Raw genomic sequence first — 41,799 nt, forward strand, 5'->3', positions numbered from 1 at the left:
TCACCGACTTCGGCGCCGTGTTTGCGCCCGGCGGCGTGCTGGTACTGCACCTGCTCGACCACGACCGCCTGCTCTCGCAGCGGCTGCGCACGCTGCCCCCGGTCTTCCGCGAGACGCCGGAGGGCGACAGGCTGTTCGTGAAGGTGCTCTCCTACCCCGAGGATGCCTCGTCGATCGTCTTCGACTTCCTCACCCTCACCCGCTCGCCCGAGGCCGCCGGGGAGGCCCCTCGTCCCGAGGACGTGCGCGACTTCGGCGAACCGGGTCGCGACGCCGGCGGCTGGGAGGTGGCCTCCCGGCGCTCGGTGCACACCGCGCTGCCGGTCTCGCTGCTCGCTCCCGAGCTCGCCTCCGCGCGCTTCATCGACGTGCGCGCCTACGGCGACCACTCCGGCAAGGCGTTCGACCCGGAGGAGGACGAGAGCGTTATCCTCACCGCGACGTTCCTGCAGGACGAGAGGCCGTAGTCAGCGCCTCTCCCAGCAGGCAGCGCACGCCCCGCTCGGTGTCGCAGCGCAGGTTCGGCGGGACGAGGCCCTCCGGCGCGCAGGGCGCCTCGCCGGAGGCGAGCACCGCGTAGAGGTGGCACAGCGGCAGGCCCGCGACGTTCTGGAAGCACTCGTCCGCCTCGACCGACGCCAGGTGGCTCTCGATGTTGTACGCGCCGGCGCAGCCGAGCAGCTCGCCCTTCGCCACCCACGCCTCGACATCGTCCTCGGCCAGCTCCCTCATCCGCACCGGCGTGGTGACGGCGAACGCGCGGGGAGCGGCGTCCTCGGGGCACAGGAAGGCCACGCCCGTGTGCACGAGGTGCTCTCGTCCGGACAGCTCGGCCAGCATGGCGCGCGCCTCGTCCAGGTCCTCCGGCTTGCCGAGCAGCCGCCCGTCGAGGTCGACGATCGTGTCGAACGCCGCGATCGGGCCCTCCACGCCCCCGTCGCGGGCGGCGCGCGCCTTGTCGGCGGCGAGGCGGGCGGCGAGGGCGGGCGGGTCGCCGGCCAGCTCTCCGGCGAGCTCCTCGGGGGTGTCGAACGCCACCGCCCGGAACGGGCTCCCGAGCCACGCCGCGAGCCGCCTGCGACGCGGCGAGGCGCTCGCGAGCGTGTAGGCCGGCCCCACACGGGAGCCCTTGTCCGGACGCGCGGTCATCGCGCGGATGATACACCGGCGGAGCCGCCCTGCTCACGTATAATCTGGAGGACCGGCTCAGGGGAGGTCAGCTTGGCTGAGCGTCGCAGACAGGCGCGCAAGGTCCCTTCGTCCGTCGAGCGCTTCCTCAAGCAGCTCGTGGTGACGTACAAGGCCGTCGCCCTCTACCCGCCGCAGAGCAGCATCCCGCGAGAGAGCGCGGCCCGGGCCGTGGCGTTGCTGCGCCACGTGCTGCAGAGCAGACCCGACGTGCGCTTCGAGGTCGGCAAGGAAGGGCTGCTCCATCAGGGCCGCGTCGTGTTCCCGGGCCAATCCGCCTACCAGGCGTTCGCGCGCGAGCTCTACCATCGCAATCTCGCCGAGATGCGCTTCCACGCCGGCGCCGACGTCTCCGACATCCTCGGCGCGCTGTCACTCGCGCAGGTGCCTCCCGACGAGATCGCCGAAGCGGGGGGTTTCGAGGCCGGCCTGTGGGAGCGCCAGGTCGACGCGGTGACCGTCACCGAGGTGTCGGCTCGGGTCTACGACGCGGGGGCCGGGCCGGCCGAGGGGGCGGTATCCGGCGAGGAGTGGCCTCCGGGTCCGGCCGAGATCGAGCAGCTGCTCCTCGGCGCGTGGGCGAGGAAGGGGCGTGACCACGTCCTGCTCGAGCGGGTGCTCTCCGACCCGCGGGCGATCGGCCTCTACCTCGCCGAGGCCGGAGGAGGAGGCATGCGCCCGTCGGCCGCCGTCGCGGGCCGCCTCGACAGCCTTGCCCACGCCGTGGAGGAATCGGCCCCTGAGAAGAGGGCCGCGATGTTCCGCGCTATCGCCGAAGCGGTCCTGGGGCTGGAGCCCGACCTGCGGCGCGAGGTGCTGCGCGGCAGGATGCTCCCCGAGGCCCGCAACGACGAGCCGGTGGCACAGGTGCTTCGCCAGATGAGCGTCGACCAGGTCGCGGCGATACTCGTGGAGGGCTTCGCGTCCCGGGAGGAGACCCGGGAGGGCCTCGCGCGTGCCATCCGGAACCTCGTGCGGATCGGCCCCGCCGGCCTGGACGAGGTCGTCAACGCCGTCGGCGCGGCCATGCGGGGGCAGGGCGTTCCCGAGGACCGCTTGTCCGGTGCCCTCGAAGCGATCACGCCGAGCAGGCTGGAGGTCAGGGAGCGCGCCTCACGTGGAGGAGAGCGGCCCATCGAGAGCATCGTGCGCCTCGTCGATCTCACTCCCGCGGGGCACCTGCTCGAGCACGAGGACGACCCCGGCCTGAAGGCGCTGCGCGCCGAGGTGGCGCGCGGCTTCACCGACGGGGACGTGCTCATGGCGCTCGTCGGGCTCGTAGCGCTCGACGCGCCGCTGGATGCGTTCGGGTCAGTGATGTCGATGGTGGAGGACGGCACGGCGACGCTGTTGGAGCGCGGCGAGTTCGAGGTCGCGGCGGACGTCGCCGAAGCGCTGACCCGCGTGCAGGCGCAGGGATCGCTGGACGACGCCCAGCACGGACGCGTCGCCCGCACCGTCGGGGCGATGGCCACGGTCGAGCAGATGGCGATGCTCAACCACGCGTTCCGGGTCTTCCCCGAGGGCTCTGTCGAGCACGACGCGTGCGAGCGGCTCCTGGCCGTGCTGGGGGGCCACGTCCTGGAGCCGATGCTGGAGGTGCTCGCCGGCGAGCAGGACATGGCCGCGCGCAAGTCCGCGGTCGACCTGATGTCCACCATCGCCGGCGGCTTCGTGGAGGAGCTCGGCGCGCACGTGGGCGACGAGCGCTGGTACTTCGTGCGCAACGTGGTGAGCATCCTGGGCAGGACGCGCCGTCCGGAGGTCGTCCCCTATCTCGAGCGCACGCTGCGCCATCGCGACGCCCGAGTCCGCCGCGAGACGATCCGCGCCGCCGCCGGAGTGAGGGACCGCATGGCGGACGAGATGCTGATCGCGGCGCTGGCCGACGAGGACGCACAGAACGTGAGCATCGCCGCGCGCTACCTCGGCCTGGGGATGGTGCGCGGTTCGGTCGGCGCGCTCCTGCAGGTCGCCAGGGGCGAGGGCTACGGCAACCGGGACCTCGGGGCGCGCGTCGAGGCGATCGAGGCGCTGGGACGCATCGCCGACCCCTCCGTCCTGCCGGCGCTCGAGGCGATGACCGGCAGGCGCGCGCTGCTGCGAGGCCGCGGGCGCGAACTGCGCACCGCGGCCCTGGCGGCGGTCACCGCGATCCGCGGTGAGAAGGCGGAGGGGGGCGCGTGATGGGCGGCCGCGACGAGCGCGAGCACCCTCTTGACGAGGGCGGAGCCGGTGCGGGACCGGGCGAGGCGTCCTCCTCCGTCTCGGACGGCGACCCCTCCGCGCCGCTGAACGTGCCGCCCCCTCCGACCTCCCGGGTGTTCTCGGCCCGCCAGGTCGGCAGGGTCCGGGAGCTGCTGACCCGCCTCTACGCGCTGCGCCGGGCGGCGCGCTTCTACCCGGTGGGGCATCCCGCCGTCGACGACGCGGTCTCGACGCTGCTCGACGCGATCTCGTCCTACCATGCCGAGGGCGTGGACGTGCCGCTCGTCTTCTACGAGGGCGAGGTGCTCCTCGGCGAGCAGTTCCTCCCGGAGGAGAGCCTGCTCTTCGACCAGCTCGTCCGCGATGTCGGCTCGATGGGGGCGGGGAGCATCACCTTCAAGCGAGGGCTGACCCGGGAGGAGCTCGAGCGCGCCGTGCCGGTGTTGGCTGCCGAGCCGGCGGCCGTCGAGGCGGCCGGGGGAGCGATCGCACTGGCGGAGGACGCCGGGCTGGACCGCATCGAGTTCGGGGCGGTACGCGTGACCAAGAGCCCGCCCCCTTCGGCAGGGGACGCCGAAGCGGCCCGTGCCGCCTACGCGGCGGCGATCGAGCTGATGCGGGAGCTCGAGCGCGTCATCAGGACGAACCAGGTGACCGGTGCCGGGCAGGTGAGGGGCGTCGTCCGCAGCCTCGTGGACAACGTGCTCGCCAACCGGCAAGCGATGCTCGAGCTGACGGGACTGAAGAGCTACGACGAGTACACGTTCTACCACTCCGTGAACGTGTCGATCCTCTCGCTCGCGCTGGGCTCCGTGGTGACCCGGGACCACCGGTTCCTGTCCTCCCTGGGCGTCGGCGCGCTCCTGCACGACATCGGGAAGATGACGATCGACCTGGACATCCTCAACAAGCCGGGATCCCTCACCCCCGAGGAGTGGGCGAGCGTGAGGATGCACCCGGTGTACGGCGCGGAGACCGCCGCGCGCATGCCGGGGCTGGACAAGGCCGCGGTCGTCACGATCCTCGAGCACCACATGCGGCACGACCTCACCGGCTACCCCCGTCCCGCCTCGGAGCGGCGGCAGCACGTCGCGAGCCGGATCGTGGCGGTGTGCGACGCCTATGACGCGATGACGTCGCGCCGCTCGTACAGCGCGGCGCGCCTCCAGGACGAGGCGATGTCGCTGCTGGCCAAGAACTCCGGAGCCGCCTTCGACCCCGCCCTGGTGAGGCTGTTCATCGGCGTCCTCGGGGTCTACCCGCCGCGCAGCGTCGTGCGATTCGAGAGCGGCGAGGTGGGCGTGGTGGTCGGCCCCAGCGTCTCCGACCCCTTGAGACCTCGGGTGAGGGTCATCGCGGGGATGGACGGCGGCATCGTGGAGCCGTTCGACGTGGACCTGTCGCGGGACGACTCGGGCCGCGCGATCCAGCGGTGCCTGGATCCCGAGGGGCTGAACGTGGACGTGGGCGAGTACCTCTAGTGGGGGCGCGACGCCGCCGACCGAAGGGATCACCGTGAGCCGTACGGCCAGGACCGCATGGATACTCGCCGGCGCCCTCGCGGCGCTGCTCGCCCTCGCCGCCTCGCTGGCGGGCTTCTACACCGATCTGCTGTGGTTCCGCGACGTGGGCCACGCGGGCGTCTTCCTCAGGACGCTGGCGTGGCGCTGGGGGACCGGCGCGGCGTTCACGGCGGTGGCGTTCGCCGTGCTGTACGTCAATGCGCGCGTCGCGCGGTCGATGACGCCCAGGGCGCGGATCAAGCTGGTCGGGGGCGTTCCTCCCCAGGTCGAAGAGGCTCTGCAGCGGCTGCGCGATGCGGTCGAGCCGAGGATCGGGTGGGTGCTGCTGGCCGTGACCGCGCTCGCCTCGGTGATGCTCGGCGCGGGTTTGAGCGGGTACTGGGAGCGCTTCGCGCTGGCGCTTCACGCCGTGCCGTTCGGGCGGATCGATCCGCAGTTCGGGCTCGACGCCGGGTTCTTCGTCTTCACGATGCCCGCGCTGCGCACCGCTCTCGACTGGCTGTTCGGTGCGCTCGCCGTCGCGCTGCTGCTCTCCGCCGCCGTGCACTTCGTCGGCGGCGCGATCCGTCCGTGGGAGCGCCTCGCCGGCTTCGCGCCGCACGTCAAGGGTCACCTCTCCGTCCTGCTGGGGCTCATGGCGCTCGTGAGAGCCTCCGACTACCTGCTGCGCATCTACGAGCTGGACCTCTCCCCCCGGGGGCAGGTGACCGGAGCCTCCTACACCGACGTCCACGCTCAGATCCCCGCGTACGGCATCCTCATCGGCATCGCGCTGGTGACCACCGCGCTGCTGATCGTGAACATCCGCTTCAAGGGCTGGCGGCTGCCCGTCGCGGCGCTGGGGCTGTGGGTGGGCGCTTCGATCCTCGCGGGGACGGTCTACCCGATGCTCGTGCAGCAGCTGCGCGTGGAGCCGAACGAGGTGGTCGTGGAGGCCCCCTACATCGAACGCAACCTCGAGGCTACGCGGCTGGCGTTCGGGTTGGACGGCATCGAGTCGCGCCAGTTCCCCGCCTCCGAGGACCTGACCGCCGCCGGCGTCCGCCGCAACCGCGACACGATAGAGGCGGTCCGCCTCTGGGACCCCGCGATCGTGGTTCGGTCCTACAGGCAGCTCCAGGCGCTCCGGCCCTACTACGAGTTCACCGACGTGGACGTCGACCGCTACGTCATCGACGGCGAGCGGCGCCAGGTCCTGGTCTCGGCCCGTGAGATGGACGTCGCCCAGCTGCCCGATCAGGCGAGGAACTGGGTGAACGAGCACGTGTTCTACACGCACGGGTTCGGGCTCGTGATGAGCCCGGTGAACGAGGCGACGACTCGCGGCCAGCCGCGCTTCGTCGTCGGCGACATCCCGCCCGAGGCCCCTCCGGAACTGACCGTGGCACGCAACGGCATCTACTTCGGCGAGCGGGACGCCTCCTACGCGATCGTGAACTCGGCCAAGCCGGAGTTCGACTACCCCGTCGGCGAGGAGAACGCGACCACCATCTACGAGGGCGAGACCGGCGTGCCCGTCGGCGGTCTGCTGCGCCGCGTGGCGTTCGCGCTGCGCTTCGGGTCCAAGGACCTGCTGTTCAGCCCGCTGATCACCCGGGAGAGCAAGGTGCTGTACGAGCGTTCGGTCGCCGGTCGCCTCGGCAAGCTCGCGCCCTGGCTGACGCTCGAGGACGACCCGTACCCCGTTCTGGCCGAGGACGGCATCAAGTGGGTGGTCGACGGCTACACGACCTCGGCTCACTACCCGTACTCCGAGCGCTTCGGCGGGCTCAACTACATCCGCAACTCGGTGAAGGCCGTCGTTGACGCATACGACGGCAGCGTCACGCTGTACGCCTTCGACCCCGAGGACCCGGTGCTCGCCGCCTGGGGCACGATCCTTCCGGGATTGCTCACCGTGCGCGAGGAGATGCCGGAGAGCATCGCCGGGCATCTGCGCTACCCGGAGGGGCTGTTCCGCCTGCAGGCGGAGGTCTACAAGACCTACCACATCCGAGACCCGCAGAGCTTCTACAACAAGGAGGACGCCTGGGGGATCCCGGGGGAGGGCGGCGCGGACGAGATGCGCCCCTTCTACGTGCTGATGCGCCTGCCTGGGGAGGAGCGCGAGGACTTCCTGATGATGCTGCCCTTCACCCCGCGCAACCGGACGAACATGATCGGATGGATGGCCGCCAAGTCCGACCCGGACACGTACGGAGAACGCGTCGTGTTCCGCTTCCCCAAACAGAGGGTCACCCTCGGGCCTCAGCAGGTGAGCGCGCGCGTGAATCAGGACGAGGTGATCTCACCGCAGCTCAGCCTGTGGAGCCAGCGCGGCAGTCAGGTGCTCTTCGGCAACATGCTGGTCATCCCCATCGAGGACTCGATCGTCTACATCCAGCCGCTCTACCTGCAGGCCGAGCAGACGGCGATCCCCGAGTTCACCAGGGTCATCGTGGTCTACGCGGACAAGATCGTGATGGAGTCGGACCTGGAGGCGGCGCTGTTGGCGGTCTTCGGCGAGGAGCCTCCCGAAGACGGGGCGCCCGGCCGGCCGGAGGGCCCGCCGGGCGAGGCGCCCGAGGCACCCCGCGTGTCGGAGGCGGTCGAGCTGTACCGGCGCGCGATCGAGGCGCAGCGGCGCGGGGACTGGGCCGAGTACGGGCGCCTCCTCGAGCGTCTCGGGGGCGTGCTGGAGGAGCTCGGGCAGGGCTCCGGCGAGTCCACGGCGGCACCGTAGGGGCTCCGTCCGCTCCGGCCGCCCGATGGTCCCGCCCGGTTGGCGGGACGGAGAAGGTGGTAAGAAGCGCCTGGTATGTGGTAACATACGACTTTGTGCATCACTGAGCGCCTCGTGTGCGTTCGGCCGCCAGGAGACCGGGGGCGGCCGAGGACCGGCGCAGCGGGGCGACGACTCCCGGTCAGGACGCAGCCGCCGACACACGCTCTCCGAGCCGCTTGCGGCAGGGGTGGGAAGCCGGTGACGCGGCCCCCCGAGATCACGGTCACGCCGAACCGCATACTCGCTCTTCGGCACGACGGCTCCCGCCGTCGCCGGTGATGCGAGGCAGCCACGGTTCCATCCGCACCCGTTCCATCTCCTGCTCTCCGCTGTCTTGTGCCGCGCGCGTCGGTCGCCGTCGGTCCTGTAACCGGACGTGGAGGTGTGCGTGCGCACCGTTTCGGACCTGTTCGACGTCGCGAGGCCCGGTCGCCTGCAACGGGCGTTCGCGGCCACCCCGGCCGTCCTCCTGGCCGCCGCTTTGGCGGTGGGCGTGCTGCCCGCTCAGGGGCGGGCGGCTCCGCCGGCGAGACGCACGTTCGCCTCGCTGGCCCTCTCGACGGCGTTCTCCGTACCCGACCTGGCACCGGGCACCTCGGCGGAGGCTCAGCCGCTCCCCAAGCGGCTCGTCGCCCCCAGGGCGCTCCCGCCCAGGGCCGCAGCGCCTGGTGTGGGCTCCCGTCTCGCTTCGCGCGGCCGCGCCGGCGGTTGGTCCACCGCGACGGTCTCCTGGTACGGCCCGGGCTTCTACGGGAAGACGATGGCCGGCGGCGGTACCCTGCGGCGGGACAGCATGGTGGTCGCGCACCGCTCGCTGCCGTTCGGTACCCGCGTCATGTTCGAGTACCGTGGCCGGACCGCCGTCGCGGTCGTCCGGGACCGCGGTCCCTACGCCGGGGGCAGGACGTTCGACCTGGGCCCGGGGACGGCCCGGGCGCTCGGATTCAGCGGCGTGGGGCGGGTCCGCTACCGCGTCCTGGGCCGCTGAGGGACACCCCGTTGCCGCTCCTGACCGGCCCGTTCCCGTTACCTGCGGGTTGGGGTAGGGTATGCGTGTAAGGGACCGGGCGCCGTGCCGGGCGCAGGTGCGATCCGCGGAGCCCGAGACGCGCGGCCGACGGGGAGAGGTGGCGATGGAGCGCGGGAACGACGTCGTCGAGCGGTGGAGCGAGCTCGTCGACTCCGTGGTCTCGCTCTTCGAGACGGCCGTCGCATGGTTCCAGCAGCAAGTCGAGGCGACCGTGCGCGACAAGGTGGCCAAGCCGCTCGTCGTCGCCGTGGTCGTCGCGCTCTCCGGCGGTGCCGCGCTCGCGTCCTTCACGTTCACATCGGTGGCACTCGTGCTCGTCGGCCTGTCGTGGGCGCTGGGCTACGTCGTGGGGCCGGCCTACGGCGCGCTCATCGTCGGCCTGGTCTTCGTGCTCGGGTCGGTCGGCGTGGTCTACGCCGTGGTGAGGACGGTGAGGTCGCGGTGAAGCCGGATCTCTCGGCGGTGACGCTCGACGACGTCCGCAGGCGCGGGCGGCTGGTGGGCGAGCGTGCGGGGGACCTCGCGAGAGCCGTCGCGGAGACCCCTGCCGCCAGGCGTGCCGGCGTTGCCGCCGGCGTGCTCGCCGCAGCGGTCAGTACCGGCTACCTGCTCGGTTCTCGCCGCCGAAGGTCGTGAGCGGGTGCCCGAGGACGTCCCCCGGCCGCTGACCGTCCTGGAAGTGACGGTGACCGGGCAGCGCGCCGAGGCGCTCGTCGAGGTCCGTCCCGACGCCGCGCGCACCGGCGCGTTCCCCTCCTTCACGGCCAACCTGCTGCTGGCGCTGCCGGGCCTGGCCTCGCACGAGTGTCACAACGGGAGGGGGCGGACCTTCATCGAGGAGCTGCGCGACACCGAGACCGCTCATGCGTTCGAGCACGTCGCGCTGCAACTGATGCGGCTCGCCGGCTCCCCGGCGACCGGCGAGACGACCTGGGACTTCCAGCGAGACGGGCGAGGCCGGTACCGCGTGGCGCTCCGATTCGAGGACGACCTGCTGTGCTTCGGCGCGTTGCGCCTTGCGGAGCAGGTGATCGCCGCGGCCGCCGGCGAGGGCGAGATGCACGTGCTCGTCGACGAGGTGGCACGGTTGCGCGGTCTCGCCGGCCAGGGGTAGGCCGCCCGTCCGGGGCCGACGGCGGAACGCTCCCCTGCCGCCGCTCTCCCATGTCCGTCGTCATTGACCCGCGCCGCCGCAGGGTGCTACCCTCGCGGGCAACCAGCCTCGAAGGCTGGGCATACAGCCAGCATGGACGTGAGGGAAGAGGGCGCCATCAGCCCGGCCACCCCTCCCAGGTCCCCCGCCAGGGTCGAGCCGGAGAGGCGCGGCCGGAAGCGGGACGGCGCCGGACCGTTACCGCACCGGCCATGAGGCTCCCCCGAGGGCCGGTTCCAGCGCTGGGCCGGTCTCGCCCGGGAGCGAAGATAGGTGGTACCGCGACGGCCCCTCGCCCTATCAGGCAGGGGTCGTTCTGTTTCTCGCGATTGCCGCCTGGCGCGGCGGCGGATGCGGAGGCCGAGATGGGCACCTCGAGGGTCGTCTTCGACCGATGGGAAGGGCGGTACGCGTCGCGCATGGGCGACATCCGCTCCTCGGCCGTGAGGGACCTCTTCGCCGCCGCCTCGCGCCCGGACGTCATCTCCTTCTCGGGTGGCATGCCCGAGGTCCGCAAGGTACCCGGCGACGCGGTCGCGGGTGCCGTGGCCGCCGCGATGCGCGAGGACGGGGCCCAGGCGCTGCAGTACGGCTCCTCGGAAGGGCGGCCGGCGCTCCGGCGGCTGATCTCGCAGCTGATGGGCGAGACCGGCGTGCGCGTCTCGCCCGAGGACGTCGTCGTGACCGCGGGCGCCCAGCAGGGCCTCGACCTGCTGGCCAAGACGTTCCTGGACCCCGGTGACGTCGTGCTGACCGAGGGGCCCACCTACGTCGGCGCGCTGCAGGCGTTCTCGGCGTGCCAGCCCGAGGTGCGGTGCGTGCCGATGGACGACGAGGGCATGCGGATGGACCTCCTCGCCGAGGAGCTCGATCGTCTCGGGCCGCGCGGCGCCAAGTTCGTCTACACCATCCCGAACTTCCAGAACCCGGCCGGCGTCACGATGTCGGCGCCGCGCCGCCGCCGGCTCCTGGAGCTCGCGCGCGAGTACGACGTCGTGGTCGTGGAGGACGACCCCTACGGGCGGTTGCGCTTCGAGGGCGGGCACCTGCTGCCGCTGCGCGCCCTGGACGAGGACGTGGTCTACCTCGGCACGTTCAGCAAGATCTTCGCGCCGGGGCTGCGGCTGGGCTGGATGGCGGCACCCCGTCCGATACTCGCCAAGGTGCTGCTCACCAAGCAGGCCGCCGACCTGTGCGGGTCGGCCTTCGCGCAGACCGCGGCGGAGCGCTACTTCCTCGGCTCGAGGTGGCGCAGGACGCTGCGCGACCTCACGGACACGTACCGCGCGCGGCGCGACGCGATGCTGGCGGCGCTGGCGGAGCACTTCCCTCCCGAGGCCCGATGGACCCACCCCGAAGGCGGCTTCTTCGTGTGGGCGACCCTGCCCGAGTTCCTGGACACCACGTCGCTTCTGGCCGAGGCGGTCGAGCACGGCGTGACCTTCGTCCCGGGAGACGGCTTCTTCCCGGACGGCCGAGGACGCAACAGCATGCGTCTGGCCTTCTGCTACGCTGAGCCGGACCGCATCGAGGAGGGCATCCGGCGCTTGGCCGAGGTGCTGGAGGACCGCTTGGAGCTGTACCGGGCGTTCATGTCGGCCGGGGCGCTGACCCCCGCGACGGGGTAGCGCGGCGGCCACCGGCGCGAGGCGAGGGGGCGGACGTGAAGGAGAAGATAGCGGTCCTCATGGGCGGGCGCTCGCTGGAGCGCGAGGTGTCGCTGGCCAGCGGCAGGCGCGTCGTGGCCGCGCTCACGGAGATGGGCCACAAGACGCTCGCGCTGGACGTGACGGCGGACCTGGTCGACACGCTGCGCTCGGAGCGCCCGGACGTCGTCTACATCGCCCTGCACGGCAAGTACGGCGAGGACGGGACGATCCAGGAGATCCTCGAGTTCCTCGACATCCCGTACACGGGGCCGGGCGTGACGGCCTCGGCGCTCGCCTGGGACAAGACGCTCTCCAAGCGCCTCTTCGCCCAGAACGGCATCCCGACGCCCCCCTGGGTGGCCTTCACGACCGCCGCGTTCAAGGAGATGGGAGCGGCCACGGCGCTGGATCTCGTGCCCGAGGCGGTCGGGGGTCTTCCGGTGGTGGTCAAGCCGGCGGAGCAGGGCTCGGCCCTCGGTCTGACCAGGGTCGCTGCGCCCGAGGACCTTCCCCAGGCGCTGCTGTCCGCGTTGTCCTACGGCGACAAGGCGCTGGTGGAGAAGTGGGTCGAAGGCGCGGAGCTCGCCGTGTCGGTCGTCGGCGGGACAGAGGATCGCCGCGTGCTGCCGCCGGTGGAGATAGAGGCGCACTCCGGCCTCTTCGACTTCACGGCGATGTACACGCCCGGCGAGACCGACTACTTCGTGCCGGCACGGCTGCCGGAGCCCGTGCTCGCCACCGTCGAGGAGCTGGCGCTGTCGGTGCAGCGCCTGCTCGGCTGCCGCGACGTGTGCCGCGTGGACATGGTGGTCGACCGCGAGGGGCGGCCCTGGGTGCTGGAGTGCAACACCTCTCCGGGCATGACGGAGACGTCGCTGCTCCCCATGGCCGCCGAGGCCGCCGGCATCGGTTTCGGGGAGCTCGTGGAGCTCATGGTCCGGGCCGCGGCCGATAGGATAAAGTAGGGTACAAACCGCTGTACCAGCCGGTACTGGATCAAGGATCGTCCGACCGCGATGCGGAGGTGTTCGCGTATGTACGACGACTACGGCAGGCGCGGAGGGAGCGTCTTCGGCGCCTTCCTCCTCGGCGGACTCGTCGGGGCCGTTCTCGGGCTGCTCTTCTCGCCGCGCTCCGGCAAGGAGAACCGGGAGCTCGTCGCGGCCAGGGCGCAGGAGTACTGGGACCAGGGCCGGGAGATGTACGACACCGGACGCGAGCGGGCCGGCGACATCTACGAGAGCGGGCGCGAGACCGCGGCGGTCAAGACCGAGGAGCTCAAGACCCGAATCGACGAGGCACGCGACCGCCTGAAGGAGCAGGTCGCCACGGCCAGCCGGTCGGCGAAGTCGGCGGTGTCGCGCGCCGGCTCCAAGACCGAGGAGGCCGTCGAGGCGGGCGCGGAGAGCGCGCAAGAGAAGCTGGACATCGTCCAGGAGAAGGCCGAGGAGGGCGGCAAGCCCTCGTAAGCGCGCCGAGGAGAAGGTAGCATCGGGGGGCCGGGCGCAGCCGCGCTCGGCCCCTTCGTGTGGAGGCGGCGGATGCCCCGGTTGTCGGAGATGGAAGGCGCGCCCGTGCGTGACGTGCGCGGCCGGAGGGCCGGGCGGGTCGCGCACGTGCTGTTCCACGCCTACGAGCCGCGTCCCGTGGGGATCGAGCTCGAGCGTCCGCGGCTGCTGTACGTGGTGCCCCGGCCGCCGGCGTACGTGCCTGTGACCGCGCTGGCGGTGGAGGGCGGCGAGTTTCGGCTCACCCGCGCGGTCCCGTCGCGCGCCGCCGGCGAGCGCGAGATCGGCCACACCTGGGACGACAGCGTCATCTGGCGCGGGATGCCGGCACGGTCGTCCTCGGGCGGCCGCCTCGGCGTGGTCCGCGACGCGCGGCTGTCCGTCAAGACTGCGAGACTCGTCGAGGTCGAGCTCACCGAAGGGACCGTGGCCGACGCGGCCGTGGGGCGGCGGACCGTCGCGGCGGAGAACGTGGAGGGCTTCGACGGCTCCGCCGTGGTCGTCACGCAGACGGCGACGGAGGAGGGTGTCCCCGGCGGCCTCGCCGCCAGGGCGGGGACCGGCGCCGCGTACGCCAAGGTCGGCGCGGAGCAGCTCGCGTCCAAGGCGGCGGTCTCCGCGGCGGCGGCGGCGCGGCTGGTGCGCCGCTCCGAGGCCGGGCGCAGAGCCGGGCGGTTCCTCGGCGCGCTGAAGAAGTCGGTGCTTGACGCGATGCGCGACGACGAAGAAGAGTAGTAGGCACGGACCGGGACGCGGAAGACCGGAGGACCCTTGGCACGCCGCTTCTCTCCACTGACGCCGGAGCGCGTCGGCGAGCTGCCCTCGAACTGCCCGGGGTGCGTGTTCTGGGAGTCCCCGGAACGTCTGGAGCCACGGTGCGGGGTGCGCTGCGACGCCGAGCTGCTCTCCGGCTGGATGGACTACGTGGGGGCGCAGTGGGGGGAGTGCGGGCGCATCGCGACCGAGGACGGGCACGTGCTCGGCTTCGTGAAGTACGCTCCGGCGGTGTTCTTCCCGCAGGCGCGCAACTTCGCGGTGGGACCGCCCTCCGAGGGGGCGATCCTCATCGCCTGCCTGCACATCTCGAGGGAGGCCCGGCAGCGGGGGCTGGGCAAGGTGCTGCTGCAGGCCGCGTTGCGCGACCTCGTGTCGCGCAACGAGCGCACCGTCGAGGCCTACGCCGCCGCCGCACGGCCGGAGGACTTCGCGGCGTCGCCGGTCGTCGGACAGGAGTTCCTGGAACGCCAGGGCTTCTCCGTGCTGCGGCCGCATCCGGTCAACCCCCTGATGCGGCTGGACCTGCGCTCGCTGGCGGCCTGGACCGAGAACCTCGAGGCGGTGCTCGAATCGCTGCGCATCCCCGTCCGGCCCGCGCGCCGGGTGCCGACCCCGTACATCGAGGGCCGCCGGTGACGGCGGACGGCGCACCGGGAGGCTCCCTGGAGCGCGTGCGGGCCGTCCTGCGGGAGCACGGGCTGGAGGAGGGGCTGGTCACGTTCCCCACCTCCACGGCCACCGCGGCTCTGGCCGCCGAGGCGGTGGGATGCGAGCTGGGGCAGATCGTCAAGTCGCTCGTCTTCGAAGTGGACGGCCGGCCGGTGCTGGCGCTGGTGGCCGGGGACCGGCGCGGCGACGCCGAGGCGATCGCGCGCGAAAGCGGCGGGTCGGGGGCCACGATGGCCGACGCGGGGATGGTGCGCGAAGCGACGGGGTACGCGATCGGGGGCGTGTCGCCCTTCGGCCTCCCGGCCGGCCTGCCGGTCCTCGTGGACGCCTCGCTGCTGCGCTTCGAGGTGGTCTACCCGGCCGCCGGAACGCCCTCCTCGGCCGCGCGCGTGCCGCTGCCGAAGCTGCTGGCCCTCGTCGGCGGCCGCCTCGCGCCGATCTCGTCCTCACCGGTATGAGCCGGTACGAGGTCCAGCGCCCACGCAGGGCGCGCGTCGCGCTGCCGGAGGCGGCCGCGGCGGCGCTGGTGGCCCTCGCCGCGCTCGCACTTGTCTGGCAGGCCTTCATGCGCGTCGGCGTCACCGTGGACGGGGCGCGCAGGACGGTCACGGTCGGGATGGCCGTCGCCGATCTCCTCGCCTCCGGGCTCTCCGAGGCGCGGCCCGGTGACCTCGTCGCGCTCGACGGCACGGTCCTGCTGCCCGGCGGCGGCGGCCGGCCGCTCGCGGAGGTCGACGGCGCGCCCGCCCCGCCCGGGCACAGGCTCAGGGGCGGCGAACGCGTGCGTCTCATCGACGGGGCCGACGTCACGGAGCGCGTCATCAGCGCGGAGCGGCCCATCCCGATACCGGTGAGCGTGACCGGTACCGGACCGCTCGTGCGTCTCGCGTCCACGGGGGCGGTCGGTGTCGAGGCGGTCCGGCTCGGCGAGCTGTCCGGCCAGGTCGTCGCCTCGGAGACCCTACAGCCCGCCGTGCCGATGACCGTGGTGCGCGTCACACCTCCGCCCACGGGAGGGAAGCTCGTCGCGCTCACCTTCGACGACGGCCCGTGGCCGGAGAGCACGGAGCGGATCCTCGACATCCTCGCCAAGGAGAAGGTGCCTGCCACGTTCTTCGTCGTGGGGAAGCGGGTCGCCAAGCAGCCGGGGCTCGTGCGCAGGATGGTGCGTGAGGGGCACCTCGTGGCCAACCACACGGAGGACCACCGCGTGCTCACGCTCGCCGACCGCAACACGGTGAGACGGCAGATACGGCAGGGGGCGAACAGCATCAAGGCCGTCACGGGGAAGTGGCCTCGGTGGTTCCGGCCTCCGGGTGGGTACCTCGACCCCGTCGTGCTCGACGAGGCGCGCAAGGCGAACGAGCGCCTCGTGCTGTGGTCGGTCGACCCGCAGGACTGGCGCCGTCCTCGATGGAAGAAGCTGGCGGCGCAGGTGATCGAGGAGACGGAGCCGGGCGGCGTCGTCCTCCTGCACGACGGCGGGGGAGACCGCACGGCCACCGTCAAGGCACTGCTGCGCATCGTCCCGCGGCTGAAGCGCAAGGGCTACCGGTTCGTGACGCTCGACGGGCTCGAAGCGGCCGAGCGGCGCGCGGCGGCGGGAGAGGGGTAGGCGCGCCGGCTACCGCACGATCGCGCTGGGAGTGATCACGGCGTCGAGCGGGACGTCGTGGGCCTCGTGGGGGACCGTGTCGAAGAGCTGCACCTCGTAGGCCAGGCCGACCTTGAAAGCATCCGGGACCGTGGGCAGGAAGCGGTCGTAGTAGCCGGCGCCGAAGCCCAGGCGGTAGCCGTCGCGGCCGAACGCGATGCCGGGCACGAGCACCACGTCGATCCCGGAGGGCTCCGCGCACGCGCACGTGCCGGCGGGCTCTCTGATACCCAATGCGCCCACCTGCAGCTCCTCGGCCGAGGAGACCCAGTGCAGCGCGAGACACCCCTCGCCGGCGATGCGCGGGTAGGCGATGCGGACCCCGCGCTCGCGCAGAGCGTCGACAGCCGGCCGGGGATCGGCCTCCTCCTCGCTGGCGCCGTAGGCCAGGACGGCGCCGGCCGCGGCGACCTCGGGAAGCCCGAGCAGCCTCTCGGCGATGGCGAGGGCCTGCTCCCCGCGCCGCCGGGCGGGCAGCATCGCGCGCAGCGCGCGGGCGTGCGCGCGCAGTTCCGCTTTTCTCATGGACACGGAGTCACCCATGGCCTCAAGTTCCCCTCTGCGACACCTGCATAAGGAGAGAGAGCGGGGACGAGCTCTTCGATCAGCCGCTGATCGTTCCGCGGGTTCGATAGGTTGCCCTGGACTCGCCAGCCCTCCACTCGCCGGGTTCGTCGTCTCTTAGCTCGCCTACGTCCACAGCACGCTGCGGCGGCAATTCCGGTGACGGCGGCTCCTCTCCGGGCTTGGCAATCCGATTGATGTCAGCCGCGACACGGTGGAGAACATCGTCAATGGCAGAAACGCGGTCCTCCTGGCGCACGGCCATTGACTCGTAGCGGCCGTCGCTCTCTGCCCAAGCGACCACGCCTGCACCTTCGAGGTAGGTCCGCACGAGAGCTTGGCTCTCCTTCAGCATCCTCTCCAAGTCTTCGCTTCAGCCTTGCTGCCCAAATGAAGTAGCAGCGGGGGAACTCGCTCTCTCGCCAGACGTCCCAGTGGTCGATCGTGGTGAACTGCTGCCTCCTGAAGAGCTTGAGATCCGTTGCCGCAAACTTCAGCTCCTTGCGTCGATTGCTCCAGTCGTTCAACGGGCCTCGAGATGGGTTTCCTGTGACCTTCGTCTCGAGGCATACCAGCGGATCGACCTGCCGGACTGGCCACGCGACATCTATCTGATGCAGCTGCGAGAAACCTTGAACCCTGGCGCGAGGCGCCAGGCGATGGCTCGTCCAGTTCTCGAGTAGCAATGCGATTGCCGTGGCGAACCACTGCCCCTTGCCCTTGTTGACAGCCTCGAGACGCTTCCGGTCGGTGTGCTCCGGGTTGCCCATGCCGCGCGGAGGAACCCCGGCGACGATGTACCTGTCAAGCGACCACATCAAGTCAAGCCAGTCGGGTAGTATCGAATTGAACGACTTCAGACTCTCGTTCTGAATCCGCGCCTGGAGGACATCCCATCTATCGCCCGGGTGTCCTACCAGTCGCTCGATTCTGCGCGATTCACTTACTGCCCCCACTCGTTCCCCGCTCACTTCTTCAGCCGTCGTCGTCTGAGGTGGGTGACCGCACTCTGGATCAGTTCACACTGCTCGACCCCTGATCCCAGAGTATCCCTTAAGAGCACCTCATCCACTCGCTTCACCACGGGGGCCCACCTGCCGTCTCGCAGTGACGTATCGAGCCTGTCCCTCTCCTTGCGCAGGGTGAGCCAGGCGGCCGCCAGGTGCTCGGGGGTCGGGACGGGCAGCCGAGCTGCTTCCCTGGGCTCCATCTTCAGAACCCCACCCCCGTAGTAGCGCCCGTTGATCTCGGCGCCAAGCATAGACACAGAGTTCAGCATCAGCAGGGGCAAGGCCTCTTTCGCAATCGCCCGGTTCCCGGAGCCGTTCAGCCTCACCCCGTGCATGGAGTTCAAGTACGTGACCCCGGCTGAGTTCTTGATCAGGCGAGGATAGTGGTGGCTCATGTAGGTGAAGAAGAGGTCGGGTGCGGGAACGGCCGACGGCTTCCACCACCGAGTCCTTACGCGGCACTTGTAGGCCTTGTCCACCTGCGCTAGTGCCCCAAGCCGAATGTACTTCTGCAGGCCGCCTGAGTGGCTGTCGGACCCGGGCTGAAGCATCCACACGCGTGCGTCCGATTCCCGGAGCAGATTCCAGTCACGCCTTGTGAAACGCAGTCCCTTCAGGTGGCGCGTTCCTGGCGGCGATATCCGCAGAAGATCCGACTCATCCACACCGAACCGGAGCCGCGTGCTTTCCGAGAGCGTGAAGAATGCGTTGGCCCCCGTGACCGTACCCAGCTCCGGCCTACCGTAGTGGGAGAGCGACACGAAGTGAGAAGCGACTGCCTCCCGATAGCAGCGCCGCTGTTCCGAGGACAAGAGCAAGTCCAGCCACTTGCCCGCCTCAGGAGACCGAGGGACGGACATACGTTCCAAGTTGAAGCGCCCCAGTTCGTCGGCATCGCGGACGTAGGCGAGCCGGAAATCGGTGCATGTGCCCCGGCCGCGTGCGAGCAACAGTACGACACGCTCAACGGCATCGGAGAAGTGAAAGCCTTCCAGGCAGACGATCGTGACTTCCTGAAACCTGGTCTTCAGCCACTGTCGCACTGGTTGGGCGTAGTTGACGGATATGAGTTCACTGGGAAGCACCATGGCGAGTCGCCCGGCATCCGACAGCAGCGAGGCGGAATGGACGAGAACGGGCGCCCATGACGAGGAGAGTCCGGACAGTCTGACACCCTGCCGCAAGCACTGCTCGAGGCCTTTGCTTCGCGCGCTGCCGTTGAAGAGTTGATATCGCACGAACGGGGGATTGCCGACCACGGCGTCTATCGCATCGACGCCCAGGTCGGCAGGCGATGAGACATCGAAGATGTCGAGATGGAGCAGCCGGGCCTGAGTCCCCTCCGCCCGAAGCATCCTAGCCGCATCCTCGAGCGACTGGCTCTCGATATCCACACCATGAAGTTGCTCGTCGTGTGGGGCGCCGCCGCCGAGGAGGCGGAGTCGTCGGGAAGCGGATCTGAGAAAGGCACCGTCGCCACATGTAGGGTCCAGGATTCTGGCGCCGACCCGCCCGGCTAGTGCCCAGCGCGTAAGGAAGTCGGCGATGTAGTCAGGAGTGAAGAAGGCGCCACGAGCGTGTCGATCGGCTCGTTCGCATCGCCCTGTGCCTGCCCGCTGCTCAAGCAAGAGATCCCCCTTCGGCTGCTTCAATCGTAGCGCGCCGTCTGACATTCGTACATACGTTCGTCTCTCGGCCGCTACCCCACTCCCAGTGCCGTCATGCCGAGCAGGACCGCCGTCAACGAGACGACCACGACGATCGTCGCCCAGGACAGCACGTTGTAGACCGGGCCGTTCACGTGCCGCCCCATGATCCTGCGGTCGTTCACGATGCGGATCATGAAGAAGAGCAGGAACGGCAGGAGGATGCCGTTGACCACCTGGGACAGGATCAGGACCGTGATGAGGTGAAGCCCGGGGATGAGGATGAACGCGGCGCCGAAGAGGATCAGCAGCGTGTACAGCCAGTTGAAGACCGGGGCCTCCGACCACGCGCGGTCCAGCCCGGCCTCCAGCCCGAAGGCCTCGCACACGGCGTAGGCGGCCGTGAGCGGGAGCACCGCGGCGGAGAGCACCGCGGCGGAGAGGAACCCCAAGGAGAACAGGAGGGTCGCGTACTGCCCCGCGAGCGGCGTGAGGGCTCGGGCGGCCTGCCCGGCGTCGGTGACCGTGATGCCGGCGGGGTGCAGGACGGTGGCCGTCGTGACGATGATGAAGGCTGCGACGATGTTGGCCGAGATCGCGCCCACGATCACGTCGAGCCGCGCGATGCGCCATTCCTTGATGGAGATGCCCTTGTCGACGATGTTGCTCTGCAGCAGGAACTGCATCCAGGGGGCGATCGTCGTGCCCGTCATCCCGATGGCGATCGTGACGAACTCCGTGGACGGGACGACCCTCGGCACGGTGAGGCCGCGGAGCACCTGCCCCCAATCGGGACCGGCGAGGAACGCCGCGACCACGTACGCCACGAACACGGTCGACATCGCCAGGAGCACCTTCTCGACGCTGCGGTAGGAGCCTCGGACGACGAGCAGCCACACCACGGCCGCGGCCACCGGAACCGCCACGTACTTGCTGACGCCGAAGAGCTGCATGGCGGCCGCGATGCCGGCGAACTCCGCGACGGAGGTGGCCGCCGTGGAGGACAGCAGGCACGCCATGGCGAAGAACGACGGCCTCATGCCGAACTTCTCCCGGATGAGGCCGGCGAACCCCTTGCCGGTCACCGCGCCCATGCGGCCCGCCATCTCCTGGACGAACACGAAGGACGGCGTCATGGCCAGCAGCGCCCACAGCAGCATGTAGCCGTATCGGGCCCCGGCCACGGAGTACGTCGAGATGCCGCCCGGGTCGTTGCCCGCCGACGCGGCGACGATCCCCGGCCCGAGCACGCCGAGGAAGAGGAGGAGCCGGCCGCGCTGACGGGGGGTACGCGCCATCGCCCGACGCGCCTAGAACCGCACCAGCTGGCGCAGCACCGTGACCAGCAGCAGGTAGACGGCCAGTCCCGCTGCGGCGATGCCCGTCGAGACCAGCGTCGAGGGCGCGCGCCAGCCCCCGCCGCCGGGCTTGAGCGCGAGGTAGGGCACCGCTCCGGCGACGGCCGCCACGAACAGCACCGTGAGGCCGACGGCCGCCGCGAGCGTCACCGCCGCCTCGAGCGGTTCTCCGAGCAGCTCGAGCAAGCCGAAGACGACCAGCGCGCTCACGGCTCCCAGGCCGATGCCGACCACGGCGTCCACGAGCATCTGGCGCGCGAAGCGCGGACGCTCCTCGGGGGCGCCCGCCTCGATGAGCACGGCGAGTGAGTGCGACGAGATGTCCTCGGCGAGGCGCAGCACGAGCGGGATGAAGAGCACGGAGGCCACGAACGCCGAGATCGTGGCCGAGAACGCCCACAGCACCAGGGCGGCGCCCACCCCGAGGACGGCCCACACGATGAGCCAGCCGCTCTTGCGGCCGAGCCAGCTCCACGCGCCCACGCCGACCTGGCGGGGCGAGCCGGTGGCCAGCGCGAGGTCCTCGGCGGACTCCGCCTCGAGCACGTCCAGCGCGTCGTCCACCGTGACGATGCCCAGGATGCGGCCGCTCTCGTCCACCACGGGGATCGCGAGCAGGTCGTACTTGGACATGGTCTCGGCCACGTCCTCCTGGTCGTCGTCGGGCTCCACGGTGATGAGGTCGCGCTCCAGGATGTCGGCCACCCGCGTCTCGGGGGAGCTGACCAGCAGGTCGCGCAGGGACACGACGCCGATCAGCCGCCGGTCGCCCTCCACGACGTAGACGTAGTAGATGCTCTCGTTCTCCGCGGCGGCGCCGCGCAGGTGCTCGATGACCTGCTGGACTGTCATGTCCTCGGTCACGGTGGTCACCTCGGGCGTCATGATGCCGCCCGCCGTGTTCTCTCGGTAGCCCAGCAGCTTGCGGATCTGGCGGGCCTCGCGCATGCCCATCAGGCGCAGGAGCGTCTCGGCCTTGTCGTAGGGCAGGTCGCCGATGATGTCCGCGGCGTCGTCGGGGTCCATCATCTCGAGGATGTCGGAGGCGCGCTGGTCGGTGAGGTCGGCGAAGACCTGCGCCTGGTACTCCTCCTCCAGCTCGGCGACGGCGAGTGCCGCCTGGGCGTTGTCGAGGTGCTCGAACACGCGGCCGCGCTGGCTCGGCGAGAGCGTCTCGAGGATGTCGGCGACGTCCGCGGGGTGCAGCTCGTGCAGGCGCTTGTGCGTGACCGAGAGCTGCACGTGGCTCAAGTCCCGGTCGAGCAGGTCCATGTAGTTCCAGGCGATCAAGGACTCGGGCAGCCTGCGGCCCACGAGCCGTGCGGCCGCGCCGGCCGCATGCTCCAGCACCGGGGAGATGCCGCGGAGGATCCCACGGATCCCGACCTCGGCTCCGAGCAGCCGCAGCGCCTTGGCCGACTCGGAGAGCTTCAGGTCGTTCACGCGCACGACCTTCATGCCCTGCGTGTCGACGATCTGCTTGTTCAGCAGGTCGCGGGCGAGCAGGACCTCGTCGGGCTGAAGGTAGGAGAAGCGCAGCTGCGAGCGGGGCGCGTCCAGGAGCACGCGTTCCTCGTCGAACTCGGCCACGTACTTCCGCCACGAGAGCATGAACGGCGTCCTGTCCGGGCCGACGAAGGCCAGCGACGTGACGCGCGGGAAGATCTCGCCGGTGGCGATGGCGACGTCGTTGATCGCACCGATCGTCTCGCCCGCGGCGTCGACGACCGGCCGGCCGAGCATCCGCGTCAGATAGATCATGCGCGCTCCCTCCCTTCCGAACTCGGGGTCCGGCGAAGTCGCGTATCGGGCCCCGGCCCGTCCGCGGGGGAGGGAGCCGGGACCTAGTGACTCACGAGCCTCACTCAGGTCCTCTTCTTCCGACGACAGGACGACACCACGCAAAAGGCCCCTCTCCGAGGACGGACGAGGGGCCGGCGGGCGCGCGCTCGTGCACGCGCAGGGGACAGGGCCGCGCGGCGGCCGAGTCCCGCCCCGTCCCTCGTTGGAGGTTTTGGCACTGCCCGACGTAGTGCCCGCAGGCCTTGCGGCGAGCGGACCAGCCACCTTAGCCGTCGCCTTAAGCCGGCGAAAGCTGTTCTACCCATTGGCGTCTCTCGACATTTCCGGGCAGTGGCCTGTGTTCGGACAGGAGCCGCACCTTAACGGAAAGGGCTTCTCCGTGCTGTCAACGCTCCTAGTGAACCGGAGCACGAAGATTCTAGTCCAAGCTGGTAGAAGGCGCAACGCGAGCCGCCAGCCACGCGTCGGCCGGCTCCGCGCGGCGCTCGGGGCTCGGCGCGCGCCTGCGCAGCCGTGCCGAGAGGAGCTTGCAACGCAGCTCTCTTCCTGTAGATTCCAGTAGCTGCTATCATCATCGCATGGAAGAGCTCTTCAGCATCGCGCGGGTCGCGGAGTACCTCGGCGTGAGCGAGCGCACGGTCTACGATAAGGTGCGCACGGGGGAGTTGCCGGCGCTCAAGGTGGGACGGCTGTGGCGCGTCCGCAGGGGTGACCTCGAGGAGTGGCTCTCGCAGCGGTCCGGACACGAGCGGCCCTCAGGCGAGGAGAGGCGCGGTCCGTATCCGCACTCCGCCCTGGACGTGCCGCTCCCCATGGCGCGGGAAGGCGCCGGGGTGCCGACGCGCGGGGAGCTGTCCGCGTTGCTCGAGCCCATCTCCGACACCCTCGGGCGGCGGCTCGCGTTCGTCGGCCTCCTGGTCCGGGGAGTCGAGGCGCTGGGGTGGCCCGCCCCGGTCGTCGTAGGCGGCAACGCTGTCGAGTTCTACACCGCCGGGGACTACCCGACCGTCGACGTCGACCTGGCCGGGGCGTCCGAGCCCGTGGCCGAGGTGCTTGACTCCTGGGGCTTCGAGCGAGAGGGGCGCCACTTCTACGACGAAGAGCTCAACCTCCTGGTCGAGGTACCCGGCGGCACCCTGCCCCCCGACCGGCTCGGACACGTGGCGGAGGTGAGGATCGCGGGGGTGACGGCCTACATCCTGGGGATAGAGGATCTGATCATCGACAGGCTCGCGGCGTGCGCGTTCCGGCAGGACGCGGAGTCGTGCCGCTGGGCAGCCGTGCTCCTGGCCGGAGCACCCGAGCTCGACCTCGCCTACCTGAAGCGGCGTGCCGCCGAGGAAGACCTGGAGGGGCCTCTGATGCGGCTGCGCGAGGAGGGGCCGGCGTGACTCGCGTGTACGACTACGACCGGTGGATGGCCGAGCGCGGCCGCATGCTGCCGCTGATCGCAAGGCTCGCCGGGCAGCCTCGTGCGACACGGCGGCGGCCGCGGAGCCCCGAGGAGTCCAGGATGCTCGCCCGCGCGGCGCTCGACGCGATCCGGCGACGCGAGCGGGAGGGGCGCCTGAGGCGCCTGGGCCCCCGCCGCTACGAGCTGAGGAACTGACGCCCTACGGCGGGCCCGTCCTCCCGCCTCCGCGCGCCGCCAGCCACGCGTCGGCCAGCTCCGCCCAGCCCTCGCCGCGCGCGCCGCGCGTCACGTACACGTTCTCCCGCCCGCGCACCGCGGCGCGCACGCGCTCGTCGGCGAGCGCGTTGGCGACCAGGACGAGCATCACGCACTCGTCGGCCATCTCGACGTCGGTCTCCGAGTCGCCGATCGCGCAGGCCTGCCGCCGCTCCAGTCCCCGGCCGGTCAGGTCGCGCAGGACGGCGCCGCTCTTGGTGACGCCGCTGGGGACGAGGTGGTAGACGTGCACCCGCTCGACGCCGACGAGCGTGGTCGAGGGCGGGCGGATGATGCCGTTGTCCACGACGCGCACGGGCAGACCGATGCCCTCGAGCACGACCGTCGCGGCCTCGAGGTCCAGCTCGCCGCGCAGCACGTGCGTGGCCTCGCGGTTCAGGTGCCACGGCGTGTGGTTCTCGATGCGCCCCGGGAACGCGCGCACCAGCGCATCGAGCACGCCCGCCCGCTCGATCAGCTCGTAGGGGGTCACGCCGTCGGGCAGGGTCCCGTCGGGCCAGTCGCCCAGGTAGTACTCCTGCTGCCCGCCGCGGTCGCGGACGAGCACGCAGCCGAGCTCGGCGATGAAGCCGCTCCACCCGCAGACCCGCGCGACCTCTGTGAGCTGCACGCGGTTGCGTCCCGAGGACAGCACGACGGGCAGCCCGGCGGCGTTGAGCCGCACGATCGCCTGAGCGGTCGCGGCCGAGGGACGGCCGTCGGCGTCGGCCAGCAGCGTCCCTCCCGGGCCGAGGAGCGTGCCGTCAAGGTCGGTGTAGAGCACCTCGACGCCGGCGAGCGCGGCCCGCGCCTCCGGCGACTCGTCGAGCAAGGGCAGGCCGTGAACGGGGGCGGGCATCGGTACTCCTCACGGAGCGGTCGGGGTACCCGTATCCTACCCGAACCACCTGCGGACGGACGCGGGCCGCGGGGCGTGGCGCTGCCGCTCCGGGCGCGGTATAACCGTATGGCACGCCACGCCCCTCCGGGCGGACGTGGCGGTGGCCGGACGAAAGGACCGCATCGTGGAGACCGAGGAGCGAGAGGACCTCGAGGTCCCGTACCCGCAGTACCGCTGCCCGATCTGCGGCAAGGACCTGCCGCTGAACGACGCGCGGATGACGGTGACCTGCGCCGAGCACCTCCCCCGCAAGGAGGCGCCGGGGTTCACCGTGCGCCGCGCGACGGCGGGCGACCGCCGCGAGATCGAGGAGATCTGCGACCAGGCACTGGGCGAGACCGACGTGGATGTCTTCGGACGCACCTTCGACGTGCTCATCGGCATCAACCTCGTCGCCGAGAGCGAGGGGCGCCTCGCCGGCTTGCTCTCGCTGGCCGTCCACGCCGGCGAGCTCGCGGTCGTGCTGCTCTCGGTGTACCCCGCCTACCAGGGGCGCGGTGTCGGCTCGTCCCTCGTCGCGGCCGCCGTGGCCTACGCGGAGGAGAAGGGGCTGCCGGGGGTGGTCGTGGCGGTCACGAACGACGACATACCGCAGCTCTACTTCTACCAACGGCACGGTTTCCGCATCTACGGCTGCGCAGTGGGCCAGCTCGTGCTGGAGGACGGCTCCACGCCCGGCGGCTTCTCCGACATCCCCGTCCGCGACGAGATCCGCATGCGGCGCAGCATCAGCCCGCGCCGCTGAGAACCGAACAGGCGCGGCACACGCGCAACGACCCGAGGAGGCACCTCCCGATGACCCCCCGCACTCTCCGGCGCCCGCTCTCGATGGCGCTCGCCGCCGCTCTCACCCTCGCGCTCGCCGGCTGCGCCCGGGGGGCCGAGCCGAACGCCGGCGGCGGGGCGGCCGTCGAGCCGAGGACGGTCCGTGTCGGCACGCTGCCCACCGAGGACGCGCTGCCGTTGTGGGCGGCCGAGGCCGAAGGCGTCTTCGAAGAGGTCGGACTGCCCTCGGTCGAGATCGTGACGTTCCAGTCGGCCCAGGAGCGCGACGCGGCGCTGGTGGCCGGCGAGATCGACGCGTTCATGGGAGACATGATCGCGGCCGCCCAGCTCGAGGCCGGCGGCACGCCGGTGGCCGTCGAGTTCGTCATGCTGGGCGCCACGCCGGAAGAGGGGCGCTTCGGCATCCTTGCCGCGCCCGGGTCGGAGGTGGACGGCCTTCAAGACCTGGCAGGAGTGCCGGTGGGCACCTCCTCGGGCACCATCCAGGAGTACGTGCTCGACGGGCTGATGCGCCAGGCGGGCGTTCCCGCGGAGCGGGTCGTCAAAGAAGAGGTCAAGAAGGTGCCGGTGCGCTTCGAGCTGCTGATGAACGGCAAGCTCGCCGCGGCGGCGCTGCCCGAGCCGCTGCTCTCGCTCGGCGAGATGCAGGGCGCCAAGCTCATCGCCGACGACACCTCCGGCGAGAACCTCTCGCAGACGGTGCTGGTGGCCTCCGAGGCGTTCCTGCGCGCCGAGGGCGGGCTCGAGGCCATGGAGCTGCTGGTGCGGGCGTGGGACGCCGGCGCGGAGCTGGTGAACGGCGACCCGGACGCCTGGCGCGAGACGCTCGTGGACAAGGCGCGGCTGCCCGAGCCGCTCAGGGACACCTACCGCGTGAACGCGTACCCCGCCGCGCAGCCGCCCACCGAGGAGCAGGTCGCGGCCGTGCTGGAGTGGATGCGCGCGGAGGGGACGCTGAAGGCCGACCTCACGCCGCTGGACCTCTCGGGCGTGGTGACGCCGGGCGACCGGTGATGCCGGGCGGCCGGGGGAAGGCGCTGTAGCGCGATGGCCGCGGTGGGCATCGAGGCCCTGGCCGTGACCTACCACGGCGTCCGGCGCGCCCTCGAGGCGCTCGGACCGCTCGACCTCTCGCTGCGCGACGGCGAGCCCGTGGCGGTGATAGGCCCGTCGGGCTCGGGCAAGTCCACCCTGCTGCTGGCGCTGGCGGGTCTCGTGCCCGCGACCGCCGGCCGGGTGCTCGTCGGCGGGGAGCCGCTCGCCGGACCCCGGCGCCGCACGGCTCTGATCCTGCAGGACTTCGGGTTGCTGCCCTGGAAGACGGTCGCGCGCAACGCCGCGCTCGGCCTGCAGGTGCGGCGCGTGAAGCGCGGGGAGTCCGCCCGCCGCACCCGCGACGCGCTCGAGCGGCTGGGGCTGGCCGAGTTCGCCGGCGCGTACCCCGGCGAGCTCTCCGGCGGGATGAGGCAGCGGGTGGCCGTCGCCAGGGCGCTCGCCCTGGAGGCCGACCTGCTGCTGATGGACGAGCCGCTCTCCGCCCTGGACGCTCTCACCCGCGAGGACCTGCAGGACCTGCTGCTCGCCCTGTGGCGCCAGCGGGGCCACACCTCGGTGCTCGTGACGCACTCCATCGAGGAGGCGGTCTTCCTCGGGCGGCGGGTGGTCGTGCTGACGACGCGGCCCGGGCGCGTGGCGGCGATCGTGGACAACCCCGGGATGGGCTCCGAGGGGTACCGGCAGACCGAGGCGTTCTACGCTCGCTGCGCGAGGCTGAGGGCGCTGCTCGCCGAGGAGGGGGCGCTGCACCCCGCCGGGCTGCGGGAGGGAGCCCCGTGAGGGGGGCCCCGCTGCTGCGCCGCGTGCTCGGCTACGCCGGCGCCTTCGTCGCGCTGCTCGCCGGATGGGAGCTCGTCGCGCTGGCCGTGGACTCGCCCGCGCTGCCCGCGCCGGGCCCCGCGCTGGCGTCCTTCGCCTCCGAGGTGCCGGCGCTGGCGCCGCACTTCGCGGTCAGCGCCTGGCGGGTGCTGGCCGCGGTCGCGCTCGGGGTCGCGCTGGGCGCTCCGCTCGGGCTGCTGCTGGGCCGCTCGCCGCGGCTGGACGCGGTGGCCGCGCCGCTGGTGTTCCTGACCTACCCCATCCCGAAGGTCGTCTTCCTGCCCGTCCTGCTCGTGCTGCTCGGACTCGGTGACTCCTCCAAGATCGCGCTCATCACGCTGATCGTGTCCTTCCAGATCCTCGTGACCGCGCGCGACGCCTCCCGCGCCGTGCCGCCTGCCTCCGTCCTGTCGGTGCGATCCCTTGGCGCGACTCGCGCGCAGGTCTTCCGGCACGTCATCGTGCCGGCGACCCTGCCGGAGGTCTTCACCGCGCTGCGGATCGGAGCGGGGACGGCGGTGGCGGTGCTCTTCCTGGCCGAGTCCATCGCCGGGACCAACGGCCTGGGCTACTACATCGTGGACGCCTGGAGCCGCATCGACTACGAGGGGATGTTCGCGGGCATCATCGCCATGGCGCTCCTCGGCGTGCTGCTCTACGAGGGGCTGGACGCGGCCGAGGGGCGGAGTTGCCGATGGACGAGGGCGGCGCGGTGAGGGGGCGGGCGCTCGCGGGCGTGCTGGCGGTCGCGGCGCTCCTGGGCGCGCTCGGGTGGCTCGGGTGGCGGACGCTGGGAGGCGAGCCGCGGTGGAGCGTGGCTCGCATGGGTCACGCGTACACCTCCCACGACTGGGAGCGGTTCGAGCGCTACGTGGATGTCGAGGCGGTCATGGCCGCCGGGATCGACGAGCTGGTCGAGGAGCTGCGCGGCGAGGGGCCGCCGGGGCGGCTGGGGCAGGAGCTGGTCGAGTCGCAGCGGGCGCTGATCGTCGAGCGGGCGCGCGAGGGTCTGCGCGCGGCGGTGGAGCGCGGGGAGGCCGAGGAGGGCTGGCTTCGACGGCAGCGCGGCATCCTCGCGCCGCTGCGCATGCGGGTCCTCGAGCGTACCGGGGACGAGGCGCTCGTCCTGCTCGACACAGACGCGCGGTACGGCGATGTCGAGGCGCGCATGGTGCCGCGCGAGGGGCGATGGGTGGTGGTCGAGGTGCCGAACCTGGGCGGGCTCCTGTCGCGGGGCGCCCCGGCGCCGTGATGCGGGGCGCCCAGGGGCGGTGAGGCGGACCGCGCTATCGCGCGCGGCCGCCGTGCGAGGCCGACGGCAGGCCCGAGGGGTCCAGCGCGAGCGGCAGCAGCGCGAGGTCGTCGGCCAGGCGGCCGGAGGCGAACGCGGACACGGCGGCGAACAGAGAGCGGCACACCTCCTCCATGCCGGCGCCCAGGTCGGCGGACAGCAGCGCCTGCCCGAGGCGCTCCTCGCCGAACATCTCGCCGTCGGGGCGGCGGGCCTCGATCGCGCCGTCGGTGTAGAGCAGCAGCACGTCGCCCTCGCCGACATGCTCGAACGACTCGGCATAGGCCGAGTCGGGCAGCGCCCCGACGATCGGCGAGACCGCACCCAGCAGGTCCAGGCGGCCGCCGCGCCGCCGCACCATCGCCGGCGGATGACCTCCGCTGCAGTACGCCAGCCACCCCGACCTCGGGTCGAGGACGCCGAGGAAGACCGTGACGAACATGTCGTGCGCGGTCTCCCGATCCACCGCGCGGTTCAGGCGCTCCATGACTCGCGCGGGAGAAGCGTCCTCGTGGGCGTAGGCGCGCACGACGTTCTTGACCAGCGAGGTGAGGGCCGCGGCGTCGACCCCCTTGCCCGAGACGTCGCCGATGAGCACGCCGACCCGCCCGCCGGCCAGCTCGAAGAGGTCCATGAAGTCGCCGCCGACCCGGCTCGCCTCGGTCGCGGAGCCGTACAGCGAGCAGAAGTCCAGGCCCGGCATCCGTTCGGGCATCCGGATGATCGCGTCCTGCAGGGTGTCGGCCACGCGGTGCTGCGCGTCGTAGAGCCTCGCGTTCTCCAGGGCGAGCGTGACCGAGGACGCGATGCGGTCGGCGAAGGAGACCTCGGCCGGGGTGAAGCGGATGGTGCGGTCGTGGTAGGAGAAGCTCATCACGCCGATCACCTCGTCGCGCGAGACGAGCGGCACCACCAGGGATGAGCACTCGCCCAGCCGCTCCATGGCCCCGCGGTCCAACCTCGCGTCCGAGAGCGCGTCGTCGACCGCGATGACGGCCCGCTCGCGCGCCGCGAGCGCGAAGTGCGGCGCCTCCTCGTCCGTGTACGAGACGGCTTCGGTCCCCGCCGGCAGGCGGTGGCCGTAGCGGGTCGCCCAGCGCCCCTCCTCCAGCAGCGCCACCCGCCCCGTCTCGACGCCGAGTGCGTCCACCGCCTCGACGACGACACGCTGCACGGTGTCGCCGAATTCGAGCGTGGAGTGGAGCGCCGCGTCGATACGATGCATCGCCAGCGCCAGCTCCTCGCCGCGCTTGCGCTCGCCGATGTCCTGGGCGACACCGACGAGGTACTCCACGCCGCCCTCGGCGTCCCGCACCCCCGCGACCGCCACGAGCGTCCACACCTCGCCGCCGTCGGCGCGGACGAAGCGCTTCTCCATCACGCAGCGGTCGGCCTCGCCGGAGAGCAGCGTCCCGATCTCGCGCAGGTCGGCTTCCAGGTCGTCCGGATGCGTGACCTCCGAGAACGACATGCGCTCCAGCTGCTGGGGCGCGTAGCCCAGCATCTCGGCGAGACTGCGGTTCACCTTCAGGAAGCGGCCTTCGGCGTCGAGCTGTCCGATACCCGCCGAGGACAGCTCGAAGATCGTGCGGAAGAGGCTCTCGCTCTCGCCGAGCTCCCGCTCGGCCTCGTCGCGTTCCGTGACGTCGCTCGCCACCGCCAGCACCAGGTCGTTGCCGTCGAGCCGGAAGGGTGAGGCCGAGAGGCGGAGCATCCTCCGCTCCCCGTCCTCGCGCGTGAGCGGGATCTCCTCGGCGGCGCTCTCGCCGAGCAGCGCGCGTCGCAGGACCGAAGCCGCGCGGTCCCTCTCGCGGGAGTCGGTGAAGGCGACCTCCAGCCAGTCCTTCTCGCCGATCCCCGCAAGGTCCCGGCCCGCGATCCGCCGCATCGCCGGGTTGCACAGGACGGCGCGGCCATCGACACGCGCCACCACGATCCCGTCGGCCGAGTGCTTCACGACGGTTCGGAGCAGCTCGAGCTCGCGCCGCAGCCCGCGCTGCAGCTCGCGCGCCTCCGCCAGCTCCCCGGCGAGCCGCCTGGCGAACGCCGCCGACTCGCCGGCCCCCTCCTCGAGCCGCCGCGAGCCGCTCTCCGACATCGTGACGATCAGCCCGAGGAGCCTTCCGCGGGCGTCGATGTCCGGCGTGCAGGTGACCGACACGACCGCACCGCCGCCGCCGGCGTCGCCCGGGAGGAGGTGGGTGACCGGCTGCAGGGTGTGCACCGCGGCCGCGGCCGCTGCCAGCAGGGGCGAGTCGCGGCCGACGAGGTCCTCCAGGCGCCGCCCCAGCAGCCGATCGGCGGGGCCGCCGAGCTGCCGCGCGGCGGCGGCGTTGCATTGCAGCACGACGAGCCCGGCGCTCACGTACGCGACAGGTACCGGCGCGATCTCGAGGATGCGCGCGCCCAGACGGAAGGCGTTCTCGTCGCCCGCCGCACGCAGCACTCCGCCGGGTCCGTCCACCTCCTCGGGCATCCGCTCGTACCTCCGTCCTTCGCGACCGACCGTTTGCGTCAGAGGACGACTCCAGCCGCCGCTTCGCCGGCAGGGCCGCAAGGTGAACGCGTCGTCCCCCATATCGTACACGCCCGGGCGCGGAGCCAGCGTTCCCGCCGTCACAACTGCGGCGCTTCCCCGCCGGTGTCGCCGGGTATGAAGCCCGGAGGTCCGGCGGGCGCGGGCGCGAGGGGAGGCGGGAACGGGTGGAGTGCTGCGGTGAGATCCGCGAGGAGCACGCGCTGATCGAGGACGCGGCGGCCGTCGCGATGGCGATGGCCGTCCTGCTCGTGCAGGGGCGCGAGGTGGCCGACGAGGACGTCGGGCGGCTCGTGGGCTTCGGCCGCGACTTCGTGGACGAACGGCACTACCGCAAGGAGGAGAGGGCGCTGTTCCCCGCGCTGGTCGCCTCGGCGCCGCACCCCGTCTCCATCAGGCTGCGGCACCTCCGGGCCGACCACGCCGCCTCGCGGCCCTACATGGAACGCATGCCGCGCCGGGACGCCCCGGAGGCGGCGGCCGAGGCGCTCGCGGGGTGGTCGAGGCTGATGCGCGCGCACGTCGCCGAGGAGGACGAGGCGCTGCTCCCCCTCGCGGAGAGGACGCTCTCCGACGAGGCCAAGCGCGCGGTGGTGTCGGTCTTCCACGACGTGGACGAGTCGACGCCGGCGCCGGTGGCGGTCGGCGACCTCGTCGACAGGTACGCCGCGGTGCCGGTCGGGTAGGGCGCCGGGGCTATCCGACCGCCTCTCGCAGGTCGAAGCCCTCGACGAACGGGTTCGCGAAGCGGATGCCTGCGAGCGCCGGCGAAGCGATGTCCTCAGTGAGCACGGCACCGCAACCGTTGAGGCGGGCCGTGGCAAGGATCTGGGCATCCCGGTAGTGGACCCCGTGTGCCGCATGCAGCTCCACTCCACGGAAGCCCACGTATTGAGCGCAGTTCCGAGGCACCCGACGAGGCACCTCCGTGAGGTCGTGTTCCCGCATGGCTGAGTCCGTGTCCAACACCGTTGGACCGTTTCGTCACCGGCAAGCATTCCACCGGATCCTGTCTTGCTGTCAACCTTACAGTTACGTTAGAGTAGGGTCAGCCGCTGGCCGTCGTGCCTGAGCGCACACAACGGCTTGGGTCGAACGAAAACCAAAGGTCAGGGATTCAATGAGCAAGGAGATCATCTGTCGCACCTGCGGAGAGACGGAAGAGCTCAGAGGGCAGCCGTCTCCAGAAGGCATCGTCATCCACTGCGGAAGCTGCGGTGCCTCCTGGCTGCGGGACAGCGAACCGGACAAGTGCGCGACTTGCGGAAGGACCGACCTGGTGCAGCGTGCCCAGGCGCTCACGCAGTACTCGCGAGGCACGCAGCTCTCGATCGTCGGCCTCGGCTCGATCCTGCTGTGCGCTATCTGCGATCGCCAGATGCTCGAGTGGTCGGAGGGGAGAGCCGTGCCGTTCACGTACAGGTCCTCTGCTCTGGATTCGGAGGCTGCCGCCACCAGGAGCGGGTCCGGCGGAAGCGACGTCCGCATCACGCCATAGGGGAGACGGACTCACACGATGTGCGAAGCCGGGGCGGACCACCTCGCCGGTGTAGACCGCATGGAAGCTAGGTAGCGCTAGGAGGTACAGTGCCGAACCGCCCTGTCACACGAGTCGAGATCGCAGATGCCGTCGAAGAGGCGTTCATTCCTCACGGAGCCACGAGAAGCGAGCTCATAGAGCACGCCGCCAATGCGGACGCCAGGCCGCAGGTGCTCTCGGTGCTCGAGAGGCTGCCGGATCGCCGGTACGGGAGGCTTCGCGAGCTTTGGGATCACTTGTTCGATGTGCCGGTGGAAGTAGTGCCCACGGCATGATCAAGGGATCCGATGCCGCAACTGGTCGGCGTAGGCGGGCCACCGGCGCGGAGGAACACGCGCTCCCCCTCCCGGGCGCCGGCGATCCCCTCCAGATCGGCGAGGTTGCCGAGCGCGTCGGCCTGTCGCTGCGCACCATCCGCTACTACGAGGAAGCGGACCTGGTGACCCCCAGCACGCGGACGCCCGGCGGTTTCCGTCTCTATGGGGAGACGGACATCGAGCGCCTCGAACTGGTCAAGCGGATGAAGCCGCTGGGCTTCAGCCTCGACGAGATGCGGGACCTGCTGCAGGCGCTCGACGCGGTCAGCGGCGAACCCGGTTCGGACGCCGAGCGTGCGACGCTCGACCGGCTGCACGACTTCGCGAGTATCGCCCAGGAGCGGTGCCTTCAGCTCCGCGAGCAGTACGAGAGCGCTTTGCAGTTCGCCGCGATGCTTCGGGACCGGCTGGCCTCACTGTCGACCGGCGCCGACGGCGAGTGAAGCACCCGCCGTGTCAGTACTCGAAGAGGCGGCTCGCCGCCGCACGTTCGCCATCATCAGCCACCCCGACGCCGGGAAGTCGACACTGACCGAGGCTCTGGCGCTGCACGCTAGCGCGATCTCCGAGGCCGGTGCGGTACACGGCAAGGCAGGGCGCCGAGGGGTGACGAGTGACTGGATGGAGATGGAGCGACAGCGCGGGATCTCCGTCACCTCGGCGGCTCTGCAGTTCGAGTACCGCGACGCGGTCATGAACCTGCTCGACACCCCCGGGCACGCCGACTTCTCCGAGGACACGTACCGCGTGCTCTCCGCTGTCGACTGCGCCGTGATGCTGCTCGACGCCGCGAAGGGCCTGGAGGCCCAGACCCTCAAGCTCTTCGAGGTGTGCCGGTATCGCCGTCTGCCGGTGATCACCTTCGTGAACAAGTGGGACCGCCCCGGCCGAGAGGCGCTCGAGATCCTCGATGAGATCGAAAGCCGGCTGGGCTTGAGGCCGACGCCCGTCACGTGGCCCATCGGCGTCGCGGGCGACTTCCAGGGCCTCGTGGACCGGCGCGAGCCGGATCGGGTGATCCGCTTCACCCGCACCCCCGGCGGGGCCACCGCTGTCGCCGAGCGGCCGGAGCGACTGGAAGACGCCGGCGGAATAGCTGGCCTTTCCGCTGCCCGAGATGAGATCGAACTGCTCGAGGGCGTGGATGCCTGGCACGATACGGAGGACTTCCGGTTCGGGCGTTCGACGCCGGTCTTCTTCGGTGCCGCCGTATCGAACGTAGGCGTCCGGCTGCTGCTCGACGCCATCGTCGATACGGCGCCGGCGCCCTACGCGAGGGCCACTCGCACCGGTGGCGAAAGGAATCTCGAGGCGCCGTTCTCGGGGCTGGTGTTCAAGGTCCAGGCCAACATGGACCCGATGCACAGGGACCGCGTCGCGTTCGTTCGCGTGTGCTCCGGTGTCTTCGAGCGAGGCGAGGTCCTCACTCACTCGGCGACGGGACGGTCCTTCACCACGAAGTACGCGCACGCGATGTTCGGACGGGAGCGCACCACGGTCGAGCGGGCGTATCCGGGCGACATCGTGGGGCTGGTCAATGCCGGGTCGATGAGACCGGGTGACACGCTCTATCAGAAGGATGTCGTCGAGTTTCCAGGGATGCCGACGTTCGCGCCGGAGCACTTCGCCGCCGTACGGGTGAAAGACGCTGGCAAGTCGAAGCAGTTCAGGCGCGGTATCGAGCAGCTCGATGCCGAAGGCGTCGTCCAAGTGCTGAGATCCGACAGGCGCGGCGGTCAGTCACCCGTGCTCGCCGCAGTCGGCCCGATGCAGTTCGAGGTCGTGCTCCACAGACTCGAGCACGAGTTCTCGGCGCCCGGCGCCCTCGAGCGGTTGCCCTACCGGACTGTCCGCCGAACGAACGCGGAGAGCCGGAAGCGTCTTGAGCGCTCGCATGGTATCGAGGTTCTCGAGCGAAGCCGCGACGGCGAGTTGCTCGCGCTGTTCGCCGACGATTGGAGGCTCGCCTTTGTGAGTCGGGACATGCCGGAGGTGACACTGGAGCCACTCGTGGCTGCGGTCGAGTGACTGTCCGTAGTCCGAAGGCCAGACCCGAGAAGGCCACCCATGTCCTCCAAGGGCGGGCTTCGTGTTCTTGATGGACGATTCTGCCACGAAAGGGGAGACCTAGGTGCGGGGAACTCAGCAAGGACGCTGAGAAGCGATGGTGAGCGAGGGACAAGACCCTCGCCCACCTGCTGTTTCGTATGGTGCCCCCGGCAGGATTCGAACCTGCGACACCAGGTTTAGGAAACCTGTGCTCTATCCCCTGAGCTACGAGGGCGCGCCGAAGAGGCAGCCGCCATTGTACCGCGCGACGCACGGGCGGCAAGGGCGCCGCCGTGTCGAGGGCGCCCCGCCCCGCGCCCCCTCAGCCGGCCGGCCGCGGGCGGATCGCCAGCACCGCCAGGTCGTCGGTCAGCCGCCCTCCGCCGAAGGCGAGCACCTCGTCGGCCGCGCGGCGCACCGCCTCGGCGGCGCTCACGCCACCCATGTGGGCGAGCAGCTCGAAGAGCCGTTCCTCGCCGTAGAGCTCGCCGTCGGCCGACCGCGCCTCGATGAGCCCGTCGGTGTAGAGGAACAGCAGGTCGTCCTCGGCCATCCCGGTCTCGGACTCCCTGAACTCGACGTCCGGCAGCGCGCCGATCAGCGGGGAGTCGGCTTCGAGCCTCTCCACCCCGCCGCGGCACACCAGCGCCGCGGTCGTGTGCCCGGCGTTGCAGTACAGGAGGCGGCCGTCGGGGCGGATCACGCCGAAGAAGACCGTCGCGAAGATCTCCGGCGGCGACCACCTGTAGAGCACGTCGTCGGCCAGGCGAAGCACCTCGGCGGGGTTCCCCTCCCTCTCGGCCGCGTGCGCGCGGATCGTGTTCTTGACCAGCGAGGTCAGCACCGCGGCGTCGATGCCCTTTCCCGAGATGTCTCCCACCGTGACGCCCACGAGCCCGTGCCCGAGCTCGAAGAGGTCGTAGAAGTCGCCGCCGACGCGCGCCATCTCGGTGGCGGAGTGGTACAGGGGCGCGAACTCGAGGCCGTGGATGCTCTCGGGCAGCGCCAGCAGGGTCTCCTGGAGCGTCTCGGAGACGTGGCGCTCGTTCTCGTAGAGGCGGGCGTTCTCGAGCGCGAGCGACACCGAGGAGGCGACCTTGCGGGCGAAGTCCACCTCGCCCTGGGAGAAGCGGTGCGGCGAGTGGTAGTTGAAGAAGAGCGCGCCCTCCACCCGCTCGCGGCGCGTCAGCGGCGCTACGACCACGGAGGGGATGTTGTAGCGCTCTTGCACCTCGCGCGAGGTGCGCGGGTCGTGCAGTGCGTCCTCCACGGCCACGGGGGCCTTCGTCGCCGCGGCGATGTCGACGAAGGGGACGTCGCGAGGCTCGAACCGCCGGCCGAGGATCTCCGCCGGCAGGTGCCATATGTGCGTCGGGACCCAGGCGCCGTCTTCCACTAGGTCCAGCGCCGAGGAGTCGCATCCGATGCTGGTGGCGGCGACCTCGAGCACCTCGGAGAAGACCTCCTCGGGGCGCAACGTGGAGTGTACCAGGTCGTCGACGAGGTTGAGGGCGTCGCCGAGGCGGGCCGCCTCCTGCGCCCGCTCGAACAGCGACGCGTTCTGCAGCCCAGTGGTGAAGGTGTCGGCCAGAGAGGCGACGAACGCGCGCTCCTCCTCGCCGAAGATGCGCGGGCGCGGCCATGCCAGGGTCAGGCTTCCGATCGTCTCCTCCTTGGCGAGCAGCGGCACCACGACCAGGGACCCGAGCTCGATGCCGTAGCGGCGGTACGCGTCGCGGACCCGGGTCGAGACGTCCGAGGTCGCGGCGTCCTCGTGCACCACCATGTTCCCCTCCCTGATCGCGCGCACGACCTCGTAGGGCTCGTCGAGGGCGACCCCGTCGGCGAAATCCTCGAAGAACGCCGGTGGGAAGCCGAGGCCGCCGACCAGAGCGAGCCGGCGGCGCCCCTGGAGCATCCACACCGACGCGGCCGTCACGCCCAGGTGCCGGATGACGGACTCGAGAGCCCGCTCGACCACGGCCTTCGAGTCGAGAGAGGAGGTCACGAGGCTGGCGACGTCGCGAAGGGTGCTCAGGCGCGCGCTGCGCTCGCGCTCGCTCTCGAACAGGCGCACGTTGTCGATGGCCACGGCGACCTGTCCGGCGAACGCGCGCAGGAGCTGGAGCGCCCGCCCGCTCTCCCGCGCGTCCTCCTCGCGGAAGGCGATCCCGAGCACCCCGAAGCGCCGGCCCTTCGAACCGAGCGGGAGCACGGCCAACGAGCGGAACCCCAGGTAGCGCGCGAGTTCACCGTCGAGCACGCACTCGTCGTGGGACGCGTCGGCTATCAGCGCCTCTTCGCCGGTGCGCATCACACGTCCGGTCGCCCCCTCGTCTGGGCTCAGGCGGAAGGACGCGAGCTCCTTGGGCACTGTCCTCCCGGGCACGTCCCAGAGGTATGGGGCCGTAGGCGCGCCTCCTTCCTCGAACACGTAGACCCAGACCGCGACCGGGTCGAACAGGCTGCGCGCCCCCTGGGCCACGGCGCGCTTGACGACGTCGGCCTCGGTGGCGCCGGCGAGCTCGCGTCCGACCTCTCCCAGCCGAGTCAGGCCCTCCACGTGGCTCCGGAGGCTCGTCCGGGCGTCCTCGAGCGAGCGCGCCACATCGCCGATCTCGTCGGTGCGCTCGGAACGGACCGGACGCCCCAGCTCGCCCGACCCGATGCGCCGGGCGTCGTCGGCGACGACGGTCAGCGAGCGCCGGATGCTGGAGGAGAGCAGCACGCTGGCGAGGAGCGCGAGCCCGACGACGGCTGCGGTCAGCGGCAAGCCGACCAGCAGGCTGCGGTAGAAGGGGCCGAGCGCCTCGCGGTGGGGTACGGAGGCGCCCGCGGCCCAGCCCAGCCGCTCGATGGGGACGAAGGCGGCGACGCGCTCCTCGCCCGAGGGGGTCGGCCCGGACCAGTGGCGCAGCACGACCGTCTCCCCCCGGATAGCGCTCTCCACGGACGGGTGACGCGGCGTCCAGTCCTCGAGCCGACGCGCGAGCCCGGGGTCCTCGTTCTGGAAGACGAGCCGTCCCCGGGAATCGATGATGCTCATGCCCCCGCGCTCCATGCCGACCACGTCCTCCAGCGCCTCCGGGAGCGCTGTGACGTCGACCAGCACCATCATGACCCCGACCGTGTCACCGTCGGCGTCATCGATCCGGCGGGCCAGGTGGAAGCCGACGCCGTCGTGCTCGTGCCTCGCGCTCGGTTCGATGCCTTCGCCCGAGGCGCTTCTAAGGCACGCGCCGAAGGCCGGGTCGCCGGAGAGGTCCTCGCCTTCGGGCACGGTGCCCGACGAGCTCAGCACCCGTCCCCGCGGGTCCGTCACCGCGGCGTACCGGACGGGGTACGCCTCCTGGAAGCGCTGGAGCGCTTGGACGGACTCCGGGGAGCCCGGGTCCCGGGCCACCTGACTCTGCCCGAGGGCACCGGCGGTGCCGAGCATGTCCTTGACGAGCAGCTCGAACGCGGTGCCGGCCAGCCGGGCCACGCCCAAGCGCTCTTGCTCGACCTGCGCTACGCGCGTGTCGTACCACTGCCGATACACCACCGCGAGGATCGTGACGAGCGGTACGGCGACCACCATGTAGATGGCCGCGAGCTTCCATGCGATCCGTGCGCGCTTGACCACCGGGGACTCCCCCTATCCGCGCCGAAGAAGGCTCGCGAGGTATCCGCTACCGGACCGCATCCCGGGCGGCGCGGCGACGCGGGCGGTGACGGCGTCGCCCCGCCCGGCCGGGTGCCGCTCCTCGCCGGTGCCCGCCGCGACAGGGCGCTTCCCGTGGGCGAGGTCCTTCTCCAGCAGCAGGGTGGTCCCCCCGGGATCGCTGCTCAGCAGCAGCCGGTCGGTCAGCTCCATCATCAGCGTGAAGCCCATACCGAGGGTCTGGCCCGTCGAGAAGCCGGGCACGAGCGTGGCCTTCGGCAGGTTCCGGAAGTCGATCCCTGGTCCCTCGTCGGCGAGGATGAACTGCACGCGGTGTCCTTCCCTGCATATCCGGTATGTCCCTCCCCCCGCGTGCTTGAGCATGTTCGTGGCGCCCTCGGAGAAGGCCACCAGCAGGTCGCCGACCTCGGGGATCTCTCCGAGGGCGGCGCGGACGCGCGTCCTGGCCTCGGCCAGCTGTGACGGTTCGCGGAGCTCATGCGGTGCGCCGGCCCGGGCGATGATCGACGAGTCGATCTCGTCCCTGCCGAGCAGGATGAGCCTGCCGCCCGTCACGGCGTCGATCACGTCGCTGTACGCCTGGCGGATGGCGCGGTCCTTGTCCTTGAGGACGCGCAGCGACCTCCTCTGCTCCTCGTGGAGCCGCGCATTCTCGACCGCGACGCCCGCCTGCCCGGCTATCGCGGCAGCGAGCCGCATGTCGTGGTCGGTGTACTCCCGGCGTTCGCCGGGGCTGTCGACGTAGATGTATCCGATGAGCCGCTCACCGTGGACGATCGGGACGTAGAGCGTGAGTCCGAGGCGGAGGCTCGCAGTGGCTCGCCTCTCGGCCTCGGGCACGGATCCGAAGTCGACGACATCCATGCGCCTGGAGGAGATGATCCTCTTGCCCGGCTCGGAGAGCCTGTCGAACGGGATCGCCAACCCCGGGGGCGGCGCGTCCTCCCCCAGCGTCGCGGCGAACCGCATCTCGTGGCGCTGCTCGTCCCATAGGGCGACGAGTGCGCGCTCGCGGTCGAGCGCGTGCATGATCACGTCGGCCAGCGAGTCGAGCAGCGGCTCGAGGTCCGTCTGCCGCGAGAGCGCCTCGGCGGCGCTCAGCAGCAGGCGCGTCGTCTCGAGCTCCTGTGCCAGGGCTTCCTCGGCACGCTTGCGCTCGGTGATGTCGTCGAAGACGGCGACGAATCGCCCCTCCCCCGGCCTGTAGGCCGAGACGGCGTACCACTTCTCGAGCGGCTGCGCGTACTGCTCGAACCGGATCGGCTCGCCGGTCAGGGCGACGCGGCCGTAGCGGCCGATCCAGTCGGCGGGGTCGTGCTCTACCCCGGGCAGCACCTCGGTCACGCGCTTGCCGACGATCTCGCTCGCCTTGAGCCCGCTGAGCCTCTCGAAGGCTTCGTTCACCTCGAGGAAGACGTAGTCCACCGGCTCCCCCCGCTCGTTGACGACGATCTCGTGCAGCGCGAAGCCGTCGATGAGGTTGGTGAAGAGGTTGCGGTACTTCGCCTCGCTCTCGCGCAGGGCCTCGCGCGTCTCTACCTCGGCCGTCACGTCGGTCTTCGTGTCGAGGATCAGCTTCCCCGCGGCGGCCTCCAGGCGCGAGGTCTCGAAGGTGTAGTAACGCGTCCGCGTGATCCCGGGCTCGACCTCCACCTCGAGCGGCAGGTCCTGCGCCCGCCAGGGCACGCCCGTCTCGAGCACTTCGTGGAAACGCGGGATCGCCAAGGCTGCGAGCTCGGGCCAGACCTCGGAGAAGGTGCGCTCGAGCATCGGGCGGAACGGCTTGAGCGCCTGGAACGCGGGGTTCACGTACGCGTGCACGAAGTCGGCGCCGTCCGTGGGCTGGTAGAGGCAGACCCCGACGGGCTCGCGGTCGAGTATCGACCGGAGAAGATCGGAGCGCAGCGCCTCACGCGGCATGTCGATGTCCCCTCGTCGCCGGCCGAGCCGGTTCGGCCAAGGTAAGTCATTCATTCCCACCGTTGCCGTCCCCGCACTGCGGGTAGTACCCCGCGGCGCGCAGGGCGGGACGGCGGGTAGCCCGGGCGGATGACGGGGAAGAACCCCAGTGCCCCGGGCGCCGCAGGGCGCGGCCGCCGGCGTCCGCCCCGGCGGGGGACGGACTGCCGCGGGCGGTACTCGCCGTCCGCCGGAGGGAGCGGGGCGCGGGAGCACCGGAGGATCGGAGGCGTCGAGATGCAGGACACGCTCATCGGCACGCTGAACGAGCTGCGCGCGCGCGAGCTGGCGGTCATCGTGCAGTACATGCGGCACCACTACATGGTCACGGGCCCGGAGACGCTGGCGGCCGCCGACGAGTTCAAGGAGATCGCCATCGTCGAGATGGGGCATGCCGAGGAGCTCGGCGAGCGCATCGACTTCCTCGGCGGGGACCCGACGACCGAGCCCTACAAGGTCGAGACGGGCGCCAAGAGCCTGCAGCAGATGGCGTCGGTGGACCTGGCCGCCGAGAACGAGGCCGTCGAGATGTACCGGGCCGCGATCGGGCAGGCCGACCAGGCCGGGGACGTGACGACCCGGCGGCTGCTGGAGAGCATCCTCGGCGACGAGGAGGAGCACGTGAAGTCGTTCCGGATGATGCTGGGCAGGTAGCGGCGGGAAGTGCGGTGGGCCCGGGAGCGGAAGCCCAAGCAGCCATCGGCAAGG

The 41,799-nt window shown here is 71.2% G+C and carries 39 protein-coding genes and 1 tRNA gene; 28 read left to right on the top strand and 12 right to left on the bottom strand.

Annotated elements, in window-relative coordinates; translation table 11 throughout:
• Positions 1 to 467 (top strand): hypothetical protein (locus IBX62_04110; protein MBE0476268.1); only part of this gene is annotated, 467 nt, incomplete at its 5' end.
• Here IBX62_04110 and IBX62_04115 read toward each other — a convergent pair.
• Positions 433 to 1,149 carry a Maf family protein gene (locus IBX62_04115; protein MBE0476269.1) on the bottom strand — a complete coding sequence of 239 codons (717 nt, stop codon included), beginning with the start codon at positions 1,147 to 1,149 and terminating at the stop codon, positions 433 to 435. The genes IBX62_04110 and IBX62_04115 overlap by 35 nt on opposite strands.
• A 72-nt stretch (positions 1,150 to 1,221) precedes the next feature.
• On the opposite strand from IBX62_04115, the gene IBX62_04120 reads away from it, so the two are divergent.
• From IBX62_04120 to IBX62_04185, 14 genes are all read left to right on the top strand, one after another.
• The gene (locus tag IBX62_04120; GenBank protein MBE0476270.1) at positions 1,222 to 3,375 is read left to right on the top strand and encodes a HEAT repeat domain-containing protein; all 2,154 of its coding nucleotides are present in this window, start codon (positions 1,222 to 1,224) and stop codon (positions 3,373 to 3,375) included.
• A complete protein-coding gene (locus IBX62_04125) occupies positions 3,375 to 4,877 on the top strand; it encodes an HD domain-containing protein (GenBank protein MBE0476271.1) in 1,503 nt (500 codons plus the stop codon). The genes IBX62_04120 and IBX62_04125 overlap by 1 nt, the downstream gene beginning before the upstream one ends.
• Before the next feature lie 34 nt (positions 4,878 to 4,911).
• Positions 4,912 to 7,641, top strand: a complete 2,730-nt coding sequence (locus IBX62_04130) for a UPF0182 family protein (GenBank protein MBE0476272.1) — start codon at positions 4,912 to 4,914, stop codon at positions 7,639 to 7,641.
• 430 nt (positions 7,642 to 8,071) lie between these two features.
• Positions 8,072 to 8,671: a hypothetical protein gene (locus IBX62_04135; protein MBE0476273.1), complete on the top strand. Its 600-nt coding sequence runs from the start codon at positions 8,072 to 8,074 to the stop codon at positions 8,669 to 8,671.
• A 145-nt stretch (positions 8,672 to 8,816) separates the two neighbouring features.
• Entirely contained in the window at positions 8,817 to 9,158 is a 342-nt protein-coding gene (locus IBX62_04140; protein MBE0476274.1) for a hypothetical protein, read from the top strand.
• Positions 9,155 to 9,349 carry a hypothetical protein gene (locus tag IBX62_04145; protein ID MBE0476275.1) on the top strand — a complete coding sequence of 65 codons (195 nt, stop codon included), beginning with the start codon at positions 9,155 to 9,157 and terminating at the stop codon, positions 9,347 to 9,349. The genes IBX62_04140 and IBX62_04145 overlap by 4 nt, the downstream gene beginning before the upstream one ends.
• A 4-nt stretch (positions 9,350 to 9,353) precedes the next feature.
• Positions 9,354 to 9,827 carry a hypothetical protein gene (locus IBX62_04150; GenBank protein MBE0476276.1) on the top strand — a complete coding sequence of 158 codons (474 nt, stop codon included), beginning with the start codon at positions 9,354 to 9,356 and terminating at the stop codon, positions 9,825 to 9,827.
• 404 nt (positions 9,828 to 10,231) lie between these two features.
• On the top strand, positions 10,232 to 11,494 hold the full coding sequence (locus IBX62_04155; GenBank protein MBE0476277.1) for a PLP-dependent aminotransferase family protein: 1,263 nt from the start codon (positions 10,232 to 10,234) through the stop codon (positions 11,492 to 11,494).
• 35 nt (positions 11,495 to 11,529) lie between these two features.
• On the top strand, positions 11,530 to 12,480 hold the full coding sequence (locus IBX62_04160; protein MBE0476278.1) for a D-alanine--D-alanine ligase: 951 nt from the start codon (positions 11,530 to 11,532) through the stop codon (positions 12,478 to 12,480).
• 69 nt (positions 12,481 to 12,549) lie between these two features.
• Positions 12,550 to 12,984, top strand: coding sequence for a YtxH domain-containing protein (locus tag IBX62_04165; protein MBE0476279.1), 435 nt, complete (start codon positions 12,550 to 12,552; stop codon positions 12,982 to 12,984).
• A gap of 72 nt (positions 12,985 to 13,056) precedes the next feature.
• On the top strand, positions 13,057 to 13,758 hold the full coding sequence (locus IBX62_04170) for a hypothetical protein (GenBank protein MBE0476280.1): 702 nt from the start codon (positions 13,057 to 13,059) through the stop codon (positions 13,756 to 13,758).
• Positions 13,759 to 13,794: 36 nt separating this feature from the next.
• Positions 13,795 to 14,436, top strand: a complete 642-nt coding sequence (locus IBX62_04175) for a GNAT family N-acetyltransferase (protein ID MBE0476281.1) — start codon at positions 13,795 to 13,797, stop codon at positions 14,434 to 14,436.
• A gap of 26 nt (positions 14,437 to 14,462) precedes the next feature.
• A complete protein-coding gene (locus IBX62_04180; protein ID MBE0476282.1) occupies positions 14,463 to 14,927 on the top strand; it encodes a YbaK/EbsC family protein in 465 nt (154 codons plus the stop codon).
• Positions 14,924 to 16,084, top strand: a complete 1,161-nt coding sequence (locus IBX62_04185; GenBank protein MBE0476283.1) for a polysaccharide deacetylase family protein — start codon at positions 14,924 to 14,926, stop codon at positions 16,082 to 16,084. Before IBX62_04180 ends, IBX62_04185 begins: the two co-directional genes overlap by 4 nt.
• 9 nt (positions 16,085 to 16,093) lie before the next feature.
• Here IBX62_04185 and IBX62_04190 read toward each other — a convergent pair whose 3' ends face one another.
• From IBX62_04190 to mgtE, 5 genes are all read right to left on the bottom strand, one after another.
• Positions 16,094 to 16,648 (bottom strand): 5-formyltetrahydrofolate cyclo-ligase, encoded by a 555-nt coding sequence (locus IBX62_04190; protein ID MBE0476284.1) that lies wholly within the window; start codon positions 16,646 to 16,648, stop codon positions 16,094 to 16,096.
• A gap of 79 nt (positions 16,649 to 16,727) precedes the next feature.
• The gene (locus IBX62_04195) at positions 16,728 to 17,051 is read right to left on the bottom strand and encodes a hypothetical protein (protein ID MBE0476285.1); all 324 of its coding nucleotides are present in this window, start codon (positions 17,049 to 17,051) and stop codon (positions 16,728 to 16,730) included.
• Positions 17,052 to 17,654: 603 nt separating this feature from the next.
• Positions 17,655 to 19,325 (bottom strand): SAM-dependent DNA methyltransferase, encoded by a 1,671-nt coding sequence (locus tag IBX62_04200; GenBank protein ID MBE0476286.1) that lies wholly within the window; start codon positions 19,323 to 19,325, stop codon positions 17,655 to 17,657.
• Between the two features lie 71 nt (positions 19,326 to 19,396).
• Complete coding sequence (locus IBX62_04205; GenBank protein MBE0476287.1) at positions 19,397 to 20,641, bottom strand: Nramp family divalent metal transporter; 1,245 nt, start codon at positions 20,639 to 20,641, stop codon at positions 19,397 to 19,399.
• A 12-nt stretch (positions 20,642 to 20,653) separates the two neighbouring features.
• Positions 20,654 to 22,462 carry a magnesium transporter gene (gene mgtE, locus IBX62_04210; protein MBE0476288.1) on the bottom strand — a complete coding sequence of 603 codons (1,809 nt, stop codon included), beginning with the start codon at positions 22,460 to 22,462 and terminating at the stop codon, positions 20,654 to 20,656.
• A 620-nt stretch (positions 22,463 to 23,082) separates the two neighbouring features.
• Between mgtE and IBX62_04215 the strand changes: the two genes are divergently transcribed.
• A complete protein-coding gene (locus tag IBX62_04215; GenBank protein MBE0476289.1) occupies positions 23,083 to 23,895 on the top strand; it encodes a helix-turn-helix domain-containing protein in 813 nt (270 codons plus the stop codon).
• A complete protein-coding gene (locus IBX62_04220) occupies positions 23,892 to 24,113 on the top strand; it encodes a hypothetical protein (protein ID MBE0476290.1) in 222 nt (73 codons plus the stop codon). The genes IBX62_04215 and IBX62_04220 overlap by 4 nt, the downstream gene beginning before the upstream one ends.
• Before the next feature lie 4 nt (positions 24,114 to 24,117).
• Here IBX62_04220 and IBX62_04225 read toward each other — a convergent pair whose 3' ends face one another.
• Positions 24,118 to 25,032, bottom strand: a complete 915-nt coding sequence (locus IBX62_04225; GenBank protein ID MBE0476291.1) for an HAD hydrolase family protein — start codon at positions 25,030 to 25,032, stop codon at positions 24,118 to 24,120.
• 142 nt (positions 25,033 to 25,174) lie between these two features.
• Here IBX62_04225 and IBX62_04230 point away from each other — a divergent pair, with 142 nt between their 5' ends.
• Genes IBX62_04230 through IBX62_04250 form a run of 5 tightly spaced genes read left to right on the top strand, consistent with a single transcriptional unit; the run spans position 25,175 to position 28,987 of the window.
• Complete coding sequence (locus IBX62_04230; protein ID MBE0476292.1) at positions 25,175 to 25,819, top strand: GNAT family N-acetyltransferase; 645 nt, start codon at positions 25,175 to 25,177, stop codon at positions 25,817 to 25,819.
• A 50-nt stretch (positions 25,820 to 25,869) separates the two neighbouring features.
• Positions 25,870 to 26,874: an ABC transporter substrate-binding protein gene (locus tag IBX62_04235; GenBank protein ID MBE0476293.1), complete on the top strand. Its 1,005-nt coding sequence runs from the start codon at positions 25,870 to 25,872 to the stop codon at positions 26,872 to 26,874.
• 33 nt (positions 26,875 to 26,907) lie between these two features.
• A complete protein-coding gene (locus tag IBX62_04240) occupies positions 26,908 to 27,696 on the top strand; it encodes an ABC transporter ATP-binding protein (protein ID MBE0476294.1) in 789 nt (262 codons plus the stop codon).
• A 14-nt stretch (positions 27,697 to 27,710) separates the two neighbouring features.
• Positions 27,711 to 28,451, top strand: a complete 741-nt coding sequence (locus tag IBX62_04245; GenBank protein MBE0476295.1) for an ABC transporter permease subunit — start codon at positions 27,711 to 27,713, stop codon at positions 28,449 to 28,451.
• Entirely contained in the window at positions 28,430 to 28,987 is a 558-nt protein-coding gene (locus tag IBX62_04250; protein ID MBE0476296.1) for a hypothetical protein, read from the top strand. Before IBX62_04245 ends, IBX62_04250 begins: the two co-directional genes overlap by 22 nt.
• A gap of 34 nt (positions 28,988 to 29,021) precedes the next feature.
• Here the strand turns inward: IBX62_04250 and IBX62_04255 are convergent, their stop codons facing one another.
• A complete protein-coding gene (locus tag IBX62_04255) occupies positions 29,022 to 31,502 on the bottom strand; it encodes a SpoIIE family protein phosphatase (protein ID MBE0476297.1) in 2,481 nt (826 codons plus the stop codon).
• Positions 31,503 to 31,729: 227 nt separating this feature from the next.
• Here IBX62_04255 and IBX62_04260 point away from each other — a divergent pair, with 227 nt between their 5' ends.
• Positions 31,730 to 32,248 (top strand): hemerythrin domain-containing protein, encoded by a 519-nt coding sequence (locus tag IBX62_04260; GenBank protein ID MBE0476298.1) that lies wholly within the window; start codon positions 31,730 to 31,732, stop codon positions 32,246 to 32,248.
• 10 nt (positions 32,249 to 32,258) lie between these two features.
• On the opposite strand, the gene IBX62_04265 is transcribed toward IBX62_04260, so the two are convergent.
• Positions 32,259 to 32,474 carry a hypothetical protein gene (locus IBX62_04265; protein ID MBE0476299.1) on the bottom strand — a complete coding sequence of 72 codons (216 nt, stop codon included), beginning with the start codon at positions 32,472 to 32,474 and terminating at the stop codon, positions 32,259 to 32,261.
• A gap of 208 nt (positions 32,475 to 32,682) precedes the next feature.
• On the opposite strand from IBX62_04265, the gene IBX62_04270 reads away from it, so the two are divergent.
• The 4 genes from IBX62_04270 to IBX62_04285 all read left to right on the top strand — a co-directional run bounded on the left by IBX62_04270 (position 32,683) and on the right by IBX62_04285 (position 35,447).
• The gene (locus tag IBX62_04270) at positions 32,683 to 33,060 is read left to right on the top strand and encodes a hypothetical protein (GenBank protein MBE0476300.1); all 378 of its coding nucleotides are present in this window, start codon (positions 32,683 to 32,685) and stop codon (positions 33,058 to 33,060) included.
• Positions 33,061 to 33,149: 89 nt separating this feature from the next.
• On the top strand, positions 33,150 to 33,377 hold the full coding sequence (locus IBX62_04275; GenBank protein ID MBE0476301.1) for a DUF2795 domain-containing protein: 228 nt from the start codon (positions 33,150 to 33,152) through the stop codon (positions 33,375 to 33,377).
• Positions 33,374 to 33,862: a MerR family transcriptional regulator gene (locus IBX62_04280; GenBank protein MBE0476302.1), complete on the top strand. Its 489-nt coding sequence runs from the start codon at positions 33,374 to 33,376 to the stop codon at positions 33,860 to 33,862. Before IBX62_04275 ends, IBX62_04280 begins: the two co-directional genes overlap by 4 nt.
• A 10-nt stretch (positions 33,863 to 33,872) precedes the next feature.
• The gene (locus IBX62_04285) at positions 33,873 to 35,447 is read left to right on the top strand and encodes a peptide chain release factor 3 (protein MBE0476303.1); all 1,575 of its coding nucleotides are present in this window, start codon (positions 33,873 to 33,875) and stop codon (positions 35,445 to 35,447) included.
• Positions 35,448 to 35,627: 180 nt separating this feature from the next.
• Here the strand turns inward: IBX62_04285 and IBX62_04290 are convergent.
• From IBX62_04290 to IBX62_04300, 3 genes are all read right to left on the bottom strand, one after another.
• Positions 35,628 to 35,703: transfer RNA gene (locus IBX62_04290), tRNA-Arg, on the bottom strand.
• A gap of 87 nt (positions 35,704 to 35,790) precedes the next feature.
• On the bottom strand, positions 35,791 to 39,093 hold the full coding sequence (locus IBX62_04295) for a SpoIIE family protein phosphatase (protein MBE0476304.1): 3,303 nt from the start codon (positions 39,091 to 39,093) through the stop codon (positions 35,791 to 35,793).
• Positions 39,094 to 39,105: 12 nt separating this feature from the next.
• Positions 39,106 to 41,052 carry a PAS domain-containing protein gene (locus IBX62_04300; GenBank protein ID MBE0476305.1) on the bottom strand — a complete coding sequence of 649 codons (1,947 nt, stop codon included), beginning with the start codon at positions 41,050 to 41,052 and terminating at the stop codon, positions 39,106 to 39,108.
• A gap of 276 nt (positions 41,053 to 41,328) precedes the next feature.
• On the opposite strand from IBX62_04300, the gene IBX62_04305 reads away from it, so the two are divergent.
• On the top strand, positions 41,329 to 41,745 hold the full coding sequence (locus tag IBX62_04305) for a ferritin (protein MBE0476306.1): 417 nt from the start codon (positions 41,329 to 41,331) through the stop codon (positions 41,743 to 41,745).
• The last annotated feature ends 54 nt before the right edge of the window (positions 41,746 to 41,799 follow it).

The sequence above is a fragment of the Coriobacteriia bacterium genome (assembly GCA_014859305.1).
GTDB lineage: Bacteria > Actinomycetota > Coriobacteriia > Anaerosomatales > Kmv31 > Kmv31.

Bases quoted from the DNA above. Each gene is read 5' to 3' on its own strand.
- IBX62_04115 (MBE0476269.1), bottom strand. From the start codon at position 1,149: ATGACCGCGCGTCCGGACAAGGGCTCCCGTGTGGGGCCGGCCTACACG.
- IBX62_04125 (MBE0476271.1), top strand. From the start codon at position 3,375: ATGGGCGGCCGCGACGAGCGCGAGCACCCTCTTGACGAGGGCGGAGCC.
- IBX62_04140 (MBE0476274.1), top strand. From the start codon at position 8,817: ATGGAGCGCGGGAACGACGTCGTCGAGCGGTGGAGCGAGCTCGTCGAC.
- IBX62_04155 (MBE0476277.1), top strand. From the start codon at position 10,232: ATGGGCACCTCGAGGGTCGTCTTCGACCGATGGGAAGGGCGGTACGCG.
- IBX62_04165 (MBE0476279.1), top strand. From the start codon at position 12,550: ATGTACGACGACTACGGCAGGCGCGGAGGGAGCGTCTTCGGCGCCTTC.
- IBX62_04170 (MBE0476280.1), top strand. From the start codon at position 13,057: ATGCCCCGGTTGTCGGAGATGGAAGGCGCGCCCGTGCGTGACGTGCGC.
- IBX62_04185 (MBE0476283.1), top strand. From the start codon at position 14,924: ATGAGCCGGTACGAGGTCCAGCGCCCACGCAGGGCGCGCGTCGCGCTG.
- IBX62_04190 (MBE0476284.1), bottom strand. From the start codon at position 16,648: ATGAGAAAAGCGGAACTGCGCGCGCACGCCCGCGCGCTGCGCGCGATG.
- IBX62_04205 (MBE0476287.1), bottom strand. From the start codon at position 20,641: ATGGCGCGTACCCCCCGTCAGCGCGGCCGGCTCCTCCTCTTCCTCGGC.
- mgtE (MBE0476288.1), bottom strand. From the start codon at position 22,462: ATGATCTATCTGACGCGGATGCTCGGCCGGCCGGTCGTCGACGCCGCG.
- IBX62_04215 (MBE0476289.1), top strand. From the start codon at position 23,083: ATGGAAGAGCTCTTCAGCATCGCGCGGGTCGCGGAGTACCTCGGCGTG.
- IBX62_04225 (MBE0476291.1), bottom strand. From the start codon at position 25,032: ATGCCCGCCCCCGTTCACGGCCTGCCCTTGCTCGACGAGTCGCCGGAG.
- IBX62_04235 (MBE0476293.1), top strand. From the start codon at position 25,870: ATGACCCCCCGCACTCTCCGGCGCCCGCTCTCGATGGCGCTCGCCGCC.
- IBX62_04240 (MBE0476294.1), top strand. From the start codon at position 26,908: ATGGCCGCGGTGGGCATCGAGGCCCTGGCCGTGACCTACCACGGCGTC.
- IBX62_04250 (MBE0476296.1), top strand. From the start codon at position 28,430: ATGGACGAGGGCGGCGCGGTGAGGGGGCGGGCGCTCGCGGGCGTGCTG.
- IBX62_04255 (MBE0476297.1), bottom strand. From the start codon at position 31,502: ATGCCCGAGGAGGTGGACGGACCCGGCGGAGTGCTGCGTGCGGCGGGC.
- IBX62_04270 (MBE0476300.1), top strand. From the start codon at position 32,683: ATGAGCAAGGAGATCATCTGTCGCACCTGCGGAGAGACGGAAGAGCTC.
- IBX62_04280 (MBE0476302.1), top strand. From the start codon at position 33,374: ATGATCAAGGGATCCGATGCCGCAACTGGTCGGCGTAGGCGGGCCACC.
- IBX62_04300 (MBE0476305.1), bottom strand. From the start codon at position 41,052: ATGCCGCGTGAGGCGCTGCGCTCCGATCTTCTCCGGTCGATACTCGAC.
- IBX62_04305 (MBE0476306.1), top strand. From the start codon at position 41,329: ATGCAGGACACGCTCATCGGCACGCTGAACGAGCTGCGCGCGCGCGAG.